Source organism: Neogemmobacter tilapiae, from assembly GCF_014652215.1.
In the GTDB taxonomy this organism is placed as follows: Bacteria; Pseudomonadota; Alphaproteobacteria; order Rhodobacterales; family Rhodobacteraceae; genus Neogemmobacter; species Neogemmobacter tilapiae.
The window spans coordinates 1-55,801 of record NZ_BMYJ01000005.1 but is presented as its reverse complement, the minus strand read 5'-3'; the positions used below and the strand labels follow the sequence as shown (position 1 = coordinate 55,801).

Annotated in this window: 56 protein-coding genes and 1 tRNA gene (1 of these 57 cut by a window edge); 26 read left to right on the top strand and 31 right to left on the bottom strand. The window is 61.4% G+C overall.

Annotated elements, in window-relative coordinates; all coding sequences use genetic code 11:
- The 5 genes from IE095_RS08975 to IE095_RS08955 form a co-directional block, all read left to right on the top strand.
- Positions 1 to 343 carry the end of an aspartate-semialdehyde dehydrogenase gene (locus IE095_RS08975; protein ID WP_189411319.1) on the top strand. It extends 680 nt beyond the left edge of the window, so only the last 343 of its 1,023 coding nucleotides appear in the window; its start codon lies off the left edge, out of view; it ends in the stop codon at positions 341 to 343.
- Positions 344 to 507: 164 nt separating this feature from the next.
- Positions 508 to 2,133, top strand: coding sequence for a DUF4139 domain-containing protein (locus IE095_RS08970; RefSeq protein WP_189411318.1), 1,626 nt, complete (start codon positions 508 to 510; stop codon positions 2,131 to 2,133).
- A gap of 93 nt (positions 2,134 to 2,226) precedes the next feature.
- Positions 2,227 to 3,855 carry a DUF4139 domain-containing protein gene (locus IE095_RS08965; RefSeq protein WP_189411317.1) on the top strand — a complete coding sequence of 543 codons (1,629 nt, stop codon included), beginning with the start codon at positions 2,227 to 2,229 and terminating at the stop codon, positions 3,853 to 3,855.
- 88 nt (positions 3,856 to 3,943) lie between these two features.
- A complete protein-coding gene (locus IE095_RS08960; protein WP_189411316.1) occupies positions 3,944 to 5,248 on the top strand; it encodes a mechanosensitive ion channel family protein in 1,305 nt (434 codons plus the stop codon).
- Positions 5,241 to 6,395 (top strand): TIGR03862 family flavoprotein, encoded by a 1,155-nt coding sequence (locus IE095_RS08955; protein WP_189411315.1) that lies wholly within the window; start codon positions 5,241 to 5,243, stop codon positions 6,393 to 6,395. The genes IE095_RS08960 and IE095_RS08955 overlap by 8 nt, the downstream gene beginning before the upstream one ends.
- Before the next feature lie 127 nt (positions 6,396 to 6,522).
- On the opposite strand, the gene IE095_RS08950 is transcribed toward IE095_RS08955, so the two are convergent.
- On the bottom strand, positions 6,523 to 6,999 hold the full coding sequence (locus IE095_RS08950; RefSeq protein WP_189411314.1) for a hypothetical protein: 477 nt from the start codon (positions 6,997 to 6,999) through the stop codon (positions 6,523 to 6,525).
- Positions 7,000 to 7,280: 281 nt separating this feature from the next.
- A complete protein-coding gene (locus IE095_RS08945; protein ID WP_189411313.1) occupies positions 7,281 to 7,895 on the bottom strand; it encodes a hypothetical protein in 615 nt (204 codons plus the stop codon).
- A gap of 311 nt (positions 7,896 to 8,206) precedes the next feature.
- On the opposite strand from IE095_RS08945, the gene IE095_RS08940 reads away from it, so the two are divergent.
- Entirely contained in the window at positions 8,207 to 8,479 is a 273-nt protein-coding gene (locus IE095_RS08940) for a hypothetical protein (RefSeq protein WP_189411312.1), read from the top strand.
- 98 nt (positions 8,480 to 8,577) lie between these two features.
- On the opposite strand, the gene IE095_RS08935 is transcribed toward IE095_RS08940, so the two are convergent.
- The gene (locus tag IE095_RS08935) at positions 8,578 to 8,904 is read right to left on the bottom strand and encodes a hypothetical protein (RefSeq protein ID WP_189411311.1); all 327 of its coding nucleotides are present in this window, start codon (positions 8,902 to 8,904) and stop codon (positions 8,578 to 8,580) included.
- 458 nt (positions 8,905 to 9,362) lie between these two features.
- On the opposite strand from IE095_RS08935, the gene IE095_RS08930 reads away from it, so the two are divergent.
- From IE095_RS08930 to lpxK, 4 genes are all read left to right on the top strand, one after another.
- Complete coding sequence (locus IE095_RS08930) at positions 9,363 to 9,836, top strand: peptidoglycan-binding domain-containing protein (RefSeq protein WP_189411310.1); 474 nt, start codon at positions 9,363 to 9,365, stop codon at positions 9,834 to 9,836.
- 113 nt (positions 9,837 to 9,949) lie between these two features.
- Complete coding sequence (locus tag IE095_RS08925; RefSeq protein WP_189411309.1) at positions 9,950 to 10,180, top strand: DUF4170 domain-containing protein; 231 nt, start codon at positions 9,950 to 9,952, stop codon at positions 10,178 to 10,180.
- A 23-nt stretch (positions 10,181 to 10,203) separates the two neighbouring features.
- The gene (locus tag IE095_RS08920) at positions 10,204 to 11,382 is read left to right on the top strand and encodes a 3-deoxy-D-manno-octulosonic acid transferase (RefSeq protein ID WP_189411308.1); all 1,179 of its coding nucleotides are present in this window, start codon (positions 10,204 to 10,206) and stop codon (positions 11,380 to 11,382) included.
- A complete protein-coding gene (lpxK, locus tag IE095_RS08915; RefSeq protein WP_189411307.1) occupies positions 11,379 to 12,368 on the top strand; it encodes a tetraacyldisaccharide 4'-kinase in 990 nt (329 codons plus the stop codon). Before IE095_RS08920 ends, lpxK begins: the two co-directional genes overlap by 4 nt.
- 238 nt (positions 12,369 to 12,606) lie before the next feature.
- On the opposite strand, the gene IE095_RS08910 is transcribed toward lpxK, so the two are convergent.
- Positions 12,607 to 13,302 (bottom strand): DUF421 domain-containing protein, encoded by a 696-nt coding sequence (locus IE095_RS08910; RefSeq protein ID WP_189411306.1) that lies wholly within the window; start codon positions 13,300 to 13,302, stop codon positions 12,607 to 12,609.
- A gap of 106 nt (positions 13,303 to 13,408) precedes the next feature.
- Between IE095_RS08910 and IE095_RS08905 the strand changes: the two genes are divergently transcribed.
- Positions 13,409 to 13,963: a DNA-3-methyladenine glycosylase gene (locus IE095_RS08905; protein ID WP_189411305.1), complete on the top strand. Its 555-nt coding sequence runs from the start codon at positions 13,409 to 13,411 to the stop codon at positions 13,961 to 13,963.
- A 4-nt stretch (positions 13,964 to 13,967) separates the two neighbouring features.
- On the opposite strand, the gene IE095_RS08900 is transcribed toward IE095_RS08905, so the two are convergent.
- The 3 genes from IE095_RS08900 to IE095_RS08890 all read right to left on the bottom strand — a co-directional run bounded on the left by IE095_RS08900 (position 13,968) and on the right by IE095_RS08890 (position 16,694).
- Complete coding sequence (locus IE095_RS08900) at positions 13,968 to 15,068, bottom strand: alkene reductase (RefSeq protein WP_308428883.1); 1,101 nt, start codon at positions 15,066 to 15,068, stop codon at positions 13,968 to 13,970.
- A gap of 115 nt (positions 15,069 to 15,183) precedes the next feature.
- A complete protein-coding gene (locus tag IE095_RS08895) occupies positions 15,184 to 15,690 on the bottom strand; it encodes an MgtC/SapB family protein (protein WP_189411303.1) in 507 nt (168 codons plus the stop codon).
- An 86-nt stretch (positions 15,691 to 15,776) separates the two neighbouring features.
- Complete coding sequence (locus IE095_RS08890; protein ID WP_189411302.1) at positions 15,777 to 16,694, bottom strand: helix-turn-helix domain-containing protein; 918 nt, start codon at positions 16,692 to 16,694, stop codon at positions 15,777 to 15,779.
- A gap of 82 nt (positions 16,695 to 16,776) precedes the next feature.
- Between IE095_RS08890 and zapE the strand changes: the two genes are divergently transcribed.
- Entirely contained in the window at positions 16,777 to 17,868 is a 1,092-nt protein-coding gene (zapE, locus tag IE095_RS08885) for a cell division protein ZapE (protein WP_189411301.1), read from the top strand.
- Here the strand turns inward: zapE and IE095_RS08880 are convergent.
- From IE095_RS08880 to serB, 6 genes are all read right to left on the bottom strand, one after another.
- Complete coding sequence (locus IE095_RS08880) at positions 17,856 to 18,620, bottom strand: TSUP family transporter (protein WP_189411300.1); 765 nt, start codon at positions 18,618 to 18,620, stop codon at positions 17,856 to 17,858. The two genes, zapE and IE095_RS08880, sit on opposite strands and share 13 nt — an antisense overlap.
- Positions 18,621 to 18,770: 150 nt before the next feature.
- On the bottom strand, positions 18,771 to 19,415 hold the full coding sequence (locus IE095_RS08875; protein WP_189411299.1) for a glutathione S-transferase family protein: 645 nt from the start codon (positions 19,413 to 19,415) through the stop codon (positions 18,771 to 18,773).
- Entirely contained in the window at positions 19,412 to 19,849 is a 438-nt protein-coding gene (locus tag IE095_RS08870; RefSeq protein WP_189411298.1) for an SRPBCC family protein, read from the bottom strand. The genes IE095_RS08875 and IE095_RS08870 overlap by 4 nt, the downstream gene beginning before the upstream one ends.
- Positions 19,846 to 20,184 carry an ArsR/SmtB family transcription factor gene (locus IE095_RS08865; RefSeq protein WP_189411297.1) on the bottom strand — a complete coding sequence of 113 codons (339 nt, stop codon included), beginning with the start codon at positions 20,182 to 20,184 and terminating at the stop codon, positions 19,846 to 19,848. Before IE095_RS08865 ends, IE095_RS08870 begins: the two co-directional genes overlap by 4 nt.
- A gap of 51 nt (positions 20,185 to 20,235) precedes the next feature.
- On the bottom strand, positions 20,236 to 20,712 hold the full coding sequence (locus IE095_RS08860) for a GNAT family N-acetyltransferase (protein ID WP_189411296.1): 477 nt from the start codon (positions 20,710 to 20,712) through the stop codon (positions 20,236 to 20,238).
- Positions 20,709 to 21,584 carry a phosphoserine phosphatase SerB gene (gene serB / locus IE095_RS08855; RefSeq protein ID WP_189411295.1) on the bottom strand — a complete coding sequence of 292 codons (876 nt, stop codon included), beginning with the start codon at positions 21,582 to 21,584 and terminating at the stop codon, positions 20,709 to 20,711. The genes IE095_RS08860 and serB overlap by 4 nt, the downstream gene beginning before the upstream one ends.
- Before the next feature lie 136 nt (positions 21,585 to 21,720).
- On the opposite strand from serB, the gene IE095_RS08850 reads away from it, so the two are divergent.
- The 3 genes from IE095_RS08850 to IE095_RS08840 all read left to right on the top strand — a co-directional run bounded on the left by IE095_RS08850 (position 21,721) and on the right by IE095_RS08840 (position 25,299).
- Positions 21,721 to 22,878: a phosphoserine transaminase gene (locus tag IE095_RS08850; protein WP_189411294.1), complete on the top strand. Its 1,158-nt coding sequence runs from the start codon at positions 21,721 to 21,723 to the stop codon at positions 22,876 to 22,878.
- A gap of 98 nt (positions 22,879 to 22,976) precedes the next feature.
- Positions 22,977 to 24,569, top strand: a complete 1,593-nt coding sequence (gene serA, locus IE095_RS08845; RefSeq protein WP_189411293.1) for a phosphoglycerate dehydrogenase — start codon at positions 22,977 to 22,979, stop codon at positions 24,567 to 24,569.
- 565 nt (positions 24,570 to 25,134) lie between these two features.
- Complete coding sequence (locus tag IE095_RS08840) at positions 25,135 to 25,299, top strand: YegP family protein (RefSeq protein WP_189411292.1); 165 nt, start codon at positions 25,135 to 25,137, stop codon at positions 25,297 to 25,299.
- Positions 25,300 to 25,357: 58 nt separating this feature from the next.
- On the opposite strand, the gene gnd is transcribed toward IE095_RS08840, so the two are convergent.
- The gene (gnd, locus tag IE095_RS08835) at positions 25,358 to 26,758 is read right to left on the bottom strand and encodes an NADP-dependent phosphogluconate dehydrogenase (protein ID WP_189411291.1); all 1,401 of its coding nucleotides are present in this window, start codon (positions 26,756 to 26,758) and stop codon (positions 25,358 to 25,360) included.
- A gap of 75 nt (positions 26,759 to 26,833) precedes the next feature.
- Here gnd and IE095_RS08830 point away from each other — a divergent pair, with 75 nt between their 5' ends.
- Positions 26,834 to 27,559, top strand: a complete 726-nt coding sequence (locus IE095_RS08830) for a metallophosphoesterase family protein (RefSeq protein WP_189411290.1) — start codon at positions 26,834 to 26,836, stop codon at positions 27,557 to 27,559.
- 3 nt (positions 27,560 to 27,562) lie between these two features.
- Here IE095_RS08830 and IE095_RS08825 read toward each other — a convergent pair whose 3' ends face one another.
- The 6 genes from IE095_RS08825 to IE095_RS08800 form a co-directional block, all read right to left on the bottom strand.
- On the bottom strand, positions 27,563 to 28,066 hold the full coding sequence (locus IE095_RS08825) for a GNAT family N-acetyltransferase (protein WP_189411289.1): 504 nt from the start codon (positions 28,064 to 28,066) through the stop codon (positions 27,563 to 27,565).
- A gap of 44 nt (positions 28,067 to 28,110) precedes the next feature.
- Positions 28,111 to 28,920: a 5-deoxy-glucuronate isomerase gene (gene iolB / locus IE095_RS08820; protein WP_189411288.1), complete on the bottom strand. Its 810-nt coding sequence runs from the start codon at positions 28,918 to 28,920 to the stop codon at positions 28,111 to 28,113.
- A 67-nt stretch (positions 28,921 to 28,987) separates the two neighbouring features.
- Positions 28,988 to 29,878, bottom strand: coding sequence for a myo-inosose-2 dehydratase (iolE, locus tag IE095_RS08815; RefSeq protein WP_189411287.1), 891 nt, complete (start codon positions 29,876 to 29,878; stop codon positions 28,988 to 28,990).
- Between the two features lie 7 nt (positions 29,879 to 29,885).
- Positions 29,886 to 31,715 (bottom strand): 3D-(3,5/4)-trihydroxycyclohexane-1,2-dione acylhydrolase (decyclizing), encoded by a 1,830-nt coding sequence (gene iolD / locus IE095_RS08810; RefSeq protein ID WP_189411286.1) that lies wholly within the window; start codon positions 31,713 to 31,715, stop codon positions 29,886 to 29,888.
- Positions 31,712 to 33,619 (bottom strand): bifunctional 5-dehydro-2-deoxygluconokinase/5-dehydro-2-deoxyphosphogluconate aldolase, encoded by a 1,908-nt coding sequence (locus tag IE095_RS08805; RefSeq protein ID WP_189411285.1) that lies wholly within the window; start codon positions 33,617 to 33,619, stop codon positions 31,712 to 31,714. The genes iolD and IE095_RS08805 overlap by 4 nt, the downstream gene beginning before the upstream one ends.
- Positions 33,620 to 33,683: 64 nt before the next feature.
- The gene (locus IE095_RS08800; protein WP_189411284.1) at positions 33,684 to 34,487 is read right to left on the bottom strand and encodes a MurR/RpiR family transcriptional regulator; all 804 of its coding nucleotides are present in this window, start codon (positions 34,485 to 34,487) and stop codon (positions 33,684 to 33,686) included.
- A 112-nt stretch (positions 34,488 to 34,599) separates the two neighbouring features.
- Between IE095_RS08800 and iolG the strand changes: the two genes are divergently transcribed.
- Complete coding sequence (iolG, locus tag IE095_RS08795) at positions 34,600 to 35,604, top strand: inositol 2-dehydrogenase (protein ID WP_189411283.1); 1,005 nt, start codon at positions 34,600 to 34,602, stop codon at positions 35,602 to 35,604.
- Here the strand turns inward: iolG and IE095_RS08790 are convergent.
- Positions 35,601 to 36,566 (bottom strand): LysR family transcriptional regulator, encoded by a 966-nt coding sequence (locus tag IE095_RS08790; protein ID WP_189411282.1) that lies wholly within the window; start codon positions 36,564 to 36,566, stop codon positions 35,601 to 35,603. The two genes, iolG and IE095_RS08790, sit on opposite strands and share 4 nt — an antisense overlap.
- 142 nt (positions 36,567 to 36,708) lie before the next feature.
- Between IE095_RS08790 and chvE the strand changes: the two genes are divergently transcribed.
- The 8 genes from chvE to IE095_RS08750 all read left to right on the top strand — a co-directional run bounded on the left by chvE (position 36,709) and on the right by IE095_RS08750 (position 46,785).
- Positions 36,709 to 37,776, top strand: coding sequence for a multiple monosaccharide ABC transporter substrate-binding protein (gene chvE, locus IE095_RS08785; protein ID WP_189411281.1), 1,068 nt, complete (start codon positions 36,709 to 36,711; stop codon positions 37,774 to 37,776).
- Positions 37,777 to 37,839: 63 nt separating this feature from the next.
- Positions 37,840 to 39,369 (top strand): multiple monosaccharide ABC transporter ATP-binding protein, encoded by a 1,530-nt coding sequence (gene mmsA, locus IE095_RS08780; protein ID WP_189411280.1) that lies wholly within the window; start codon positions 37,840 to 37,842, stop codon positions 39,367 to 39,369.
- Positions 39,369 to 40,571 carry a multiple monosaccharide ABC transporter permease gene (gene mmsB, locus IE095_RS08775; RefSeq protein ID WP_189411279.1) on the top strand — a complete coding sequence of 401 codons (1,203 nt, stop codon included), beginning with the start codon at positions 39,369 to 39,371 and terminating at the stop codon, positions 40,569 to 40,571. Before mmsA ends, mmsB begins: the two co-directional genes overlap by 1 nt.
- 11 nt (positions 40,572 to 40,582) lie before the next feature.
- On the top strand, positions 40,583 to 41,578 hold the full coding sequence (araD1, locus tag IE095_RS08770; RefSeq protein WP_189411278.1) for an AraD1 family protein: 996 nt from the start codon (positions 40,583 to 40,585) through the stop codon (positions 41,576 to 41,578).
- A 7-nt stretch (positions 41,579 to 41,585) separates the two neighbouring features.
- A complete protein-coding gene (araD, locus tag IE095_RS08765) occupies positions 41,586 to 43,328 on the top strand; it encodes an L-arabinonate dehydratase (RefSeq protein ID WP_189411277.1) in 1,743 nt (580 codons plus the stop codon).
- 1 nt (position 43,329) lies between these two features.
- The gene (locus IE095_RS08760; RefSeq protein ID WP_189411276.1) at positions 43,330 to 44,250 is read left to right on the top strand and encodes a Gfo/Idh/MocA family protein; all 921 of its coding nucleotides are present in this window, start codon (positions 43,330 to 43,332) and stop codon (positions 44,248 to 44,250) included.
- A gap of 10 nt (positions 44,251 to 44,260) precedes the next feature.
- Positions 44,261 to 45,769: an aldehyde dehydrogenase (NADP(+)) gene (locus IE095_RS08755; protein WP_189411275.1), complete on the top strand. Its 1,509-nt coding sequence runs from the start codon at positions 44,261 to 44,263 to the stop codon at positions 45,767 to 45,769.
- Entirely contained in the window at positions 45,766 to 46,785 is a 1,020-nt protein-coding gene (locus IE095_RS08750; RefSeq protein ID WP_189411274.1) for an aldose epimerase family protein, read from the top strand. Before IE095_RS08755 ends, IE095_RS08750 begins: the two co-directional genes overlap by 4 nt.
- Here the strand turns inward: IE095_RS08750 and IE095_RS08745 are convergent, their stop codons facing one another.
- The 5 genes from IE095_RS08745 to ytfQ all read right to left on the bottom strand — a co-directional run bounded on the left by IE095_RS08745 (position 46,786) and on the right by ytfQ (position 52,105).
- Complete coding sequence (locus tag IE095_RS08745) at positions 46,786 to 47,523, bottom strand: FadR/GntR family transcriptional regulator (protein WP_189411273.1); 738 nt, start codon at positions 47,521 to 47,523, stop codon at positions 46,786 to 46,788.
- Between the two features lies 1 nt (position 47,524).
- Positions 47,525 to 48,502 (bottom strand): galactofuranose ABC transporter, permease protein YjfF, encoded by a 978-nt coding sequence (gene yjfF, locus IE095_RS08740; protein ID WP_189411272.1) that lies wholly within the window; start codon positions 48,500 to 48,502, stop codon positions 47,525 to 47,527.
- Positions 48,499 to 49,500, bottom strand: coding sequence for an ABC transporter permease (locus tag IE095_RS08735; RefSeq protein WP_189411271.1), 1,002 nt, complete (start codon positions 49,498 to 49,500; stop codon positions 48,499 to 48,501). The genes yjfF and IE095_RS08735 overlap by 4 nt, the downstream gene beginning before the upstream one ends.
- Positions 49,500 to 51,017, bottom strand: coding sequence for a sugar ABC transporter ATP-binding protein (locus IE095_RS08730; protein ID WP_189411270.1), 1,518 nt, complete (start codon positions 51,015 to 51,017; stop codon positions 49,500 to 49,502). The genes IE095_RS08735 and IE095_RS08730 overlap by 1 nt, the downstream gene beginning before the upstream one ends.
- 116 nt (positions 51,018 to 51,133) lie before the next feature.
- A complete protein-coding gene (gene ytfQ, locus IE095_RS08725; protein ID WP_189411269.1) occupies positions 51,134 to 52,105 on the bottom strand; it encodes a galactofuranose ABC transporter, galactofuranose-binding protein YtfQ in 972 nt (323 codons plus the stop codon).
- A gap of 228 nt (positions 52,106 to 52,333) precedes the next feature.
- On the opposite strand from ytfQ, the gene IE095_RS08720 reads away from it, so the two are divergent.
- Complete coding sequence (locus IE095_RS08720) at positions 52,334 to 52,894, top strand: DUF2585 domain-containing protein (protein ID WP_189411268.1); 561 nt, start codon at positions 52,334 to 52,336, stop codon at positions 52,892 to 52,894.
- Here the strand turns inward: IE095_RS08720 and IE095_RS08715 are convergent.
- The 5 genes from IE095_RS08715 to IE095_RS08695 all read right to left on the bottom strand — a co-directional run.
- On the bottom strand, positions 52,891 to 53,994 hold the full coding sequence (locus tag IE095_RS08715) for an MFS transporter (protein WP_189411267.1): 1,104 nt from the start codon (positions 53,992 to 53,994) through the stop codon (positions 52,891 to 52,893). The two genes, IE095_RS08720 and IE095_RS08715, sit on opposite strands and share 4 nt — an antisense overlap.
- Positions 53,995 to 54,041: 47 nt before the next feature.
- Positions 54,042 to 54,117: transfer RNA gene (locus IE095_RS08710), tRNA-Trp, on the bottom strand.
- A 51-nt stretch (positions 54,118 to 54,168) separates the two neighbouring features.
- Entirely contained in the window at positions 54,169 to 54,588 is a 420-nt protein-coding gene (locus IE095_RS08705; protein WP_189411266.1) for a GFA family protein, read from the bottom strand.
- Positions 54,589 to 54,648: 60 nt separating this feature from the next.
- The gene (gene purU, locus IE095_RS08700) at positions 54,649 to 55,533 is read right to left on the bottom strand and encodes a formyltetrahydrofolate deformylase (RefSeq protein ID WP_189411265.1); all 885 of its coding nucleotides are present in this window, start codon (positions 55,531 to 55,533) and stop codon (positions 54,649 to 54,651) included.
- A 196-nt stretch (positions 55,534 to 55,729) separates the two neighbouring features.
- Positions 55,730 to 55,801 (bottom strand): EF-Tu C-terminal domain-related protein (locus IE095_RS08695; RefSeq protein ID WP_229804698.1); only part of this gene is annotated, 72 nt, incomplete at its 5' end.

Below are 55,801 nucleotides of genomic sequence, written 5' to 3'. Positions count from 1 at the left end.
GATCAAGGTGACGGCAACCTGCGTGCGCGTTCCGGTCTTTGTCGGCCATTCCGAGGCAATCAACGTCGAATTCGCGGACAATCTGGATTGGGAAGAAGCGACCGACATCCTGCGCGAGGCACCGGGGATTCTGGTTGTGGATAAGCGTGAGGCTGGTGGCTACATCACCCCCATCGAATGCGTCGGTGAATACGCCACCTATGTCAGCCGCATCCGGCAAGACCCGACGGTGGACAATGGCATCGCGATGTGGGTGGTCAGCGACAACCTGCGCAAAGGGGCCGCCCTGAACGCCGTGCAGATCGCCGAAGTGCTGGGCCAACGCTGCCTGAAAAAGGGCTGAAGGGCCGTAAGACTGGAATAGCACATAAAGGCCCGCCTTTTTGGCGGGCCTTTTGCTGTTCCGGCACGACCCTCGCTTCACAAGTGAAACATTCTGTGAATCGTCGCCGATTGCGGGTGGCTGCTAGTCCTTGGCACAGGCAAATGCCTTGAAAGGACATCATCTTGACTCTGCGCCCTTGGCTGGCCCTTTTTCTGATGGCCACGTTTCCTGCTCAGGCGGAAAATTTCTCTGCCACCGCGAACATCACCCATGTGACCCTTTACCCTGAGGGTGCGAGTGTCGAACGGGAGGTGACTGTGGATCTTCCTCTTGGCCGCCATGAATTGCTTATCGCTGACCTACCCTATGCGCTGGCCGCCAATGGGCTCAATCTCGAACTGCCCGACAACCTTGGCCTCGTGGCGCAGACCATTCATGTCGGTGCCTTGCCAGCAGGTCTGACAGTTGATCGCCCCGATCTATCGGCCCTGGACCGTGAAATTGTGCAACATCAAGCAGCCCTTCGTGCGGCATACGCGGAAATGGCCCAAATCGAAGCCCGGGCGGAAGCAGCACGTTCGAAAGCGCGCGCTTTGCAGTCCATGCTATCAGGTTCCGAACTGCCCAAAGACGCCGCCGAATTGGCGCGCGTGACGGACATGGTTCAGCACGAGACACTGAAGGCCCTCCAGACCGCCAAGTCTGACGAGGCCGAAATAGCCGAGAAACGGGCCGCCTTGCCCCGCTTGCAGCAAGCACTTGACGCGGCCTTGGCGCAGCGCGCGGCCGCTGATGAACGGATAGAAAAGCGCACGACATTGGCGCTGACACTCAACAGCGCCGGCGGTAAGGCAACCCTTCGGCTGCGCAATCAGACGCTTTATGAAACCGGAACGGGCTGGCAGCCAAAGTATGAGGTGTTCCTCAAAACCGGCGAAAATCCCAGCTTGGAATTCAAGCGCAGTGCCCATATTTCCCAATCGAGTGGCGAAGATTGGCAGGACGTCACCCTGACGCTTTCAACAGCTGAACCAACAAAACAGCCAAGCCCCCAGGGGCCCTATGTTCATCGCTACACGATAGCCCCAATCCCGACCCCCTCGGACGAATCCGACGCGGGCAACGAATGCGATCCCGGTTGCGGCGGCCCCGTGGTCGTGGCCGACAATCCCTTGCTCACCGCCGAACTGAAAGGCCAATCCCTGCAATACACCTTCCCGGAAAAAGTCTCGATCCGCAACAAGACCGACAGCCTCGTCTTGGCTTTGGCGGATTTGACAATACCCGCCCAGAATTTTGTTCTGGTCACAGACAGCTATCAAACACAGGCCCATTTGATGGCTGCATTCACCAACACTACCGACCAAGCCCTCTTGCCGGGGCAGGCCTTGGTCTACCGCGATGGCGTTCTAATGGGTGAACAAGGGCTGGATCTAGTCTTGCAGGGCCAGACAGGCGAGCTTGGCTTTGGCGTCCTGATGGACATCGTGGTCAAGAAGGATTGGCCTGACCGCATGGCCGGTTCCCGCGGTATTTTCGCCACCCAGACCGAACGCAGCGAAAAAATGGCGATCAGTGTTGAAAACCGCTCCAGCAGGGCGTGGCCCTTGGCCGTTCGCGTCGGCATACCCCAATCAGAGCACGAAGATCTGGTCATCACCTACACCGCCGACCCGGTGGAAACCCTGCATGACAAGGATGGCCGACCTGGACTGATGGAATGGCAGACCGATCTGCCGATCGGCGCCAGCTATCGTGTCGAGTACAGCTACAACATGCGCTGGCCCCAAGGCATGATCCTGCAATAGTGCCTTGGCGGCGACAGAATTTTCTATCGCCGCCAAGCCTTGCACGCTGCTATGCGTCTTATAAGCATCGAAGCCTTGGAAAGGATCTCTTTCATGACCCGCCATTTTATGGCCCTTCTGCTCCTGACAGCCGCCCCAGTACAGGCCGAAACCATCATGGCCCCTGCCAACCTGACCCATGTCACGCTTTACCCCCAAGGGGCCTCGGTCGAACGCGTGCTGACCATCGACTTGCCTCCCGGCCAGCATGACCTCCTGATCCCCGGCCTTCCCCTGGGCGTCGATTCACAGGCGCTGGATGTGCGCTTGTCAAAAGGGCTGGTCCTCGGCTCCTCCAGCCTGATGGACGGACGCTTGCCGCCGGATACATTGGAACCCTCGGCGCAGATCAAGGCGGCAGAAGAGGCCGTCAAAGCCGCCGAAGCCGATTTGCGTAAGGCTGATGCGGCCATTGCCACGATCCGAGCAAGGGGCGATGCCGCCCGTGAGCAAGTGGCGGCGCTGCGGTCCATGGTCTCGGGCGATGCGATGCCCGCCTCTCCCGAGGCGGCGGCGGCGATGGCCGCCATGGTCGGTCGGGAAAGCCTGATTGCGCTGGAAGCGGCGCAAAAGGCCGAGGCTGAGGCGGTGGAGGCCGAAGTGGCCCGGATGGTCCTGCAAGAGGCGCTGGATCAGGCCATTGCCGGGCTAGAGGCGCTGACCTTGGAACAAGAAGACGGCAAGACGCTGGCCCTGTCGGTGGAAAGCACCGGCGGGCCTGCCACCATTGAAATCGTGACCTTGGTGGCCGAGGCTGGCTGGCAACCGGCCTATGACTTCCGCCTGACGACCGAACCGGCGGCCATGACCGTTGAACGGGCAATGCTGGTCAGCCAGTATTCTGGCGAGGATTGGCGCGATGTGACCCTGACACTTTCGACGGCGACCCCCTATTCCGAAAGCGCTCCGGGGTCGGTCTGGCCTTGGCTTCTGTCCATCTACAAGGACGAACCGCAGCCCGAAGTCTTTGCCGCTGACCGGGCCTTGGGCGGGGCTTTGATGATGGAAGAACCCGCCCCCGTCGTCGCATCCGAGGCCGCAAGCCCAGGCATGGCGATGGATTGGAAAGGCGCGACCGTCGAATACACCTATCCCCGCAAGGTGACGGTCCGGGATCAATCCGATCAGCTTCGCCTGAACCTCGATCAGATCAGCATGGACCCGCAGGTATTCGCCCTCGCCGTGCCGATGAACAACGACCGGGGCTTTGTCATGGCCAAGGTCACGAACACGGGTAAGGAATCGTTACTGCCCGGAACGGCGCGTTACTACCGCGACGGGGCCTTGGTCGGCGGCGGATACCTTGATCTTCTGGCCGCTGGTGATGATGTTGAACTGGGCTTTGGCCCGCTGAACAGCCTGATCGTCACCCGTGAGATTCCGGCGCGCAACGAAGGCGAGCGCGGTGTCTTTACCACCGCCACCGAGCGCAGCGAAACGGCGGTCATCCGGGTGGAAAACCAGACTGGCCGTACCTGGCCCTTGGTCGTCCGCGACCGTGTGCCCTATTCCGAGCAGGAGGATCTGGAAATCAGCTATCAGGCAACCCCGGTAGAAACCCAGAAAGACATGGACGGGCAAAGGGGCGTCCTCGAATGGTCCACCGATCTGGAAAACGGGGCCAGCTTTGAAATCCAACTGGATCACACGGTTCGTTGGCCCGAAGGCATGATCCTGCAATGACAATCCGCGCCCCTGACCCCGGTTGGGGGCGCAACCCCTTGTGTTGAAAACCTCCTTCCGGCAGATCAGGGCAAGGGGGCGCTTTCCGATGAACAAGGACACGATGCAGCACATCCGCGATTGGTTTGTCACGGCCGCTGATACCGCGACCGGCTGGCTGACCAGCCCCGCCGCATGGTCGCAATTCATTCTGCTGGGCCTCGCTTGGATTGCTGCCTTGCAGATCGACCGGCGCATTAAACCGCACATCGCCCCACTGCTGACACCGTCCGAAGCCTCGACCACCATCCTTTCCCGCAGCCGCCGTTTTGCGCTGATCTTTCTGCCGCTGACCCTTCCGCTTTTGGCCTATGCCCTCACCTATATCGGCGAACAGGCGACCCGTGCCGCCTTTGGCTCGGGCGAGGTCATCGCCTTTGGCAAGCGCGTCTTTTTGTTTCTGGCCGCCCGCGCCCTTGTCGGCCAGATCCTGACCGACCCCTTCCTTCGCCTGCTGGGCCGCTATGTCCTGATCCCCATGGCCGCGCTCTATGTGCTGGGCCTTCTGGATGATGTGACAAACCACCTGGGCGAAACCGTTGTCGAACTGGGCAACATCCGCTTTTCAGTGCTGGCCCTGATCCGGGGCGCGATTGCGGGCAGTCTTTTGTTCTGGCTGGGCGCTTGGTCTAACCGCCAGTCGGCCAGCTATATTAAGGCGCAGGAAACCCTGCGCCCCGCCACCCGCGAACTGGCGATGAAGGCGGTAGAGATCGCCATCTTCGGCGCCGCCTTCCTGATGCTGATGTCCATCATGGGCATCGACCTCACCGCCGTCGCCCTGCTGGGGGGCGCCTTGGGTGTCGGGATCGGCCTTGGCTTGCAACAGATCGCCGCCAATTTCGTCTCAAGCATCATCCTGCTGCTGGAAGGCCAGACCACGGTGGGCGATTATGTCGAACTCGACGGCGGCGAAAAGGGGACCATCGTCAAAATGACCGCCCGCGCCTGCATTCTGGAAACCTTTGACGGCAAGTGGATCGTCGTTCCCAACGAACATTTCATCACCAGCCGAGTCGTCAACTATTCCGATCAAGGCAGCGCCAACCGCTATGAAGCGCTGTTTTCCGTCAGCTATGACACCGACATCAACAAGGTTCCTGCGATCATTGAAGAGGCGGTGGGGCGTCTGGACTTCGTGTTGCAGGCCCCGGACGGTCCCGATTGCGAATTGCGCGGCTTTGGGGAAAGCGCCGTCGATTTCGCGGTGGAATATTGGGTCAACGGGATTGATGACGGCAAGAACCGCTATGGCAGCCCGGTTTTGTTCGCGATCTGGAACGCGTTGAAAGAGGCGGGGATCGAGATGCCCTATCCTCACCGCGTGGTGGAACTGAAAGACAAGCGTGGCTAGGGCGCTGGTCATTGGGGCCGGGCCTGCGGGGCTCATGGCGGCGGAAGAGCTGGCCCGCGCCGGGCATCAGGTGACAGTGGCCGAGGCCAAGACCAGCCCCGCGCGCAAATTTCTGATGGCGGGTAAGTCGGGGCTGAACATCACCAAGGATGAACCTTTGGAGCAGTTCACGACGGCCTATGATCCGCCGGATTGGCTGACGGGAATGCTGGCCGACTTTGGGCCGGACCGGGTGCAGGATTGGTGCCGGGGTCTGGGGCAGCCGGTCTTTACGGGGTCGTCGGGGCGGGTGTTTCCCGCGGCGATGAAAGCCTCGCCCTTGCTACGTGCTTGGTTGGCCCGGTTGGAGGGGTTGGGCGTCACCTTGCGGACCCGTTGGCGGTGGGTGGGGTTTCAGGGGGATGGGTTCCACTTTGAAACGCCGGAAGGGCCGGTCGTTGAAAACCCGGATGTGACGGTTCTGGCGCTGGGTGGGGCCAGTTGGGCAAGGCTTGGGTCGGACGGGGCTTGGGCGCCGATCTTGGCGGCGAGGGGGGTTGGGATCACCCCGTTCCAGCCCGCCAATATGGGGTTCCGGGTGGATTGGTCGCCTCATATGGCCCCTTTCTTTGGCCAGCCCATCAAAGGGGCGCGGTTGATGGCGGGGGGGCAGGCGGTTCGGGCGGAGTTTGTTCTGTCGGAAAAGGGGATCGAGGGGGGCGCCATCTATGCCCTGTCCCGGGTTTTGCGGGGCGGGGCGGGGCTTTCGTTGAACCTGATGCCCGATCTTTCCGAGGCGGCGCTGAAAGACCGGCTCGCCAGCCAGCGGTCGGGGGAGACCCTCAAGAACCGGTTGCGAAAGCTGGGGCTGGCCCCGGCCAGCATCGCGCTGGTTCTGGAATTCGGCCGCCACCTGCCGCCCGATCAGGCTGTTCAGGCCCTGCCCATCCCTTTGCAGGGGCCCCGGCCCATGGATGAGGCGATCTCGACGGCCGGGGGGGTTGCCCGCGCTTCCCTGACCGGGGATCTGGAATTGCGGGCCCTTCCGGGGATTTTCGCCGCCGGAGAGATGCTGGATTGGGAGGCCCCGACGGGGGGGTATCTGCTGACGGCTTGCCTCGCGACCGGGCGGCATGCTGGGCGGGCGGCGGTGAGGCGGTTGGGGTGATTTCACGCGTGAAATGGGTGGTAGGGGGTTGGAATTGTTGTTATATCTGCTTTTTTGAATGTGACTGATGGAGGTTGATGCGCCATGAATGCGCACCCTACGGCACGCTGATCAGGCGTCAGCGAAGTTATGTGGCGACGAGTTCCTCATGCCCGTCTTTCGGCTTGGTCAAGACCTTCAGCTTTTCAATCGCGAAACCCTTCTTCCGTTTCAAATCAAGATGCGCGATCAGTTCTGGCCGAACGACAAGGCCGCCAAGTTGACTTTGCAGGATGACTGCATCCGGATTTGGCGCGGGGTAGAGGTAGTTCGGCGGATAGGCCGAGTATAACCTGTTGCCGCAGGCCTCGCAGGTTCTAGTGCCGACATAATGCTCAAACCCCTTCTTGAGACTGCCGCGCACGATCACGCGGTGCCGCCCGCGCACCGTCACCCAGCCCTCAATCGGGGCGCCGGACGGACCGTAGACCGTCCCCAGCATCAGATCGCGCGCGACATTATCTTCTCCCAGGAGAGAGAGAAAGTCACGGCGGGCAATGTGAGTGCCAGTATAGGCCACATAATCGAGCGGCGAATTCACCGGCTTCTTTTGATAAATCCGCATATCGACGGCACCTGTCCCGGGCTTAGGACGGTGACACGTGACACAATACCATGGTTCAGCGCTCAGCTCCGCTTCGCTCATGCCAGTATCAGTGGTATCTCCACCGATCGGACATAGGTGAACGTAGTAATCTGATGTCATGGGTGCACCTTGAACGCGCCTTCGATGATACTGTTCCAGACGGAGCTTGTCACTGTTGCGCCATGTTTAGCATCGAAAGCAAGCCGTAGGGTGCGCCATGAATGCGCACCCTACGGCACGCTGATCAGGCGTCAGCGCGGTTATGTGGCGACGAGTTCCTCAAGCCCGTCTTTCGGCTTGGTCAAGACCTTCAGCTTTTGGATTCCGAATCCCTTTTTCCGTTTCAAATCAAGATGCGCGATCAGTTCCGGGCGGACGACAAGGCCGCCAAGGTCGCTTTGCAAGATCACCGCGTCCGGATTTGGCGCGGGGTAGAGGTAGTTCGGCGGATAGGCCGAGTATAACCTGTTGCCGCAGGCCTCGCAGGTTCTAGTGCCGACATAATGCTCAAACCCCTTCTTGAGACTGCCGCGCACGATCACGCGGTGCCTTCCCCGCACGGTAACCCAGCCTTCGATCGGCGCGCCGGACGGACCGTAGACAGTTCCAAGCATCAGATCGCGCGCGACGTTCTCTTCCCCCAAGAGAGAGAGAAAGTCGCGATGGGCAATGTCAGTGCCAGTATGGGCGACACAATCGAGTGGAAAGTTTACCGGCTTCTTTTGACAAATCCGCATGTCGAAGGCACCTGTCCCGGGCTTCGGACGGTGACATGTGACACAATACCATGGTTCAGCGCTCAGCTCCGCTTCGCTCATGCCGGAGTCACTGGCATCACCAAACGGAACTAGATGAAGGTAGTGATCTGATGTCATGGGTACACCTTGAACGAGCCTTCGATGACACTGTTCCAGACGGAGCTTGTCAATGTTGTGCCATGTTTAGCATCGAAAGCAAGCTGTAGGATGTGCCTTCATGGCGCACCGATTTTGCGTGAAAAGGTGCGCCATGAAGGCGCACCCTACGGCTCGCTGATCGCATAGCGCGATCCGGTTGCCCGAGGCAGCATAATTATATTTTGGGAAGATACCAGCATCAGCGCAAGAAATGTTAACCACCAAAGTTGCCATCGGAATAGAACCACCAAAAAACGATTTGCGTAGTGAACGACATATTTGCATAACCAATGAGCACTGTCGAAAGCACTATCGATGAGACTAAAGTTATTGCAGAAAAACGACTGCACCAGATCGACCACGCTCCGCATAATATCCCTAAAATTAAGAAAGCCAGAAGACCGATATCACGCATTTCTCCAAAGTGCTGCGCAGAAAACCGGCGCGCCGCAAGACATGAAAGTACAAGTGGAACCCAAGCGATCAATGCTGATTTTATCATTAGTCCGCACTCCCAAATAGATTTATTGCACCATCTCGATAGGAATCTGCTGGCTCTTTAACACGCTGTAGGGTGCGCATTCATGGCGCACCGATTTTGCGTGAAAAGGTGCGCCATGAAGGCACATCCTACGAATCGCTTTATGACGGAAATATACGACTAAAAATCTGGATCACCTGATTGTGGAGGCGCAACTTCAACACTCATCCTAGTGTCCACATCAATTGCAACCACATCTACAAGGTCAAAGTCCGCTGACTTTGGCGGAAATACTTTAATGCCCCAAGAATGGTGCTCGATCATAAAGTCACTATCTGAATAGATTGTTCCTTCTCTGGAATTAAAAGTTACCCTAAACCAGATTTCTTGACCCGGTGCTATCACGTATCTTTCTGGATTTGGTTCAAAGTAGACTATTAGGTTACTATCTGAAAAGCTATTCTTGAGAAAAATTCCACGTGTCAAGACTTTCAATTCAAACACCATGCCGATGTAAGTTTGTTGATATACTCTATGCGCAGCAAGCTGTAGGGTGCGCCTTCATGGCGCACCGATTTTGCGTGAAAAGATGCGCCGTGAAGGCGCATCCTACGGCGCGCTGGGCCATATACAAGAGTCACTGCTTGCCCCCTTCCGCCCCTAGGTCCGCCGCCCTTCGCCATCGCCTGCCTTGGATGAAGGGTTGGTTGGACGATCTTAGGCGGATCTGGGCTGGGATTTCGAGAGGTTTTTTGGGGGCGGGGTGGAATATGGCTTGGTGGTGCGTGCGAGCACGCACCCTACAGCAATTTCAATTATTCTTATATTTTCAATATCTTAACCCTTCAAACCCCACACTGTTATCCCCTATCAACCGCCCGATTTTGCCTAGCATGCGGTGCTGCCCCATCTCGGGTTCAAGGCGATTGTGCCGAACGTCCGAACGAACCCGAAAGGATCACGACATGCTGCCCTCTGTCCTGAAGAACACCATTGCGGCCACCACGGCCCTGTCGATTGCGCTGGCCAGCACGAGTCCGGCGATGGCGATTGGCGACAAGGAAAAAGGCTTTTTGCAAGGCGTGGCGGCCACGCTGTTGCTGGGGGCGATCATCAAGGATGGCAACCGGCGTGCGGTGCAGCCAGCGCCGCAGCCGCAGCCCGTGCCGCAGCCGCAGCCGACTCCGGTGGGCGGGGGCTATGCGGTGCCGCTGTATCAGACGCCTGCGGCGGTGGCGTTCAATTCGTATTCGTCCAGCCAGCGGCGGGCGATCCAGCAGCGGCTGGCGGCCTATGGTTACTATCGGAGCGGGATTGATGGGGCCTTTGGGATGGGCACCTACAATGCGACGCTGGCCTATGCGCGGGACAGCGGGAACGCAGCGCAGATGCAAAGCCGGGCGGGGGCCTTCGGGATTTATGACTCGCTGCTTTACTAAAGGGCTATGAAGGTGGGGGCCGCGCCGGAGAGGGGCGGCCCTTGCTTGCGGCTGGCCCTTGGCGCGGGGTTCCGATATTCTGCACCGCAGTATTCAGCGATCCGGAGATGATCATGACCCAGCGGCTGCACCTTGTCTTTGGTGGCGAGCTCGTATCCCCCGACAAATCGGTGTTCAAAGATGTGGACGCGATTCATGTGGTGGGGATTTTCCCGAATTACGAAAGCGCGCATGCGGCGTGGAAAGCCGAGGCGCAGCGGACGGTGGACAATGCGCATATGCGGTATTTCATCGCGCATCTGCATCGGTTGCGGGAAGATGGGACGCCGGAACTGCCGGTCTGAGGAATGCGTTTCTGAGGAATGTGATGCCCCGTTCGTTGGGCCTGAGCCTTTACAATCTGTTCGGGGCAAGACCTGCGCCGATGCTGCCCCCTGGGGCGGAACAGCCTGTCCGGCCACCGGGCAGGCTGATCTGGTTGCATTCGTCGGATGGGGAGACGGCGGGAACGCTGGCAGAACTGGGGCGGCGTTTGGTGCGGGACGATGGGCACAATGTGCTGATGACGGGGGGGGAAGCGGGGGGGCTGCTGCATGATGTGGCACCGGAGGATGCGCCAGCGCCGATCAAGGCGTTTCTCGATCATTGGCGACCGGATACGCTGATCCTGTCGGGGGGGGAGGTGCGGGCGACCTTGCTGGCGGAGTTGGGGGCACGTGGGGTTCCGGTGGCCATGGTGAATGGGCGGGTGCCGCAGCTGGCGCGGGGGGGCTGGTGGCCGGGGCTGCTGCGGCAAAGTCTGGGGCATGTGAGCCAGGCCTTTGCGCTGGATGAAACGGCGGCGCGGGCGTTGCGGAAGGCGGGGCTGGAGGGGGTTCAGGTCGCGGGCCGGATGGAAGAGGCGAGTGCGGCGATTCCCGCGGTGGAGGCGGACCGGCAAGCGCTGGCCGAGGCGATTGGAACGCGGCCGATGTGGTTTGCGGCGGCGGTGCCAGAGGCGGAAGAGGGGGCGGTGATCGAGGCGCATCGGGCGGCGCAACGGCTGGCGCATCGGTTGCTGCTGATCCTGGCGCCGGCGGATCTGGAGCGGGCGGGGGCGTTGAAGGGGCGGCTGGCGGAGGCGGGGCTGGATGTGGCCTGCCGTATGTCGGGGGAAGAGCCGGACAGCGAGACGGAAGTCTATCTGGTGGGCGATCCGGGGGAATATGGGCTGTGGTATCGGCTGGCACCGATCAGCTGGCTGGGCGGCAGTCTTTCGGCGCAGGGTTGCCTGCGCAACCCGATGGAAGCGGCGGCCTTGGGGTCGGCGATCATTCATGGGCCGCGGCCGGGGGGTTATGGGGCGGCTTTCGGGCGGCTGGGGGCGGCCTTGGCGGCGCGTTCGGTGGCGAGCGGGGCCGATCTGGCGGAGGCTTTGGGGGATCTGTTGTCGCCGGACCGGACGGCGCGTCTGGCACAATCGGCCTGGGCTGTGGCGAGCGACGGGGCGGAAACGACGGAACGGGCCGTGCAGATGATCCGGGGGATGCTGGGGGAAGATCAATGAGAGCGCCGGGTTTCTGGCAGAACCCGCCGGAAGCGCCGGGATGGCAGGCGCGGCTGTTGGCCCCTTTGGGGTGGCTTTACGGCTGGGCAACGGCGCGGCGGGTGGGGCGGGTGGGTTATCGGGCAGGGGTGCCGGTGATCTGCGTGGGGAACCTGAACGTGGGGGGAACGGGAAAGACGCCAACGGCGATCTGGCTGGCGGGGCGGCTGGAAGGGGTGCATGTGGTCAGCCGGGGCTATGGCGGGCGGCTGGAAGGACCGGTGCTTGTGGACCCGAAGAGGCATCAGGCCGAGGATGTGGGGGATGAACCTTTGCTGCTGGCGGCGTTCTGTCCGGTTTGGGTGGCAAAGGACCGGGCGGCAGGGGTGATGGCGGCGGAAAAGGCGGGGGCCCGGGTGGTGCTGCTGGACGATGGGTTCCAGAATCCGGCGGTGATGAAGGATCTGTCCATCGTGGTGGTGGATGCGGAAATGGGCTGGGGGAACGGACGGTGTTTGCCAGCAGGGCCGCTGCGGGAAAGCGTGCGGCGTGGGCTGCGGCGCGCCGATCTGGTGCTGGTGATTGGGCCTGAGGGGGCGAGACAGCGGTTTGCGGCGGGCTATAGCGGGCCCATGCGGATCGAGGGGGCGCTGCGGCCGCTGCAAACGGGGATGGATTGGCAAGGCCAGCGGGTGTTGGCCTTTGCGGGCATCGGACGTCCCGAGAAATTCTTTGCGACCTTGCGGAATCTGGGGGCCGATGTGGCGCAGACGGTGGCGCTGGAAGACCATCAGCCTTTGGATGAGCGGCTGATGCGGCGATTGATGGCGGAAGCCAAAGCCTTGGGGGCCGAACTGGTGACAACGGAAAAGGACGCAACACGGCTGCCAACGGCCCTGCAAGGGCGGGTGCTGACATTGCCGGTGCGGTTGGAATTGGCTGACGATTCGGCCATGACCGTGGCCTTGGAGGATTTACTGCGCGCGGCAGATCCGGGTTCGACCTGAGGTTCGGCTTTAAGCTTTGGCGGGCGGGATGCGGCAGCGGCAGGTCGACCAGTAGGTAAAGCCAATAACCGGAAACAGGTCATGCTGCGGGGTTTTGCAAATCCGCCCGGAGCTTATGCCTCAAACGGGATAGCAGGACGATTGTCTGAAGGCTGATCGGACCGGTCAAACTTTGCGCCTTGGCGCCGACATGGCACCATTCTATTGGTCATGGGCTGCAAGGTTAGGAAGCCGTTTCTCACGCCTGTGGAAGGACCGCCTTGACCCAGCCTTGCCCGCCGCATTCCCCGCATTGATCCTGATCTGCCATTCCCAATTGGCCACAGTTGCGACAGCAAGACGGTTCATCGCGCCGTGCTACGGGGCCAGAGCCGGATTTGGCTGGATCGCGTTCCACGGGTGGCATGATGCAAAGCCCAGGTCGCGGAGGATCGGCACGAAAGATCGAAATATCACCCGAAGGTTCCAGATAGGCGCGTCGCAAGCTGCCCAGATTGTCGATGCCCTTCAAACGCAAAAGCTCCATCAATTCCAGCGTGCTGAGCCGCCGGGCGCGCAGCCCATCGCAGAGGATGCGTCCGTCGCGCAGCACCTCGACGGGTAGACCGTCAATCACCGCCTTGGCCTTGGGCCAGCGGCGAAGGGCCAGATCAACCGCCTTGTCCAGCAGCACGATGAGCAGAATGACCACCATCGCATGCAGCAGCGGCACCTCGGGGTAGAAAAGCGCGTCGCCAACAGCCGAGCCCAGCGCAATGACCAGCAGAAACTCGACGATGGACAACTGGGCAATGCTGCGCCCACCGATCCAACGCAGCAGGGCCGCGGTCCAAAGCCAGATAACCAGAACCCGAAAGGCGATTTCCAGCAGGAAAAGTGGCGGGGCCGTGCCCCAGAGCAGCCGGGGCCAATCAAAGGCGGTGATGTCTTGCACGGAACCCTCTTTGCCAAGCGGTGCCCGCAGCAACGCGCCAAAAGGCAAAAGGTTGCATGGCTGGTAGGCCAGTGTTTACTTGCATGATACGGCCACAGGGAAAGCCATGTTTCCGCCTTTCGACCCGGATCTGGATGTTGTGACGCTGGCGCGCGCCCTCATCGGGGCGCGATTGTTGGTTCGGGGAGCCGGTGGCCTGATCATCGAGACCGAGGCCTATGCCCTAGACGATCCCGCTTCGCACAGCTTCAGGGGGTTAACACCACGCAACGCAACGATGTTTGGTCCGGCAGGTCATGCCTATGTCTATCGGTCTTATGGGATCCATCTGTGCCTGAATGTGGTGGGTCGGCGGGGTGAAGCGGTGCTGATCCGCGCCTTGGCACCGGATGCGGGTCTGGAACAGATGCAGGCGCGGCGCGGCCAAGGTCCGCTTTGCGCGGGGCCGGGGCGGCTGGCGCAGGCTTTGGGCATTGAACCGGACGATGATGGAAAAGCCTTTGATGGGCGAGAGCTGCAACTGATCCCCTTTGCGGACACCGGGCCCGCGCTGTGGAGAGGGCCTCGGATCGGGATTTCGCAGGCGCAGGAACGGCCTTGGCGTTTTGGGCTGGCGGGGGCAAAGGGGTTAAGTCGCCCCTTTCCCCGCCAGCAGGGCTGATGACTTAGGCGGCGTCTGGCCAATCGGTCAGGCCCTTGGCGCCACCGCCATAATAGGCGTCGCGTGGGGCGTTGATGAGTGGCAGGTCGTGGCGCAGGCGGTTTACCAGATCGGGGTTGCCGATAAAGGGGCGACCAAAGGCCACGAGATCCAGTTTACCCGCAGCACGGCGTGTCTGGGCCAATTCCAGATCATAGCCGTTGTTGGCGATGTAAGGACCATCGAACAATTCGCGCAGCGGCTCTAGATCAATGCCGGGGGGAATGTCACGGGTGCCACCTGTGACGCCTTCGACCATGTGCATATAGGCCAGACCAAAGGCGTTCAAAGCACGGATCAGATGGCCGTAGGTCGCCATAACATCGCTGTCGAGGGGGGTATTGCCGACGCCAGTGGTGACCGGTGAAAGGCGGATACCGACCCGACCGGGTTCCCAGACACCCAGCACGGCCTGAACGATTTCGAGGACAAGACGGGTCCGGTTTTCGATGGAGCCACCATAGGCATCCGTGCGCTGGTTGGTGGAATCGCGCAGAAACTGTTCCAGCAGGTAGCAATTGGCCGAATGCACCTCGACCCCATCAAAGCCAGCGGCGCGGGCATTCCGGGCCGCGCGAACATAGTCTGCGATCAAAGCGGGAATTTCGGCGGTTTCCAGGGCGCGGGGCATGGAAACATCCTTATTTCCCGTGTTGGTGTTCGTCTGCCCTTCGGCGCGGATGGCCGAGGGGGCAACGGGGGGCTGACCACCGGGTTGCAGATCATTGTGGCTATAGCGACCCACATGCCAAAGCTGGCAGATGATCTTGCCCCCAGCCGCGTGGACAGCATCGGTGACCAATTTCCAGCCCGCAACCTGTTCTTCGGACCAGATGCCGGGGGTGGCGCCATAACCGCGGGCCTGGGGAGAAATGTTTGTCGCCTCGGCGATGATCAGGCCGGCGGTGGCGCGTTGGGCGTAGTAGGTGGCCTGCAAGGGTCCGACAACGCCTTCGTCTGTGGCGCGGCTGCGGGTCAGTGGTGCCATGACGATGCGATTGGCAAGCTGCAATTCGCCAAGATCTAGAGGGGCGAAAAGATCGGTGTTCAGGCTGTTGTCGGTCACGGGATTTCCTTTGGGATGGCCAAGGCGGTCATGGCTTGACCGGCGCTGTGGTGGGCAAGATAGGTACGATTTTTCGCAGGGCAATGTCGATAGGCTGACCAAGGGCGGCTTTGGGTCAATCGGAGGGTTGGTCGGGGCGGATGCGGGCCGAAACATGGCGGAGAAGCCAAAGCACCATGACCGCCAGCACTGTGGCCATGATTGCCAAGGGCAGGCGGCCACTGCCGCAGGCAAGACCAATGGCCCCGGCCATCCACATACCGGCGCCCGTGGTCAAACCGTGCACCTTTGCGCCAGAGGTCATGATGGAACCGGCGGCAAGAAAGGCGACGCCGGCGGTGACGGCCTCAATCAGGCGGAGGGGGTCCGTGGTTTGCTGGATGCCACCAGACATTTCAGAGGCGATGATTTCCGCCGAGATGAGGGTGAAAAGGCAGGCCGCCATGGCAACAAGGATATGGGTGCGCAATCCGGCGGCGCTGGCGCGATACTCGCGTTCAATGCCGATAACCGCGCCCAAGGCTGCGGCGGCCAAAAGGCGGACAAGGGCCGTTTCGGCACGAACCGCCTGAAAAGGATCGCGGAAATCGGCAAGAAGGGCGGCAGAGACATCGGCAAGCATGGGGTTCCCCTGAACAAGGTTGCAGCGGGAAACGGTGAAAGGGCAATGGGGTTCCCCGCATGAGGGCGGGCGGGCGCAGAAAGGCGCTAGCCCGAGGCAAAAAGCGTATCATCCTCGGCCTCGGCCATCGCCAGATAGTCGCGGCGAAGGGCATCCGGGGTCAGGCCATAGGCTTGCCGGAACTGATGGTAGAACTGGCTGATCGAGGTGAAGCCGGATCTTTCGGCGACAGTGGCAATCGCCATGCGGCTTTCCACAAGCAAGGCGCGGGCGCGCATGAGCCGCATGCGGATGACAAACTGCTTGAGGGGAAGGCGCATGGTTTTGGCAAAGATCGAGAGGGCGTAGTTTTCGTGCAGGCCGGTGACCGCGGTGATGTCGGCGTTGCGAAGAGGTCGATCAAGGTTTTCCAGTGCGTGACGGACCATTGCGACGCTGTGTCGGATGTGAACCGAGGAGAGGGCGCGATCTTCGGCCGAATCGCGCCAAGGGGGGAGAAGGTAGTTGAAACCGTGAAGGGCAGCACGGCGGAACAGAGCATTCATTTCGGCCTTGGCAATTTCGGTTCGTTCAAAATCATTGCTGCGATAGTCGGCATACCAACGCTGGACATGGTCAAGGCCACACAATTCGGGGGGCAGAACGATGACGGCACCGCCCAAGAGGGCCAGTTGGAGGGGCACGATCTGGGGCATCATCAGAAAGGCGTCGAGCGGTAAGTAAATGTTGCTGAGGCGGGGGGTGGCCTCTGGCAGGGGGGTGATGCGGGTGAGTTGATGGGGCACACCGGCCCAGAACAGAATCAAGCGATCAGCGGGCAAAGTGATGGGGCGGCCATCGACTTGATAATCCATGACAAAGCCGCTGGTGAAATTGGCCTCAATATGGCCGTGCCAATGGGGGGCTGGCATAAGTTCGGGGTAGAACTGGCGAATGCCAAAGCGACCGAAGGCGCGGTTGGCGGCATAGAAGCGGCGTTCGTGTTTTGGGGCGGGTCGGGCCATGCCGCTATATTGGCGAAAGCCGGGGCGATGGAAAAGGGCGAAGGGGGTTTTGCCCGTGGCAAGGGCGGGCTAATCAGGCGAAATGCAGGACAGTTTGATTCAGATCTACGATTCACGGGTGGCCGAAGGGGTCATCAAGCCTGATCCGGCCCAGAGGGCCTTGCTGCCGGTGCTGGAAAACCTGCGGCAATGGCTGCAAGACAATCCGCCGCGCAAGGCGGGGCTTTTGTCGGGTCTGTTTGCAAAACCGATAACGCCACCGAAGGGGCTTTATCTTTGGGGCGGGGTGGGTCGGGGCAAGTCGATGCTGATGGACCTGTTCACCGATCAGGTGGCGATTGCGGGCAAGCGGCGGGTGCATTTCCACGCCTTCATGCAAGAGGTGCATCGCGGGATGCATGCCGCCCGGCAAAAGGGGGTGGATGACGCGCTTGCCCCGGTCGCCGCCGATCTGGGGCGGGGGCTGCAATTGCTGGCCTTTGACGAAATGCAGATCACCGACATCACCGATGCGATGATCGTGGGGCGGTTGTTCCAGATGCTGATGGATCAGGGGGTGGTGATCGTTGCCACCTCGAACCGCCCGCCCGAGGATTTGTATAAGAATGGGTTGAACCGGGCCTTGTTTGTGCCCTTCATCGATTATTTGCGCGACAGGATGCAGGTGCATCATCTGGAAAGCCCGAATGACTATCGCCAGCATAGGCTGCAAGGTGCGCAGGTCTATTTCGCGCCCGCAGGGCCGGGGACGCAGGCGGCGTTGGATGGGGTTTTCGAGGATCTGACGGGCGGGCAAAAGCCCGCTCCCTTGGAACTGGTGGTGACAGGCCGCAAGGTGGTGGTGCCGGCCTTTGCCAATGGGGTGGGAAGGGCGACATTCTGGGATCTTTGCGCGCGGGCCTTGGGCCCGGCGGATTATCTGGCGATCGCGGGGGCCCTACGGGTGTTGGTGCTGGAGGATATCCCTCGGCTTTCGTCCAGCAATTATAACGAGGCGAAGCGTTTCGTGACGCTGATTGATGCGCTTTATGAGGGCAAGGTGCGGCTGATCTGTTCCGCCGCCGATATTCCTGAACGGCTTTATGCTGAAGGGGAGGGTTCGTTCGAGTTTGAGCGGACGGCCAGCCGCTTGCGGGAAATGCAGGGGGCGGATTGGGGGCTTCAGCCGGAATAGGCCTGCCAGATCAGTCGCAGGGCCATGCCGGTGGAGGTGAGGACGAGCAGCGGCTTGATCAGCCCCGCCCCGATCCGCATGGCGAGCCTTGCCCCGATGGCCGCCCCTGCAATCTGGGCCAGGGCCATGCAGCCGCCGGTCATCCACCAGACATGGCCCGAGGGGATGAAAACCAGCAGCGAGCCGATATTCGAGGCCAGATTGGCGACCTTGGTATGGGCGGTGGCTTTCAAAAGGCCCATGCCTGCCAGCAGAACGAAGGCCAGCATGAAGAACGACCCCGTTCCCGGCCCGAACAACCCGTCATAGGCGGCGATCAGGGGGACGGCGGTGAAGGTGAAGACGGGTTTGGACAGCCTTTGATGCCGGTCGGCATCGGTCAGGCCGGGTTTGAAGGCGAAGAACAGGGCGATGGCGATCAGAATGACGGGCATCACCATCCGCAGGATTTCGGCAGGGATCAGATAGGCAAAGAAGGCCCCGCAGGCCCCGGCCAGCAGGGCGGTGGCGGCCACAAAACCCTGTTCCCGCAGGTTCACATGCCCGGCGCGGGCGTAGGTGATCATCGCGGTGCCCGCCCCGAAACTGCCCTGGAGTTTGTTGGTCGCCAAGGTTTCCAAGGGAGAGGCCCCGGCCAGCAGCAGGGCCGGCACGGAAATCAGACCCCCACCCCCCGCGATGGCGTCGACGAAACCGGCAATGAAAGCGGCAAGGATGAGGAGAAGGGCGAGGTGGGTGGCGAGTTCGAACATGGGCCCGGGTTTAGAGGAGATTTGGTGGCTGGGAAAGTGGGTGCATTTTGGGATTTCACGCGTGAAATGCTTGGCAAATAATTGAAAATAATAGACAAAAACAAATTTGGTTGTCGTCGAAAACAAAAGCTGAAACCACCGCCCGCCGCTTTAACGCCCATCCGCCGCTGCGAAATGCGCCATCTGATCGGCATGTGCTTTGACAAAGGCCGGGCGGGCCGTGCCCCGCGCGACATAGGCGCGGCATTCCGGATAATCACCCAAGCCTTTCAAACGATCCACCAGACGCAGCACATCGACCATCAGAATATCTGCCACCGAAAACGCCCCGGCCAGCCATTCGCGCGCTTGCAACACAGTTTCCAGATGTGTCAGCCGCGCCTTGAGAAAAGCGTCCAGCGGCGCGCGGCCCGGTTGATCCGCGCAAATGCCGGAAAAGACCAGAATCGACCAGGGCAGGCTGGCCGCCTCGACCGAGTTCAGTGCCGCAAAGACCCATTCGGTGACAAGACTGCGCCCCGCCACATCGTGCGGCATCAGCGCCGGGCTTTGTTGTGCCAGATGCAAAAGGATCGCGCCGCTTTCAAAGATCGACAGCGGGCCATCGGTCAACCAAGGCACTTGGCCAAAGGGTTGATGGGCGAAATGTTCGGCCCTGCGGTCGCCAAAGGCCACTCTTTCCACGCGGTAAGGCAGCCCAGCCTCTTCCAAAGCCCAACGCACGCGCAGGTCACGCACATAGCCGCGCGGTAGGTCGGGCACCCAATCAAAGGTGGTCAGGATCAGGTCGGTCAAAGCGATTTCCCCATAAAGATGTCCAAGCGGTTCAAAAGGCCGTTCCAGCCGCGTTCGTGGCTGATCTGAGCCTCGGCGTCGGGTAGTTGTTCATGCGTCAGGATCAGTTCCGTGCCACCGTCTTTCGCGGCCAGCCGGAAGGTGACGAGCGATTCCTTTTCCGCGCTTCCGGGCCATTCCCATGTGAAGACCAGTTTCTGATCGGGAAGGATTTCCTGATAAACGCCTTGCGGATTGTGTTCCTGCCCGTTTGCCATGCGAAAGACGATGCTGAAACGCCCGCCGGGCCGAACATCGGCCATCACGCTGACGGTTGGCCCGGTATCCGGGCTCCACCATTTGATCATCAGGTCGGGTTGGGTCAGGGCGGCAAAGACCCTTGCGGGTGGGGCCTTGATCTGGCGAATGATTGTCAGGCTGGGCCGTGTGTTCATGGTTCTTCCTGCGCTTCGACAAAGGCGGTCAGTTGATCAAGGCTGGCCGACCAGAAGCGTTGATATTGGTTCAGCCATTCCATCGCCTGCTGCATCGGTTCGGCGGCAAGACGGACCTGCACAGTCCGCCCGGTTTTCGTGCGGCGGATCAGACCGGCATCAGACAGCACATCCAGATGTTTCATCAGGCCCGGCAGTTTAAGGGATAGGGGTCTTGCCAGATCGCTGACCGAAAGATCAGGTTCATCCATCAGCCGTTGCAGCACATAGCGCCGAGTGGGGTCGGCAAGGGCGGCAAAGGTGCGGTCAATGGGGTTGTTTTGATAGTTTGCCATATGGTGAAGTATTCGGGCAAACTTTGCCGCTGTCAAGCGGGCAGGTTTCTTTCAGACCAGATCGAACCGCTTGGACACGCGCCCCACGATGCACCCGTCTTTCAGCGCCCAGTCGGGGTTCTGCGCGTAATCGACAAAGCCCCGGCGGCTGTAGAAACCAAGGCCCGGTGCATTGTCGGCGCGGATGGTGGCGTTCAGCGTGGTCAGGCCCTTGGCTTTCGCCGCGGTGCTTGTGGCGTCAAAAAGCGCGGCCCCGACGCCGCCACGTTGCAGGGTGGGATCGACAAAGGTGCCGATGTCACCCCAGCCTTGGGGCAGGTCAGGGTTGGTGTCGGTGGCCTGAAAGCCCAGAATACGACCGTCTTCGACCGCGACAAAGGCGGTCAGGGCGTCTTGGATATAGTGGTGCAGCACCTGTTCGGGGGTGAAGGGGTTCTGATGGGCGGTGGTGCCGCCGATGGTGATGATGCGGTTCAGCAGGTCGCACATGGCAGGGGCGTCGTCGGGTTGGGCTTGGCGTACGATCATTCCACAAAATCCCCGCGACCATAGCCTTGAATATATAGCAAAGCGGTTAAGTCGCCATGATTGATCCGCATATCGCATTCGGCCGCGACCACAGGCTTGGCGTGCAAAGCGACGCCTGCCCCGGCGTGTTTCAGCATCGCCAGATCGTTCGCGCCGTCGCCGACGGCCATGGCGTCGTCGGGCGTGATGCCCAGCCGGGCGCTGATTTCCTGCAACGCCGTCAGCTTGGCGGCCTTGCCCAGAATGGGCATTCCGACCTTGCCCGTCAGTGTGCCCCCCTCGGCCAGCAGCGTGTTGGCGCGGTTTTCATCAAAGCCCAGACGGTCGGCAATCACCCCGGTAAAGGCGGTGAATCCGCCGGAAACAAGGGCGGCATAGGCCCCGTTTGCCTTCATCGTGGCCAGCAGGGCGGGGCCACCGGGCATGAGGGTGATGCGGTCGCGGATCACCTCGGCGATCACGCTTTCGGGCAGACCGGCCAAAAGGCCGACGCGTTCGCGCAAAGCCTCTTCAAAATCCAGCTCGCCGTTCATGGCCCGTGCGGTGATGCCTGCAACATGGGGCCCAACACCGGCGGCATCGGCCAGTTCGTCGATACATTCCTGCTGGATCATGGTGCTGTCCATATCGGCCAGCAGCAGTTTCTTGCGACGGCCTTGGGCATTTTGCACCACCAGATCGACGCCGATGCCTTGCAGGCTGGCCCAGACATCCCAGCGGTTTGCGGGCACGTCCGCGAGCGCAAATTCGGCGGCAATCCCGGTATCCAGCCAGATGGCATCGCCCCCACCCCAGGCATCGCGGAGGGATTCCACCGTGACGCGGTCAAGGGCGGGTTTGGCGGGATTGGTGATCAGGGTGGCGATGAACATCGGGGCCTTCATGTCGCAAATCAGGGGTCATGTGCCGTTTACGCACAAATTCCATCTTGCGCCAGTCTGGGGCGGCCTGTATTGGCGGCGGTGGGACACCCTTCCCCACCGAAGGGCATTTATCTGGAAGGATACCATGTCTGACTTGTCGACACCGGCCACGCGCCCGGCCAATCCGCGTTTCTCCTCTGGCCCCTGTGCCAAGGTTCCTGGTTTCTCTCTTGATATGCTGGCTGATGCGCCCTTGGGGCGTTCGCACCGCGCGGCGGTGGGCAAGGCCAAGCTGAAAGAGGCGATCGACTTGACCCGTGAAATTCTGAACGTGCCAGCGGATTACCGCATTGGCATCGTGCCCGCCTCGGACACTGGGGCTGTGGAAATGGCGCTGTGGTCCCTGCTGGGGGCGCGGGGCGTGGATATGGTGGCTTGGGAAAGCTTTGGCGAAGGCTGGGTGACGGATGTCGTCAAGCAGTTGAAGCTGAAGGCGAATGTGCATGTGGCCCCCTATGGCGAGATTGTGGATTTCGCCAAGGTCAACTTTGACAATGACGTGGTGTTCACCTGGAACGGCACGACGAGCGGTGTGCGGCTTCCGAATGCGGAGGTTATTCCGGCGGATCGTCAGGGTTTGACGATTTGCGACGCGACCTCGGCGGCTTTTGCGATGGAGCTGGACTGGGCGAAGCTGGATGTGGTGACGTTTAGCTGGCAGAAAGTGCTGGGAGGCGAAGGGGCGCATGGGATGCTGATCCTGTCGCCGCGCGCCGTGGAGCGGTTGGAAAGCTATGTTCCGGCCTGGCCCCTGCCCAAGATTTTCCGGCTGACGAGCAAGGGCAAGCTGATCGAAGGCATTTTCGTGGGCGAGACGATCAACACGCCGTCGATGCTGGCGGTAGAAGATTATCTGGTGGCGCTGAAATGGGCGAAATCGGTGGGTGGTCTGGCGGGGCTGGTGGGCCGGGCGCAGGCGAATGCGCAGGTGGTCTGGGATTTCTGCGCTGCGAATGCGTGGCTGGTGAATTTGGCGGTCGATCCGGCGACGGCCAGCACGACGAGCGTTTGCGTGAAGTTCAACGATGCGCGGATCGCGGATGGTGAGGCGTTTGCGAAAGCGGTGGCCAAGCGGCTGGAAAAGGCGGGCGTGGCGCTGGATGTGGGGGCTTACCGCGATGCGCCGGCAGGTCTGCGGATCTGGTGCGGATCGACGGTGGAAACCAGCGATGTGCAGGCGTTGATGCCGTGGATTGCGCATGCGTTCTACGCGGAAATTGCGGAAATCGCCAAGGCGGCGTGATCCCCGAAGATGGGCCGATGGCCCATCCTACCCCCCGAATATGCGTAGGATGGGCCATCGGCCCATCTTCCCCAAAACCAAAATCATAGGAGCCCATCATGGCCCCCCGCGTTCTTGTCTCTGACGAACTGTCCGAAACCGCCGTGCAAATCTTCCGCGACCGTGGGGTCGAGGTGGATTACATGCCCAAGCTGGGCAAGGATAAGGAAGAACTGGCCCGCATCATCGGGCAGTATGATGGTCTGGCGATCCGTTCGGCGACCAAAGTCACCGAAAAGCTGCTGGAAAATGCGACCAAGCTGAAGGTCGTGGGGCGTGCGGGGATTGGGGTTGATAACGTCGACATTCCGAACGCCTCGAAAAAGGGCGTCATCGTGATGAACACGCCGTTCGGCAATTCGATCACCACGGCCGAACATGCCATTGCGATGATGTTTTCTGTGGCGCGGCAGATCCCCGAGGCGAATGCCTCCACCCAAGCCGGGAAATGGGAAAAGTCGCGCTTTATGGGCGTTGAACTGTTCAACAAGACCTTGGGCGTCATCGGGGCGGGCAACATCGGTGGCATCGTCTGTGACCGGGCTGTGGGCTTGAAGATGAAAGTCGTGGCTTATGACCCCTTCCTGTCGGAAGAACGTGCCAAACATCTGGGTGTGACCAAGGTTGAACTCGATGAACTTTTGGCCCGCGCCGATTTCATCACCCTGCATGTGCCCTTGACCGACAAGACGCGCAACATCCTGTCGGCGGAATCGCTGGCGAAAACCAAGCGCGGCGTGCGGATCATCAACTGCGCCCGTGGCGGGTTGATCGACGAAGCGGCGCTGTTGGACGCGCTGAACAGCGGTCAGGTTGCAGCGGCGGCCTTGGACGTGTTCGAGGTGGAACCGGCCAACGAAAACCCGCTGTTCGGCCATCCGAACGTCGTCTGCACCCCGCATCTGGGCGCTTCCACCACCGAAGCGCAGGAAAACGTGGCGCTGCAAGTGGCCGAGCAGATGTCGGACTATCTGCTGACCGGCGCTGTGTCGAATGCGCTGAACATGCCTTCGGTGACGGCGGAAGAGGCGGCCGTGATGGGGCCGTGGATCAAGCTGGCGGGGCATCTGGGGGCCTTTATCGGCCAGATGACGGACGAGCCGATCAAGGCGATCAACATCCTGTACGATGGCGTTGTGGCCGACATGAACCTGCAAGCGCTGAACTGTGCCGTGATTGCGGGCGTGATGAAACAGCAGAACCCAGACGTGAATCTGGTGTCGGCCCCCATCGTGGCCAAGGAACGTGGCATTCAGGTTTCGACCACGCGCCAAGACAAGTCGGGCGTGTTTGATGCCTATATCAAGGTGACGATGGTCACGGACAAGCGCGAGCGTTCGGTCGCGGGCACCTGTTTCAGCGACGGGAAACCGCGTTTCATCCAGATCAAAGGCATCAACATCGACGCCGAGATTGGCGAACACATGCTTTACACGACGAACGAGGACGTGCCGGGCATCATCGGCTTGTTGGGCATGACGATGGGCAAGAACAACGTGAACATCGCCAACTTTACCTTGGGCCGCTCGGGCGTGGGGCAGGATGCGATTGCGATCCTGTATCTGGATCAGGCGATTGACCCGAAAGTGGTCGATACGCTGGAATCGACCGGGCTGTTCCAACAGGTCAAGGCGCTGTCCTTCGAGGTGTAAGGGCGGCGGGAATGGGGAAGGGGCGGCCTGCGGGCCGCCCTTTTTTATTTCTCGATGTCATTTGTAGGAAAGCAGCGCTCTTCGTAATCGACAACCATGTCCACAAGCGCATCGAGCGAATCACCTTCTGAGGTGCCGATTGGCGCACCCCAAAGTTGGCTGATTTTAAGCATTGCGTCCCTGTGATCATCGGGAGTTTTCAGTGGATTTATCCACATAGTAGTCCCCAATATTGCGCATTTTCACTTCAAGCCGCGATGGAGGTGGCAAGTCGAATTGCCTTATTTTTCTGAAATTTGCACTGCCTTTAGTGCCTAGTTTTGTGCCAACCACAAAATGTTCGGCGATGTCAGATATTCAGACTCGACTCATCACAGACCAAGGCGGCATAATAATGGCACCCACAAGCGCTAACTTGTGGGTGCCGATCTACCTGTTTTGGCAGAGTGTCCTACAACACGAGTTGAGAGTCTCACGGAGGCTCCACGCTCGTCAAGCCGGAAGAGGTGGATAAATCCAAACCGCTACAAAGCGGGCAATCTTCTGCGCTCGAAGGGAGCACATAATGTACTATAATCTCTATACTGATGTGTCAGGTTATTGGCGCTGGACGCTTTACGCTGCCAATAACCGAAAAATCGCAAACTCAGGCGAAGGCTATGTGAACAAGGCCGATGCTCAGAGCGCGATCAATTTGGTCAAGGCCTCGGCTACTGCGCCTGTGAGGTGAGCTTCGCAATACAGTGTGCTGGCTGGAGCGATGCTTCGCTCCAGCCAAACAATCTATCTCACATCGCCCAAGGCCCGTGCTTGCCAGCCCCGCCATCAACCCGCTCAAACCCATGCGCGCCAAAGAAGTCGCGTTGGGCTTGGATCATGTTGGCCGTGCCGCGCGCGGTGCGCATGGCGTCGAACCAGGCCAGACCGGCCGACAGGGCCGGGGCGGCGTGGCCGCCCAAGGCGGCTGCGGCCACGACGCGGCGCAGGGCGTTGTGGGTTTTTTCCAGATGGGCGGCAAAGGCCGGGGCGAAGATCAGGTTGCGCTTGTCGTCCTGGGTCAGCGCCTCGGCCATGTCGCCCAGCATGTCCGACCGAATGATGCAGCCTTCGCGCCAGACCTTTGCAGCCTCGGGCAGGGGGACGCCCCAGCCAAAGGTTTCGGACGCCGCCGCCAGCATGGTGAAGCCCTGTGCATAGCAGAGGATCTTGCCCGCCATCAGCGCCTGTTCCAGATCGGTCTGGGTCAGGCCATCCACCTTTTGCGGGCCAGCGCCAAAGCGGGCCTCACCGGCCTTGCGTTCGGCCAGACGCGACGACACGTTGCGCGCCCCAACGGCGGCCTCGATCACCGGGACGGGGGTGCCCAGATGCTGCGCCTCAATCGCGGTCCAGCGGCCTGTGCCTTTCTGGCCCGCGCTGTCGAGGATGACGTCGAGCATGGCGGCCCCGGAATCCGGGTCCACGGCGCGGGCGACTTTGCCCGAGATTTCGACCAGATAAGACCGCAGCGGGCCTTGGTTCCAGCTTTCAAAGACACCCGCAATCGCTTGGGCGTCCAGGCCCAGACCGTCGCGCATGATGCCGTAAACCTCGGCGATCATTTGCATATCGGCATATTCGATGCCGTTGTGGACGGTTTTCACGAAATGGCCAGCGCCCGCCGGACCCATCCAAGTGGCGCAGGGGATGCCTTGGTATTTCGCGGAAATCGCCTCCATCACCGGGGCGACGCGGTCCCAGGCCGCTTTCGGCCCGCCGCCCATGATGGCCGGGCCATGGCGGGCGCCTTCCTCACCGCCCGAAACGCCCATGCCGACGAAGGGCACGCCTGCGGCCTCGGCCTCGGCGGAACGGCGTTGGGTGTCGTGGAAGTTCGCGTTGCCGGCGTCGATGATCAGGTCATCCTTGCCCATCAGCGGGCGCAGGGCGGCAATCTGGTCATCGACGGCTTGGCCTGCCGGGACCATCAGGATGATGGCGCGGGGTTCGCGGATCGCCTGCACCAGTTCGGCCAGCGTTTGCGTCGGCACAACATTGGCGGCCAAAGCCCCCGCCGTGGCATGAAATTCCGTCGTCACGCTGCCGGTGCGGTTCCAAACCGCAATCCGGTGGCCCTTTTCCGCGATGTTGAGCGCGAGCGCGGCCCCCATCGTTCCTAGCCCGATCAGACCGATTTCTGCTTGAGTCATCTGCTGTCCCTCCGTAAGCCCGTTATCGCTAGCATGTTACAAAGCGGGGGGAAACTCCCCGCGAAGGGGCGGATGATGCGAACCTATGCGATTGGCGACATTCATGGGCAGTTGGGAAAGTTGCAGGCGGCGCATGGGTTGATTGCGGCGGATGGGGCGGGGCCTGAGGATGTGATCGTGCATGTGGGTGATCTGGTGGACCGGGGGCCGGACAGCCGGGGGGTGATCGACTGGCTGATGGCAGGGCAGGCGGGGGGCGCGCCTTGGGTGGTTCTGAAGGGGAACCATGACCGGATGTTCGTGGGCTTTGTGGGCGATGCGGGGCATGTGGATCCGGGGCTGCGGGCGGATTTGTCTTATCTGCATCCGAAAATCGGCGGGGGGGCGACTTTGGCGTCCTATGGGGTGCTGAACGCGGCGGATCGGCCTTTGGGGCCGGTCTGGGCTGAGGTGCAAGAGGCCGTGCCCCCGGCGCATGTGGCTTGGTTGGCAGAACTGCCGAGCCGTTTTGCGCGGGATGAGGCGCTGTTTGTGCATGCGGGGATCGATCCGGATGTGGCCTTGGCGGAGCAGGTGGAGGATGCGCTGTTGTGGATCAGGGAGCCGTTTTTGTCAGACAAGCGGGACCATGGGCCGCTGATCGTGCATGGGCATACGGTGGTGGAACAGGCGACGCATTACGGCAATCGGCTGAACATTGATTCGGGTGCCGCTTATGGCGGGCCTTTGTCGGCGGTGGTGATTGAGGGGCGGGAGGCTTGGCTGCTGACGCCTGCGGGGCGTCAGCCGATTTTGCCCTAATTTTCAGCCGATCGTTCGGGGTTTTCTCATTTGCAGTACGGTCATTTCAAGGCCACCGCGCGATTCCCACGATTTTTCCTGCACTGAGCTATAACCGTGCTTGCGGTAAAAACCCTTGGCCGAAAGCGCTGCTGTCAGGTCAATCTTATCGTGGCCCAAAGCAAAGATTTCGGTCTCGGCTTTTTCAAGCAATCGGGTGCCAATCCCCATCCGGGCGACATCGGCATGGACATACAGCCCTTTGACTTCATTCCCCAGATAGGAACAAAAGCCACAGATGAACCCATTCATTTCGGCGACCCAATAGGTTTCACCCAAGGCCTTCATCGCTTGCACATACTGTTTCGCGTGCAGGCCGAACGCCCAGCTTAGGCACTCGGCTTCGCTATAAGCCAGGGACCCCAACCGCAGGATCGAACCGCGGTGAACTTCCAGTATACCAAAAGCATCGTCCGCGACCCCTTGTCGCAGGTGGCATTCAACCCGATTGGTCTTTGGCTCGCCCATAACGCAAGGATGCCTGTTACGGGAACGCCCGACAAGTGGGGCGATCAGGCATCCCGCTTGGCGATCCAGTCGTGGTCCGGGTGGTTCTGGAAGCGCCAGTTGCGGCGGGGGCCGGCCATGACGTTCAGATAATACATCTGATAGCCATAGGGTGCGCCGCAGGGGTGGTGGCCTTTCGGAACCAGCACGACGTCGTGGTTCGACACGGCCATGGTTTCGTCCAGCGAACCGTCTTCCGTCCAGACCCTTTGCACCCCAAAGCCTTGGGCGGGGTTCAGGCGGTGGTAATAGGTTTCCTCCAGATAGGTCATGCGGGGGAAGTCATCCTCGTCATGGCGGTGCGGCGGATAGCTGGACCAATGGCCTGCGGGGGTGAACACTTCCGTCACCAGCAAAGACCCCGCCACATCGCGTTCTTCCATCGCGATGGCGTTGATCGTCCGCGTGTTGGTGCCCTTGCCGCGCGTGAGGCCCGGCACCCCATCCGGCCCCACCCGTGCCGCTTTATGCCCCTGCCCCATGCCGGGAGCGGAACAGACGGCGAGGGTGCATGCGGTGGTGGCCACCGCTTCCCAATCCGATCCTTCCGGCAAATACAGACAATGCGGCGCGGTGCCTTCAAACACATCCATCCGGTCGCCCAGAACGCCCCAGTCCTGCCCCGCGCCGGTGATCTGGGCCTTACCCTCAACCATCACAAGAATGACCTCGCGTGACCCCGTCGCTTCGGCGACGCGCTCACCCGGTTGCAGCCGATAAAGCCCAAAGCCGACATAGCCCCAGCCCGCGCTTTCGGGGGTGATGTCATGGACCTTGCCGGTCTCTCCCAACGGTTTCCGCAGCAGGTCCGCCATCGCTTGCCCTTTCATCTTGCCATAAATACCTCGGGGGGTCCGGGGGGCGGCTGCCCCCCGGCTTTGATCAAAGACCCGCCGCCTTGGCCAAGTCCTTCAACGCCTTCAACCCCATCGTCTGATACTTCACTGGATCGCGCACCACCGGATCCTGTTCCGCTTCGATCACGATCCAGCCCTGATAGCCGTGATCCGCCGCAGTTTTCAGCACCGGGGCAAAATCCACGCCGCCTTCGCTGTCGCCCGGCACGGTAAAGACGCCTTGGCGCACGCCTTCAAGAAAGCTCCAGCCTTCGGCCACCAGCTTTTCCCGCACGGCAGGACGCACGTTTTTCGCGTGCAGGTGCCGCACGCGGCCCATGTGTTTCGCCGCCACTTCCGCCGGGTTCCCACCGCCGAAATAGCAATGGCCCGTGTCGAACAGCAGTTTCGTGGCTGGCCCGGTATGGGCCATGAACAGGTCGATTTCTTCCGGGGTTTCGACGATGGTTCCCATGTGGTGATGGTAGACCAGCGTCAGCCCTTGGGCGGCGACATATTCGGCAATCGCTTCAACATCCGCGCCAAATTTGGCCCATTGGTCGGCGGGCAAAACCGGGCTGGCCGAAAGCGGCGTGTCATCCGCGCCGTGGATGGCGTTGGAGGTTTCGCAGACGATACAGACCGTGCAGCCCATGGCTTTCAGCAGGTCCAGATGCGGCTGGATGGCCTTTTTTTCATCCTCTACCGAATGGGCCAGCAGGTTCAGCGAATGCCAGCCCGACACGAATTTGAGACCGTGGGGGGCCAAAGCCGCCTTCAACGCCGCCGGATCGGTGGGCATCTTGTGGCCCTTTTCGATGCCGTCAAAGCCGATCTGGCCGGCCTCGGTCAGGCATTGTTCTAGGCTGGTATGCGCGCCAAGGGTCTGGTCGTCGTCGTTGGACCACGCGATGGGGTTGGTTCCGAAATAGATCATGTTGTCCTCAATTCGCCCGCTGGCGCAGCAGCGCCGCTTCGTATTTCTCGCGCGCCGCGCGCACCTGTTCACGGTCCGACACTTCTGGGACCGCGACATCCCACCATGTGCTGCCATGGGGGGTGGATGGATAGGGGTCGGTGTCGATCACCACGACAAAGGGGCCTTGGACGGTTTTGCCCTGTGCCAAGGCGGATTCGAGTTCCGCAATCGTCGAAACCTTGACCGCCGTCGCCCCCATCGCCGCCGCATGGGCGCGGAAGTCGATGTTGGAGGCGTTCACAGCCCATGCGTCTTTCAGCAGGTTGTTGAACTCGGCCCCGCCGGTCGCCATTTGCAGGCGGTTGATGCAGCCATAGCCGCGGTTGTCGGTGATAACGACGGTGATCTTGACGCCCATCATGCAGGCGGTGGCGAGTTCGGAATTGGCCATCATATAGCTGCCGTCGCCCAACATGCAGATGACGTCGCGGTCAGGCTGGGCCATCTTGATGCCCATCGCCCCGGCGATTTCATAGCCCATACAGGAAAAGCCGTATTCCATGTGGTAAGACATGGGGCGCTGCGATTTCCACAGTTTGTGGAGCTCGCCGGGCATGGTGCCTGCGGCGCACATGACCACGGCGTCCGGGCCGGACCCGCGCTGGACGGCCCCGATCACCTGCATGTCGGTGGGCAAGGCGTTGCCCGTTGCAGGGGCGTCGGTGAGGGGATCGACAGCGGCGAACCAATCGGCTTTGAGGCTGGCCTCGGGTGCGGCGAATTTCTTTGCGCCCAGTTTGGCAGAGATTGCGCCAAGGCCGACCAAGGCATCGGCGCAAAGCGGTTCAGCGCCGTGCTTCATCGCGTCATAGGCGGCGACGTTCAGGCTGATCAGGCGGCGTTCGGGGTTGGCGAACAAGGCCCATGATCCCGTGGTGAAATCCTGAAAACGGGTGCCGACGCCAATGACGAGATCGGCCCGGGCGCAGACGGTGTTGGCGCTGGCCGCGCCGGTCACACCAACCGGGCCAAGGTTCATCGGATGATCCCAAGGCAGGGCGGATTTGCCTGCTTGGGTTTCCACCACGGGAATGCCGTGCTTTTCGGCAAAGTCGCGCAGGGCATCTGTGGCAAAGGCATAGTGGATGCCACCGCCTGCGACGATCACGGGGGCCTTTGCCCCGGCGATCAGGGCCGCGACGGTTTCCAGTTCGACCGGATCAGGTTGAACGCGGCGCAGACGCCAGACTTTGGGGGCAAAGAAGGCCTCGGGCCAATCGAAGGCCTCGGCCTGAACATCCTGGCAGAAGGCCAGCGTCACCGGGCCGCAATCGGCGGGGTCGGTCATCGTGCGCAGGGCGCGGGGAAGCGCGGTCAGCAGTTGTTCGGGGCGCGTGATGCGGTCGAAATAGCGGCTGACGGGTTTGAAGGCGTCATTGGCGCTGATCGTGCCATCGCCGAAATCTTCGACCTGTTGCAGCACGGGGTCCGGCCCCCGGTTGGCGAAGACATCGCCGGGGACGAACAGCACGGGGATGCGGTTGACATGGGCGACGCCCGCTGCCGTGACCATGTTCAGGGCACCGGGACCGATGGAGGAGGTGACCATCATCGCATGGGCGCGGCCCAGTTGCTTGGCATAGGCAATGGCGGCATGGGCCATGGTTTGTTCATTGTGGCCGCGATAGGTGGGGAAAGTGTCCTTGATGCCGTGCAGCGCCTCGCCCAGACCAGCCACGTTGCCATGGCCGAAAATGCCCCAGCAGCCCGCCAGAAAGGGTTTGCCGTCTTCGGCCATCTGGACCGACAGATAGCGGACCATGGCTTGGGCGGCGGTCAGTCGGATCGTGTTCATGCCGCTTGTCCTTTCAAAGCGCGGGCGCTGTCCCAGACGGCGCAGAGTTCGGTGTAACGGCGGGCCATTTCGGCGACGGCGGCCTGATCGTCGATCTGTCCGGCCATCCATTGGCGGGCGGGATCGGCAAAGATGGTGCGGCCGACGGCGAAACCCTTCACAAGGTCATGGCTGGCGGCGAGGTTCAGGCTTTCGGCCAGTTGCTCGGCGGGGGCATCAAGGCCCAGCACGACGATGCCCCGGCAATAGGGGTCGTTGACCTTGATCGCAGCGCAGGCCTTTTCCCAGGCGGCATGGGTGCGGAAGGGTTCGAGTTTCCACCAGTCGGGGAAGATGCCGATGTCATAGAAGCGCTGGATCAGGTTGGCGGAGGTGTCGTCGGTGACGGTGGCCACCTTCGATGGGATGATTTCCAGCAGGAATTCCAGCCGGTTGCGGCGGGCGGCGTGGTAGAGGCGGGTGATCGTCGCCTCTTGATCGGCCTGCATTTCGGGCGTGTCGTCGGGGTGGCAGAAGCAGAGAACCTTGACGACATGTTCGAGGGGCCATTCGGCCAGACCGCCGAAGTCGGGGCCGAGTTCGGGCTCCAAGGTCAGGGGGCGGGAGCCGGGCCATTCGACGGGATGGCCGATCCAAAGGCCTTGGCCAGCGGCTTTGAACAGCGCGTCGCGGCCGACGCGGCTGTCGCACAAAAGGCCATAGCCGGGGCGGCCTCGGGCGACCTGTTCGACGGCACTCAGGCAGAGAAGCTTGAATTCGCCAATCTTGTTGCGGGAAACACCGGCCTGATCGGCGATGTCCTCCAACTGCATGCGGTGGTCAAAGGCAAAGACCCGCAGTTCGGGCCAATCGCGGTTGCGGTTGGTGGACCAGTGGATTTGCTCCAAGGCCTGATCATGCCGCAGGGCGGGGTTCACGACACCGCGTTTGAGGAAGAATTCAAGTTCGGTCCAGCTGGGATAGGCAGGTGTGCAGCCGTGGCGGCTGACGGCGAAGGCGCCGCAGGCGTTGGCATATTTGAGCGATGTGGCCCAGTCCTGATCGGTCAGCCAGCCTTTCAGCAGGCCCGACATGAAACCATCGCCCGCGCCCAGAACGTTGAACACTTCGATGGGGAAGCCTTGGCCGCGGATGCCCTGATCCCAATCGGTGATGCCCCCGGTAAAGGCCACCGCCCCGGCAGCGCCGCGCTTGCAGACCAGCGTTGCGCCCGAGACGGCGCGCACGCGGCGCAAAGCCTCCAGCGTGTCGGTGGTGCCGCCCGCGATGTGGAATTCCTCTTCCGTCCCCACGATCAGATCGAACAGATGCAGGCTGGCCTGCAATTTCGCCGTGACCTTGGCGCTTTCGATAAAGCGGCTTTCGCCGTCACCATGCCCGGCCAGACCCCAGAGGTTCGGTCTATAATCAATGTCCAGCGCCGTCCGCTTGCCACCTTCGCGGGCCAGACGCAGGGCTTTCAGCACGGCTGCCTCGGTCCGGGGATGGGAAAGATGGGTGCCGGTGGCCACCACCGAGCGCGATTCGGCGATGAAGGCGGGGTCGATATCCTCTTCGCACAGGGCCATATCGGCGCAGTTTTCGCGATAGAAGATCAGGGGAAACTGTTCCTGATCGCGGATGCCCAGCAGCACCAGCGCCGTCAGCCGTTCCATATCGGTGACGACGCCGCGCACATCGACGCCTTCACGCGCCAATTCCTCGCGGATGAAACGGCCCATATGTTCGTTGCCAACGCGGGTGATCAGCGCCGATTTCAGCCCCAGCCGCGCCGTGCCCGCCGCCATATTGGTGGGTGAGCCGCCGATGTATTTCTGGAACGAGGCCATATCCTCAAGCCTGCCACCGACCTGTTGGCCGTAAAGGTCCACCGATGACCGTCCGATGGTGATCACATCCAGCATGTCGTCCTCCCGCGCTTATGGAATATTTATTCCACTTTGTGGAAAACGCAACAGGGAAATTCCATCACCGCCGTTTCGCCCCCACCGCCACGGAAAGCGTCAGGGCAAGGGTCAGGGCCGCCGAAAGCGTGCGGAAAGCGCCCACGTCCAGCTCGCTGACCACCAAAGTCGTGGCCCCGATTCGATGCAAGGGGCTGTTCAGCGCATCGGTGATGGCGACGACGGGATGGCCCGCATGGGCGGCATGGCGGGCCATGTCGATGGTGTCTTGGGTATAGGGCGCAAAGGTGATGGCCAGCACAGCATCGCCGGGGCGCAGCGCATGGCGGTGGTTCAAATTGCCGACCCCATCATGCAGCATGGCGGGGATGCCCATCTTTTCGAAGGCATAGGTCAGATAGCAGGCGATGGGAAAGGCGCGGCGCAGGCCGATCAGATGGATCATCTGGGCTCCGGCCAGAACATCGACGGCGGCCTCAAGCGCTTGTTCATCCACGGTGGCCGCGAGATTGCCCAGCGAGGCACGGCCCGCCTCGACAAATTCGGCGAGCAGGGCGGTGGGGCTGTCGGCCCCGCCCGCCCGCAGGTTTTCCAGCCTTGTGGAATAGTCGGGCCAGCGCGGGCCATAGTTTTCGCGGAACATGCGCTGCATGTCGGAAAAGCCCTGAAATCCCATCAACTGACAGAATCGCATGAAGGCCGAGGGTTGCACCCCTGCCCCCGTCGCCAGTTCGGCCACGGTAGAGACGGCGATACGGTCGGTGTTCTGGGCAATATAGTCAGCGCATTGCAAAAGGCGTTTCGGCAGGCTTTCGGAAACCTGAACCAGTCTTGCTTGAAATTCGTCAATGGTGGCGGGTGCGGACATCGGGCCTCTCTTGACAAGCGGTGTTCCATGAACGACCTGTAAATGGAATATATGTTCTATTTCGGCGCAGGGCCTTCTGTAAACAGCCAAATGCGCCCCAGAGGAGGCAAAGATGACGGTCAGATTCGGGCTATTGGGTGCGGGGCGGATTGGCAAGGTCCATGCCAAGGCGATCACGGGCGATGCGAACGCGAAACTTGTGGCGGTGGCCGATGCGATGGCCCCGGCGGCGCAGGCGATTGCAGATCAATATGGCTGCGCGGTGCGGACGATTGAAGAAATCGAGGCGGCCAGCGACATTGACGCCGTGGTGATCTGCACGCCGACGACGACCCATGCCGACTTGATCGAGCGTTTCGCGAAAGCGGGCAAGGCGATCTTCTGTGAAAAGCCGGTCGATCTGTCGCTGGACCGGGTCAAGGCCTGTCTGGCGGTGGTGGAGCAGACCAAGGCCAAGCTGATGGTGGGTTTCAACCGCCGCTTTGACCCGCATTTCCGGGCGGTGCGCGCGGCGATTGATGCGGGGCAGATTGGCGCGGTGGAGATGGTGACCATCACCTCACGCGATCCGGGGGCGCCGCCGGTGTCTTACATCCAGCAATCGGGCGGGATTTTCCGCGACATGACGATCCATGATTTCGACATGGCGCGTTTCCTGCTGGGCGAAGAGATCGAAACGGTGTTCGCCACAGCAGCGGTTCTGGTGGATCCCGAGATTGGCAAAGCGGGCGATTTTGACAGCGTGAGCCTGATCCTGAAGACGGCCAGCGGCAAGCAGGCGGTCATTTCCAACTCGCGCCGGGCAACCTATGGTTATGATCAGCGGATCGAGGTGCATGGGGCAACGGGCATGGTGGCGGCCGAAAACCAGCGGCCGGTCAGCATCGAAGTGGCGAATGCCCAGGGCTATACCCGCCCGCCGCTGCATGATTTCTTTATGACCCGCTATACCGAGGCCTATGCGGCCGAGATTGCGCATTTCATCAAGGTCGTGACCGAAGGCGCGGCCCCCAAGCCCGATGGGCGCGATGGGATGATCGCGCTGGCCTTGGCCGATGCGGCGGTGAGATCGGTGGCCGAAGGCCGCGCGGTGAAGATGTCGGAACTGCTGGGCTAAACCTTCTGCGTCAGCAGCAAGGGCTCGGTTGGGATGGGCGGCAGGATCATGTCGGCCATCCTTTGCGCGGCAGGCGTCAGCGACATGCCACGGCCGGTGATCAGGCCATAGGGTTCGACCTCGATCCCCAGATCCAGTTTTAGCATCTGATAGGGCGCATCGGTGCCTTTGGCGAAAGTGTCGGCGACGGCGCTGGCCAGGGGGGCGATGGCATTCGATTGTTGAAGCAGCGCCAGCGTCAGCAGGAAGGACGATGTGGACAGGCGCTGGGGCGGCTGCGGCAGGCCTAGGGCGCGCAGACGGGCCAGCACGGTGCGGCCCAGAATCGAATCGGGGCCGGGCATGACCCAGTCAAAGGCCAAAAGATCCTGGGCCGCGAGATCGGGTTTGAATTGCAGGGGATGCCCCCGGCGCGTCATCAATTGCACGGGTTCCCCAGCAATGGCGCGGAAATCCATAAGCGCGCGGTCGGGGTTGTCGGGCAGACGCGCGATGGCGAAATCCAGACGGCCCGCCAGCAGTTGTTCGCAGAGCAGGTCTGAGGGGGAAACGGTCACTTCGACCGTGACGCCGGGATGCGACATGCGGGCGGCGCGCAGCATGGGCAGCACGCGTTCCAGCGCCGGGCCGGTCACAGCCCCGATGCGGACATGGCCGCTGGCCCCGCCCGCCACCTCGGCCAATTCCCGTGCAGCGTCACGCAGTTCCATCTGGACGCGCTGGGCGCGGCGGGCCAAAGCTTCGCCAACGGGGGTCAAACGAATACCGCGGCCGGTGCGTTCATGCACGGGGCCGTTGATGATCCGCTCTACCTCGGCCAAAAGGCGGCTGGCGGCGGGCTGGGCAATGCCGATGCGATCGGCCGCAGCCCCGATCTGGCCGGTTTCCGCAAGGGCAGCCAACATGCGCAGGTGACTAAGCTTGAGACCGCGCTGCTGGAGGTTGTCCGAAATCGTTGTCATATCGTCCTGGCCATATTTTCATCACAATATATAATTTGACGGATATGTAAAAGCATTGCAACCGTCGCGGCACGACTTCCACCCGCCATGATCGGGTCGGACATGTCGGGATTTGCCCGCAAGGGCCATGGGGAGGAACACCATGCAAATCTCAAGAAGGGCGCTTCTGGCGCTCGCAACTGCTGCATCCGTGATCGGCGCGCCGGCCTTTGCACAAGACAAGGGCACTGTCGGGATCGCGATGCCGACCCAATCGTCGACCCGCTGGATTTCGGACGGCAATTCGATGGTGGAACAGTTCACCGCCGCTGGTTATGGCACCGACCTGCAATATGCCGAGGATGATATTCCGACGCAGTTGGCGCAGATCGAAAACATGATCACCAAAGGCGTGGACGTTCTGGTCATTGCGGCCATTGACGGCACGACCCTGTCGAATGCGCTGGAAAACGCCCAAGCTGCCGGGATCAAGGTCATCGCTTATGACCGTCTGATCCGCGACAGCGGTGCGGTCGATTACTATGCGACCTTTGACAACTTCAAAGTCGGCGTGCAGCAAGCGGAATCGCTGGTGGCGGGCCTGAAAGAGCGTTTCCCGGATGCCAAACCGTGGAACATCGAACTGTTCGGTGGCTCGCCGGACGACAACAACGCCTTCTTCTTCTATGACGGCGCGATGTCGGTTCTTCAGCCGCTGATCGATTCGGGCGACATCGTTGTCGGCTCGGGCCAGGTGGGCATGGATGTTGTGGGCACGCTGCGTTGGGATGGTGCCGTGGCCCAGGCCCGCATGGATAACCTGCTGTCGGCCAACTATGGCGACAAGGTTCTGCATGGCGCGCTGTCGCCCTATGACGGGCTGTCGATCGGCATCCTGTCGTCGGTCAAAGGCGTGGGCTATGGCTCGGGCGATCTGCTGATGCCGATCGTGACGGGTCAGGACGCGGAACTGGCATCGGTGAAATCGATGCTGGCAGGCGAGCAATATTCGACCGTGTTCAAGGACACCCGGACGCTGGCTGGTGTGACCGTGAAAATGGTGGACGCGATCCTTGCGGGTGGCGAGCCGGAAATCAACGACACGAAAACCTATGACAACGGCGTGAAAGTGGTTCCGTCCTATCTGCTGGAGCCGGTTTCGGTGGGCGTTGCGAACATTGAAGAAATTCTGGTGGGTTCGGGCTATTATACGGCTGACCAACTGAAATAATCTTCGGTCTGGCCCGCCGGACCATCCGGCGGGCCAGTGCATTCAGGAAAGGAAGGGGTGACGATGGCCGCACTTCTGGAAATGCGGGGGATCGGCAAGGTCTTTCCGGGCGTCCGTGCGCTGGATCAGGTCAACCTGTCCGTCGAACAAGGCGAAATTCACGCGATCTGCGGGGAAAACGGGGCGGGGAAATCCACCCTGATGAAGGTTCTGTCGGGAGTTTACCCGCATGGCACCTATGAAGGCGATATTTTCTATGATGGCGCGCTGCTGACCAACAAGTCGATCTCGGACAGCGAGAAGAAGGGCATCATCATCATCCATCAGGAACTGGCGCTGGTGCCGTTGCTGTCGATTGCGGAGAACCTGTTTCTGGGGAACGAGGTGGCGCAGGGCGGGCGGATCAACTGGGCGTCGACCTTTCAAAAGACGCGAAACCTGCTGCAAAAGGTGGGCTTGGACGAAGCCCCCGCAACGCCGGTGGAAAAGCTGGGCGTGGGCAAGCAACAGTTGATCGAGATTGCGAAGGCCTTGGCGAAAGACGTGCGGCTGCTGATTCTAGACGAGCCGACAGCGGCTTTGCAGGAAAACGACAGCCAGAAACTGCTGGACCTGATGCTGGAGTTGAAGGCGCAGGGGGTCACGCAGATCATCATCAGCCACAAGCTGAACGAAATCCGGCGGGTGGCGGACCGGGTGACGATCATCCGGGATGGGTCAACAGTCTCCACGCTGACGCGGGATGAGGTGAACGAGGATCGGATCATCCGCGACATGGTGGGGCGCGATATGGCGCATCGCTATCCGGAACGGACACCCGATATCGGCGATGTGCTGATGGAGGTGAAGGGCTGGAACGTCTGGCATCAGGAAGACCACAGCCGCCAGATGATCAAGGATGTGAACCTGACGGTGCGCAAGGGCGAGATCGTGGGGATCGCGGGCCTGATGGGCACGGGGCGCACCGAACTGGCGATGAGCCTGTTCGGGCGGTCCTGGGGGCGGAATGCCAGCGGCGAGGTGCGGATGCACGGGCGAACGGTGGATACCTCGACCGTGCCCAAGGCGGTGGCGGCGGGTCTGGCCTATGTGACCGAGGACCGCAAGGCGCTGGGTCTGGTGCTGGAAGAGCCGATCGTGACGAATGTGACTTTGGCCAACCTGCCCGGCGTGTCGAAAAACGGCATTCTGAACAAGGCACAGGAAACAAAGGTGGCCGAAGGCTATCGGCAGGCGATGGCGATCCGGACGCCCAGCGTGCAGCAGCGGGTGATGAACCTGTCAGGCGGCAACCAGCAAAAGGTGGTTCTGTCGAAATGGCTGTTCACCGAACCCGAGGTGCTGATCCTGGATGAACCGACGCGGGGCATCGACGTGGGGGCCAAGTTCGAAATCTATGGGATCATGAACAAGCTGGCCGCCGAAGGGCGGGGGGTTGTGATGATCTCGTCTGAAATGCCGGAGCTTCTGGGCATGTGCGACCGGATTTATGTGATGAACGAGGGGCGGATCATGGGGGAACTGAGCCGCGAAGAAGCGAGCCAGGAAAAAATCATGGCCCTGATCCTGAAGAACGAAAGCAAGGTGGCGTGATGACCGAAGCCAAAAAATCCAGCGCCACGGGCGGCGCCAATCTGCGCGAATACGGGATGCTGATCGCCTTGGCGGCGATTGTAGTGTTCTTTACCGTGATCCTGCGTTGGCGTGACGGCGTCGATTTCCTGTCGGCACAGAACATCACCAACGTTTTCCTGCAAAACGCCCATATCATCATCATGGCCTTGGGCATGTTGCTGGTCATTGTGGCGGGGCATATCGACCTTTCGGTGGGTTCGATTGCGGCCTTTGTCGGGGCCGTCTCGGCGGCAATGACGGTTGAAATGGGGATTCCCGTTTTTCTGGTGATTCCCGCCTGTCTGATCGTTGGCGGTATCATCGGCGCGGCGCAGGGCTATTGGATCGCCTATTGGCGAATTCCGTCCTTTATCGTGACGCTGTCGGGGATGCTGGTGTTCCGCGGCCTGACGATGTGGATGCTGCAAGGCAAGACCATCGGGCAATTCCCCAAATCGTTCCAAGGCATGTCGACCGGGTTCATCCCCGATCTCGCCGGGACGGCGGATGAGACTTTGCTGGGGATGCAGCGGATGAACGTGACGGCGATGGCTATCGTGCTGATCGCGGTGCTGTTGATGATCTGGCAGGGCAGCCGCAAGCGCCGTCAGGATGCCAGCTTTGGCATTCAGGGCGAGACGCATTCGGTCTTTATGCTGCGCAACGCGATTGTCGCGGCGGGGCTGATGTTCGTGGCCTATAAGCTGTCGATCTTTCGCGGCCTGCCGAACGTGCTGATCGTGATGTCGGTGCTGATCGTGCTGTATGCCTTTTTCACCGAAAACACGACGATGGGCCGGCGGGTTTATGCCATCGGGGGCAACCTGAAAGCGGCGCGTTTGTCGGGGATCAATGCGGATCGACTGACATTCCTGACCTTTGTGAACATGGGTGTTCTGGCGGCCCTTGCGGGGATGATCGTGACCGCGCGCCTGAATTCGGCCACGCCGAAGGCGGGGGTTGGGTTTGAACTGGACGTGATCGCCGCCGTGTTTATCGGCGGGGCGTCGATGACGGGCGGTTCGGGCAAGATCGTGGGGGTCGTGGTCGGGGCCTTCATCATGGGGGTGATGAACAACGGCATGTCGCTGTTGGGCATCGGCATCGACTATCAGCAGGTGATCAAGGGGCTGGTGCTTTTGGCCGCTGTCATCTTCGACGTCTACAACAAATCGAAATAAGGTCTTTGGAAATGCTTCTCTCGCAGTTCAAACGCGCTGACGGCAGCGTGGCAGTCGTCTGCCGTGAAGGCACCGAGGCGGCAGTGGTGAAAGGTGCGGAAAGCACCTATGCGCTGGCGCAAAAGGCGGCCAACACGGGGCGCAGCCTGTCGGCGGTCATCGCGGAACATGGTCTGGGCGAGGCGGTCGATCTGCCGCGTCTGGCGGCCGAGGGGCGGCTGATCCTGCCGATCCACCATCCCGATCCGGCGCATCTGCATGTGACGGGCACGGGGCTGACCCATCTGGGATCAGCGGCGGCACGGGATGCGATGCACCAGAACATGGGGGCCCCGACCGAAAACCTGACGGACAGCATGAAGATGTTCCGCATGGGTCTGGAAGGCGGGCGCCCGGTGGCGGGCCAGCCGGGTGTGCAGCCGGAATGGTTCTACAAGGGCAATGGTCATGCTTTGGTCCATCCGGGGCAGGCCTTGGTTGCGCCCGGCTTTGCCGAGGATGGTGGCGAGGAACCGGAAATCGCAGGGATCTATGTGATCAGCGACAAGGGTCAGGCGGCGCGGGTCGGCTGGGCTTTGGCGAATGAATTTTCGGATCATATCACCGAAAGGGTGAACTATCTGTTCCTGGCGCATTCGAAACTGCGGCAGGCGTCCTATGGCCCCGAAATCCTGGTGGGCGATCTGCCGCGCGACATTCGCGGCACCAGCCGGATCAAACGCGGCGGTAAGTTGCTGTGGGAAAAGCCTTTCCTGTCGGGCGAAGAAAACATGTCCCACACCTTTGCCAATCTGGAACACCACCATTTCAAGTATGACCTGTTCCGTCAGCCCGGCGATCTGCATGTGCATTGCTTTGGCACCGCAACCCTGTCTTTCGCCGACGGCATCCACACCGAAGCCGGGGATGTCTTTGAAATCGAAGCGGCGCCCTTTGGCCTGCCGCTGATCAACCCGCTGGCCTTTGCCCAAAAGCAAAGCGCTGCCGTCACTGTGCAAGCCCTGTGAGGACGAAATGACCTTCAAGCCCGCCAAATGGCCCCGCAAACTGCGTTCGCAGGAATGGTTCGGGGGGATGTCGAAAGACGCGATCTATCACCGGGGCTGGATGAAGAACCAGGGCTTCCCCGCCGATATGTTCGATGGGCGTCCGGTGATCGGCATCCTGAACACTTATTCCGAACTGAACCCCTGCAACGCCCATCTGAATGATCTGGCGCAGCGGGTGAAACACGGGATTTATGAGGCCGGGGGTTTCCCGGTCGATGTTCCGGTGTTTTCGGTCAGCGAAAGCGGGTTTCGTCCGACGGCCATGATGTTCCGCAATCTGGCGGCGATGGCGGTTGAGGAAACCATTCGCGGGCAGCAGATGGACGGCGTGGTTTGTCTGGTCGGTTGCGACAAGACAACGCCCAGCTTGTTGATGGGCGCAGCCTCGGTCGATCTGCCGACGATCATGGTGACGGGCGGGCCGATGCTGAACGGCTATTACAAAGGCGAACGGGTCGGGTCGGGCACGCATCTTTGGAAATTCAGTGAGGCCGTTAAGGCGGGCGAAATGTCGGCCGAGGAGTTTGTGGAGGCTGAGGCCAGCATGAGCCGCAGCCCCGGTTCCTGCAACACGATGGGCACGGCATCGACGATGGCCTCGATGGCCGAGGCGCTGGGGATGACCCTTTCGGGCAACGCGGCGATCCCAGCCGTGGACAGCCGCCGCCGTGTGATGGCGCAGATGTCGGGTCGGCGGATTGTGCAGATGGTGAAGGACGATCTGAAACCGTCCGACATTCTGACGCGGGATGCTTTCCAGAACGCGATCCGCACCAATGCGGCGATTGGCGGCTCGACCAACGCGGTAATCCACCTGCTGGCGATTGCAGGGCGTGTGGGCATTGATCTGACGCTGAACGATTGGGACGAATGGGGACGCAATGTGCCGACCATCGTGAACCTGATGCCTTCGGGCAAATACCTGATGGAAGAGTTCTTTTATGCCGGCGGTCTGCCGGTCGTCATCAAACGGCTGGGCGAGGCTGGGCTGTTGAAGAATGATGCGCTGACGGTGTCGGGTCAGTCGATGTGGGACGAGGTGAAGAACGTCCAGAACCACAATGACGATGTGATCCTGCCTGCCGAAAAGGCGCTGACCCAATCGGGCGGGATTGTCGTGGTCAAAGGCAACCTTGCGCCGAATGGCGCGGTTCTGAAGCCTTCGGCGGCCAGCCCGCATCTGATGCAGCACCGGGGCCGGGCGGTCGTGTTCGAGGACATCGACGACTATAAGGCGCGGATCGAGGACGAAGATCTGGATATCGACGAAACCTGCATCATGGTGATGAAGAACTGCGGGCCCAAGGGCTATCCCGGCATGGCCGAGGTGGGGAATATGGGTCTTCCGCCCAAGGTTCTGCGCAAGGGGATCACCGATATGGTGCGGATTTCCGATGCGCGGATGTCGGGCACGGCCTATGGCACGGTGGTTCTGCATACCAGCCCTGAGGCCGCCGCTGGCGGGCCTTTGGCGGTGGTGCGTTCGGGCGATATGATTGAACTGGACGTGAAGAACCGCCGCCTGCATGTGGACATTTCCGACGAAGAAATGGCCGCGCGTCTGGCGGAATGGAAACCACTGACCGCGCCGCCGATGGGGGGCTATGCGCAGCTGTTCCATGAACGGGTGGAACAGGCCCATACCGGGGCGGACTTTGACTTCCTGAAAGGCTGCCGGGGCAATGCCGTTGGCCGGGAAAGCCACTAAGATGACGGGCACCAAGATCGCCCTTGTGGGCATTGGCAAGATTGCCGTTGATCAGCATGTTCCGGCGCTAAACGCATCGGACGCGTGGGACTTGTCAGCGACCGTTTCGCGCAAAGGTTCGGTCGAAGGCGTCCCCGCCTTTACCGATTTTCACCAGATGCTGGCGGAACGGCCCGACATTGGGGTGATCTCACTGTGCCTGCCGCCCGTGCCGCGCTTTGAATATGCGCAAGCGGCGCTGTTGGCGGGCCGTCATGTGATGCTGGAAAAACCGCCGGGGGCGACCTTGGCCGAGGTGATCACCCTGCAAAAGCTGGCCGCCGAACGGGGGCTGACGCTTTACACTACATGGCACAGCCGCATGGCCCATGCCGTTGCCCCGGCACGGGATTGGCTGGCGGATAAGGTGATCCGCAAAGCGCATATCACCTGGCGTGAGGATGTGCGGAAATGGCATCCGGGGCAAGATTGGGTGTTTGAACCGGGTGGGATGGGCGTTTTCGATCCGGGGATCAACGCCCTATCAATCATGACCCATATCCTGCCCGAAGCCGTGCATCTGCAATCGGCGACGCTGGAATTCCCGGCGAACCGCCAGACGGCGATTGCGGCGCAGTTGCAGTTCAGCGGGAATGTCAGCGCCGATTTCGACTGGCGTCAGACCGGCCCGCAGACCTGGGACATTGAAATTGAGACCGATGGTGGCCATCTTGCCTTGCGGATGGGTGGCAACGTTCTGGAGTTGAACGGCCAGCCCACCGCTGGCGAAAACACCATCATGGGCGAGTATCCGGCGCTGTATGCGCGCATGGCGGAATTGCTGGAAATGGGCCAGTCCGAGGTGGACCTGGCCCCGATGATCCACGTCTCGGACGCGCTGACCCTGGGTCGGCGCAAGGAAACCGAGGCTTTCTTCTTTTAAGGAACGGCAGATGCTAAGCGGAAAACACCTGATTGCGGGCGAATGGGTCGCCTCGGCCAACACGTTCAAATCCTCGCCCGCGACGGGCGAGGCGCATGAATTCGGCGTCGGCACCCCGGCGCTGGTCGATCAAGCGGTAAAGGCGGCGGAGGCGGCCTTCCCGGCCTATGCGGCGACGACGCGGGAACAGCGGGCGGCGTTTCTGGACAAGATCGCGGATGAGATCGAGGCGCTTGGGGCTGAGATTACGGCGGTTGGTTCGTCGGAAACCGGGCTGCCCACAGCACGGCTGGAAGGCGAACGGGGGCGGACAACGGGCCAGTTGCGCCTGTTCGCCAGCCATATCCGCAAGGGCGACTATCTGGACCGCCGCTTTGATGCAGCCCTGCCCGACCGCAAGCCGCTGCCCCGTCCTGACATCCGCCTGATCCAGCGCCCGGTGGGGCCGGTCGCCGTGTTCGGCGCGTCGAACTTTCCCTTGGCGTTTTCGGTGGCTGGCGGCGATACCGCCAGCGCCTTGGCGGCGGGTTGCCCGGTTGTCGTGAAGGGTCATTCGGCGCATCCCGGCACAGGCGAAATCGTGGCGCAAGCGATTGATGCGGCTGTCAAAGCCTGCGGAATGCCTGCGGGGGTGTTCAGCCTTGTCCAAGGCGGCAAGCGTGACGTGGGCGAGGCGCTGGTGCAGCATCCGCTGATCCGCGCGGTGGGCTTTACTGGGTCTTTGGTCGGGGGTCGTGCGCTTTTCGATCTGTGCGCCCGGCGCCCCGATCCGATCCCGTTCTTTGGCGAACTCGGTTCGGTGAACCCGATGTTCCTGCTGCCGCAGGCCGTGGCGGCCCGTGGAGCGGCCTTGGCGCAGGGTTGGGCTGGGTCGCTGACGATGGGCGCGGGGCAGTTCTGTACCAATCCCGGCATTGCCGTGGTGATCGACGGGCCGGAGGCGGATGCTTTCGTGGCGACCGCGAAAGAGGCGGTTGGGGCTGTGGGGCCGCAGGTCATGCTGACGGATGGGATGGCCGAGGCCTATCGTTCGGGTCGTGACCGGATTGCCGCGGGCAAAGGCGTGCGTGAGGTGCTGACGACCTCTTGTGATCTGCGCAACGCGACGCCCTATCTGTTCGAGGTTTCGGCCGATGACTGGCTGGCGAACCATCTGTTGGCGGAAGAGGTCTTTGGCCCCTTGGGCCTGATCGTCCGCGCCAAAGATGCCGCCCAGATGCTGGAGATTGCCCATTCGCTGGCAGGCCAGTTGACGGTGACGCTGCATGTCGATGCGGGGGATTATCCGCAGGCACAAACCCTGCTGCCCGTGCTGGAACGCAAGGCGGGGCGGGTTCTGGCGAATGGCTTCCCGACGGGGGTCGAGGTGTGTGACGCGATGGTGCATGGCGGGCCCTATCCGGCCAGCACCAACTTTGGTGCCACCAGCGTCGGCACCATGTCGATCCGCCGCTGGCTGCGGCCGGTGTCGTTCCAGAACATCCCCGAGGCGCTGCTGCCAGAAGATCTGCGCGGATGATCACAGCGGAAACCTTTGGTCGCGTGGACGGGCAATCCGTCCGCGCCTTTACCCTGCAAAACACCAATGGCCTGCGCGCCAAGGTTCTGACCTATGGGGCGCGGCTGGCCGAACTGTGGGTGCCAGATCGGGCCGGAACGCTGGCCAACATCGTTTTGGGCCATGACCGGGTCGAGGACTACGTCAACGGCACCGCCTATTTCGGGGCGACATGTGGGCGCTATGCCAACCGCATCCGCGACGGGCGGTTTTCGCTGGATGGGGTGCAGCACCAGTTGGACCTGAACGAAGGCGGCAATACGCTGCATGGCGGTCCCCAAGGTTTTGACCAAAAGCTATGGGAGGTGGAGCGGGCCGAAGGGTGCAGCATCACCTTCCGCACGAACAGCCCCGATGGCGAAATGGGCTTTCCCGGCGATTGCGTGCTGCGCTGCACCTATAGCTTGGGCGAAGACGACCGTCTGACGGTGGTGATGCAGGCCGAAACCGATGCGGCGACGGTGATCAACATCGTGAACCACGCCTATTTCAATCTGGCGGGGGCGGGTTCGGGCGATTGTCTGGGGCAGCTTTTGCGCGTTGATGCCGATCATTATACCCCTGTCGGCCCCGGCCTTTTGCCCACGGGCGAGCTGGCCCCGGTGGCGGGCACGCCCTTTGATTTTCGCACCCTGCGCCCCATCGGGCAGGGGATGGAGGCGGTGGCGGCAGGCTATGACCACAACTGGTGCCTGAATGGCAGCGGAATGCGCGACGTGGTGGAAGCGGTTGATCCGAAGTCGGGTCGGCGGATGGTGCTGGCCACGAACGAGCCGGGCGTGCAGCTTTATGTGGGGGGCTATATCCCCGAAGGGCTGGCGGGTTCGGGCGGCAAGACCTATGGCCGGTTTGAAGGGTTTACCTTGGAAACCCAGAAATACCCCGACAGCCCGAACCAACCACATTTCCCCAGCGCCCGGCTGAATTCGGGGCAGGAATATCGGCATGAGATGGTGTTCAGCTTTTCGGTGGAGTGATCAGGGGGCGGGGAGGCAAGCCTCAGCCTCGGCCTGAAAGATCGCGGCAAGGGGGGTGGCCAAACCAAGGCCGTCCCCCTTTTCCATACAGCCCACCAGTTCGGCGAAATGCGACTGCGCGGGGCTGGCGAAGTCGCTTACCCCCGCCGCCATCCGTGCCTGAAAGGCCGCTGCGATGGCAAATTCCGGCAGGGCGGTGGCGGCGCGCAGCATGGGGTTTTGGCTCGCCTCATGCAAAATCCGCTGCAATTCAAATTCCGCCAAGGCGCAGTTTTCCGGCATCCCCGCACAGGCCTGACGTTGGTTCAGCCAATAGCCCAGCATCCGCATATGATCCGACGTCCGCAATTCTGCCGCCGCCCTTGCGGCCTGCAAGGTCAGGCTTTGCCGCACGGGCAGCAGCGCCCGCACAAAGCCCGCATCCGGCCCCGCCTCAAACATCCAGGTCAGCACCTGCCGGTCAAACAGGTTCCAGCGGTTGCGCGGCAGGACTTTCGTCCCCACTTTGGCCCGTGCCTCGACCAGACCCTTTGCCTCTAACGTCTTCATCGCCTCGCGCAGAACCGTCCGCGACACGTCGTAACGTTCCATAATCTCCGCCTCATTCGGCAGGGGCACGTCAACGGGAAAGGCGCCGGTGACAATCCCGGCGCCCAGTTCGTTGATCACAAACGTATGGAAGTTGCGCGCCGCCTGCCGCCCCGACAAGGCACGGATCAGGCTTCCCGGTTCACTCATCTTACACTTTCCAGAACGCTTTCTTCCTTGGGGCCGAGGCTGCGAAGACGATCCTTTGCAGCAAGATGAACATAAACAGAAGCACGCCGATGACAATCTTTGTCCACCAGGAGGACAGCGTGCCATCAAAGATGATGTAGGTCTGGACCAGCCCCATCAGCATGACGCCGATGAAGGTGCCCGCGACAAAGCCGTAACCGCCCGTCAAAAGCGTGCCGCCAATGACGACCGCGCCGATGGCGTCGAGTTCGACACCGACAGCGGCCAGCGAGTATCCGGCCGAGGTGTAAAGCGAGAAGATGACGCCCGATAGGCCCGCGAGGAACGATGACAGCGTGTAGATCAGAATGGTGGTGCGGGCGACAGGCACACCCATCAGGGCGGCGGATGTGGTGTTGCCGCCAAGGGCATAGACATAGGAACCAAACCGCGTGCGGTGGGCGACCAAGGCCCCGACGACAAAGACCAGCACCATGATTCCGCCGATCAGCGACAGGCGACCGCCGCCGGGCATCAACAGATAGGCCTGAGAAACCGAGGTGTAGAAGTCATGGTTGATCGGGATGGAATCGGGCGAAATGACCGAGGCGGCACCGCGGGCCAGAAACATGCCCGCCAGCGTCACGATGAAACTGGGCACCTGCATGTAATGGATCGCAGCCCCCATCGCCGCCCCGAACAGCGCGGCGATGGTCAGGGTGACGGCAAAGGCGGCCAGCGGGTGCATGCCGAAATGGCTGATCAAGACGGCGATCAGCACGCCGGTAAAGCCGATGACCGCCCCCACCGAAAGGTCGATCCCGCCCGAGAGGATGACAAAGGTCATGCCGACAGCAGTGATGCCCAAAAAGGCGTTGTCGGTCAGAAAGTTGCCCAGAACGCGGGTGGAAAGCATCGAGGGGAACTGAATGACCGCCGCCAGATAGCACAGCAGAAAGATGATGGCGGTGGCCGCCAGCGGGCGCAAGGAACGGTTCATTTCGACGCTCCGGTCTTGGCCTTGGGCGCACGCAGGAACAGGGTGGCCGAGAGGGGCGATTGCAGGACAAGGATCAGGATGATGACCCCGGATTTGACGACAAGGTTGAATTCAGGCGGGAACCCCGAGACCAGAATCCCGGTGTTCATCGCCTGAATGATGACGGCCCCCAGAACCGACATAAGGATGGAAAAACGCCCCCCCAGCAGCGAGGTACCTCCAATGACGACCGCCAGAATGGCGTCCAGCTCCAGCCAAAGACCCGCGTTATTGGCATCGGCTCCACGAATGTCGCCCGCGACGATCATGCCCGCGATGGCGGCGCAGAAGCCGCAAAAGACATAGACCGCCAACAGCAGCACATTCGCCGAAATCCCGGCATAGCGCGCAGCGGAACGGTTGACGCCCACCGCCTCGACCAGCAGGCCCAGCGCCGTGCGGCGGACAAGCAGCGTGGCGAGAACGGCCAAGGTTGCGGCAATGACCACGGGCATCGGCAGACCTAGGAAAGAGCCTGTGCCGATGAAGATCAGGGTCGGATCGCTGAAGGTGACGATGCTGCCTTCGGTGATCAACTGGGCAATGCCGCGCCCCGCCACCATGATGACAAGGGTTGCAATGATCGGCTGGATGTCCAGCAGGGCCACCAGAACCCCATTCCAAAGCCCGCAGGCCAGACCGGCCAGTAGGGCCACCGCAACGGCGGTATGGGCGGGCCAACCGGCCTCGACCATGGTGGCGGCGGTCGCCCCGGCAATGGCCATGACGGCCCCCACCGACAGGTCAACGCCTTTGGTCGCAATGACGGCGGTCATGCCGATCGCAAGGATTGCCACGGGTGCCCCCCGGTTCAGCACGTCGATCAGGCTGCCAAACAGCCGCCCATCTTTCCATTCGATGTCGAAAAAGCCGGGAAACAAGATCCAGTTGACCAGCAGCACCGCTGCCAAGGCCATGGTTTGCGGCGAAATCAGCCGCGACAGAACGCGGGTTTTCATCACTCCGCTGCCTCCTGATGCTGGGCCGCGATGGCCTGCACGATGATTTTGGGCGAGATGTCTTGCCCGTGAAGTTCTGCGACCATCTGCCGGTCGCGCATGACGACGACCCGGCTGGAATAGGCCACGATTTCATCGAGTTCGGATGAAATGACCAGTAAACCAAGCCCATCTTCGCGCAAGCGGTTGATGGTGCGCACGATTTCTGCATGGGCGCCGACGTCGATGCCCCGCGTCGGTTCGTCCAGAATCAGGAAATTCGGATCAATCGCCAGCCAGCGGCCCAGGATCACCTTTTGCTGATTCCCCCCCGACAACAGCTTGATCGGCATGTCGTGGTTTGCGGCACGAATATCCAGCGCCTCGGCATAGCGTCCGGCGATTTCAAGCTGTTCGTCGCGGTTCAGCGCCTTGAACCAACCGAGTTTCGCCTGCAACGCGATGATCAGGTTTTCCCGCACCGACAGATCACCGAAAATGCCATCGGCCTTGCGATCCTCGGGGCAGAAACCAAAGCCCGCCTGCACCGCCTGAACGGGCGAGCGCAGCGAGATTTCCTTGCCATTCATTGTGACCTTGCCGCTTTCGGCGGTATCGACCCCAAACATCAGCCGCGCCAGTTCTGTCCGGCCGGACCCCAACAGACCCGCAACCCCCACAACCTCGCCACGATGAATATCCAGTGTCACCGGGGCCACCTTGCCCGGCTTGCCGAAACCGTCAAAGGACAGCATCACCGGCCCCGACGCGCCTTCGGCGGCCGTGCTGACGGGGTGTAAAATCTCAAGATCCTTGCCCAGCATCATCCGCACCACATCGGTCGGGCTGACGTCTTTCAGGCTGGAAGTGCCGATCAGCTTGCCATTCCGCAGCACCGTCATGCGGTCGGAAATGGCGAAAACCTGATCCAGAAAATGCGTGATGAAGATAATCGCCAGACCACGGGCTTTCAGTTGGCGGATGATGTCGAACAGACGGTCCACTTCATTGCGATCAAGGCTGGCGGTCGGTTCATCCAGAACCAGCACCTTGCCCGACAGTTCCACCGCGCGGGCAATCGCCACGATCTGCTGCACGGCCACGGAATAGCTGCCGAGTTCCGCGCGCACGTCCACATCCAGCCCATAGGTCGCCAGAACGGCGCGTGCCTTGGCGTAGATCACCTTTTTCTGCACAAAGCCAAAGCGTGTGGGCTGATGCCCCAGAAACAGGTTTTCGGCCACCGAACGGTTCGGCAGCAGGTTCACCTCTTGATAGACCGTGCCAATCCCTGCGGCCTGTGCCTGCAACGGGTCGGCAAAGCGCACCGGCTGACCCTCTAGCAGAACCTCGCCCTCGGTCGCCTGATAGGCCCCGGTCAGGATCTTGATTAGCGTGGATTTCCCTGCGCCGTTTTCCCCCAAAAGCGCGTGAACCTCACCCGCCCGCAGGTCGATGCTGACATCATCCAGTGCCCGGTGCTGGCCGAAAACCTTGACCACCCCCCGCGCCTGCAACACCGTTGCCGGTTCTGTCATGTCACCCTCCCCCTCGTCCGTTATCGGACTGTTTTCCGCTTATTCATCGCATGCAACAACAATCCGCCGGCCAGCATGAAACCGGCCGGCGGAACGCTTAGGTCTAGGGGAGGAAATCAGTAACCAAGACCTTTGCGCGTGTCGTATTCACCCTGCGGATTGTCAGCCGGGGTATACAGCTTTGATTCCGTGATGATGAATTTTTCCGGCACCGTGCCGCCGTTCAGATAGGCGTCCAGCGCGTCAAAGGCCGGGCCTGCCATGTTCGGGGTCAGTTCGACCGTGGCGTTGGCTTCACCAGCGACCATCGCGGCGAAGATATCGGGCACAGCGTCGATCGACACGACGAGGATATCGGTCCCCGGCTTCAGGCCCGCATCCTTGATCGCCTGAATGGCACCGACGGCCATGTCGTCGTTGTGCGCGTAAACAGCGCAGATGTCTTTGCCGCCGTTTTCGGCCTTGATGAAGCCTTCCATGACTTCTTTGCCCTTGGAGCGGGTAAAGTCGCCGGTCTGGCTGCGGGCGATGGTCAGGTTCGCCTTGCCAGCAATCGCTTCTTCAAAGCCTTGCTTGCGGTTGATGGCCGGGGTCGAGCCCACGGTGCCTTGCAGTTCAACGATCTTGCAGTCTTTGTCGCCAACCGTGTTCACCAGCCATTCGCCAGCCACGCGGCCCTCTTTCACCTGATCCGAAGCGACCGAGGTCAGATACAGATCTTCCGAGGCGTCCACGCCACGGTCCAGCAAGATGACCGGGATGTTGGCGTCTTTGGCTTCTTGCAGAACGGCATCCCAGCCGGTTGCGACGACCGGGGCCACCAGAATGGCATCCACGCCCTGCGCGATGAAACCACGGATCGCCTTGATCTGGTTTTCCTGCTTTTGCTGGGCGTCGGCGAATTTCAGGTCAATGCCGCGCTCTTCGGCTTGCAGTTTCGTCACCGAGGTTTCCGCCGCGCGCCAGCCCGATTCCGAACCGATCTGCGAGAAACCGACGACTTTGCCTTGCAGCCCGTCCGCCTGGGCCACGCCAGCGAACAAGGCAACGGTGCTTGCGGCCAGCGCAAGCTGCTTCAAAACTTTCATGTTTCCTCCCAAGGATGTTCGCCGCTCTCCCGACGACGATGCCCAAACGCTAGCAAAAGTCATACGATATGTAAATAAAACTGTTGCCTAGGGATTGGGCAAGCAAAGTGTTGAAAAGTATGACGATTGACGTGCTGCACTGCGGAATATCCAATGCTGCACTTGCGCAGTCAGGTCAGAATTTCCCCACTAGGCAGTTTCACAAAGCTGTGATTCTATCCGCCCATCATGACCCAAAATCGCACCCCCTATCTGATCACCGTCCTGACCATCCTGATCGCCGCCGCTTGGCTGCTGATCATCGGGCAGGAACCCATCTGCAAATGCGGCTATGTCAAACTGTGGCATGGTGTGGTGTTCAGTAGCGAAAACAGCCAGCATCTGAGCGATTGGTATACCCCGTCCCATCTGCTGCACGGCTTTCTGTTCTTTGGCCTGCTGTGGCTGACCGCCCGTCGCCTGTCGTTCGGCTGGCGGCTGGTCATTGCGACAGTGATCGAATGCGCCTGGGAGATTTTGGAAAACTCGCCGATGATCATCGAACGCTATCGGGCGGTGACGATCAGTCTGGATTACTTTGGCGACAGCGTCATCAACTCGGTCGCCGATATTCTGGCGATGGTGTTGGGCTTTTTCCTTGCCGCCCGCCTGCCCGTTTGGGCCAGCGTGGCGATTGTCGTGGGGTTTGAGGCGCTGACCATCTGGCTGATCCGCGACGGGCTGGCGCTGAACATCTTGATGCTGCTTTACCCGCTGGACGCCGTCCGCGAATGGCAGGCGGCGCTTTAGACGCGATAGCGCGGCAGGCTTATCAGGCTGCCCAAGGTCAGGATCAGGCCCAGCACGGCCACCGTATAGAAAAACGCCAGCCCTTCGGTCTGCGTCAGGGGGGCCAGCATTAGCGGCATGGAAATGCCGCCGACCAGCCCCGCCCCGATGATCACCGAAGGCACGCGCGGGTCGCTGCCCATGGCGCGGGTGGCAGTCACGTAAAAGGCCGGGAAATACAGGCTGGCGCTGATGCCCATAGCGACAAAGAACAGCCCCGGTGACAGGAACACCGCCCCTAGGCCAAAGATCAAGGCCGAGGCGGCGGCGAACAGATAGATCCAGAACGACGGGATCAGATGGGCGGTAAAGATCAACAAGATCCGCGCGCCCAGAAAGGCCGCAAAGAACACCGACAACAACTCCGCCGCCCGAACATCCGTGACCCCCGCCGCCATCAAGGCGGCCGGCCCAAGGCCCACCAGACAAGCCTCGAGCCCCACGCCCAAAGCGCCAAAGCCCAGAATCACCGGATCCACCCGAAAGCCGATGCGCGGGGCGGATTGCGTGCTTTTCCCACCCGGCTTCAGCGTCAAAGCCGTGCCGACCGAGGCCGCCGCGCAGATCACCGCCAGCCCGCCAAAGACCGTTCCGGCATTCTGCCCCAGTTGCACATAGATCAGCGGCCCGGCAATCGCCCCAATGCCATACATCGCGTTCAACAGGCTGAGCATCCCGGTGCCCCGTGCGCCAAAGGCCGTCAGCATGGCGGGGTTGAACACCGCCGTCACCATGCCGTAACCCGCACCAAAGACAAAGGCCGCTGCCAGCGTCGGGGCCCAGCCGGGGGCCAAGGCCAGGGCCGCAGCGCCTGCCGCCATGATCGCCAGCGCCAGACCGCTGGGCACTTTTTCCGCCAGAAAATACATCGTCGCAATGCCGACAGCATTGCCGATCCAATGCGCCGAAATCAGCCATCCGGCCTCGCCCAGCGTCAGGGTATAGCGTTCCGCCATGCCGGGCAGGACGGGGCCATAGACGGCGGAGCCAACCCCCATCAGGACAAAGGCCACCATTCCGGCGACCAGCAGGGCCAAATGCGCGCGTATCTGGGAAATCATGATGTCGGGCTTGCTTCTGTCCGGCAGCCCGGCACTGATATTTGGGATGGCAGGGGCAGCAGGGCTTGAACCCGCGACCTACGGTTTTGGAGACCGTCGCTCTACCAACTGAGCTATACCCCTACTGCGCGTCGGGTTACGGCAGCCATCCGGGGAAATCAAGGGGGATTCGGGTCAAAGATGCCGGGTTTCCGCCGCCGGATTCCACCAATTGTCGTGCAGCCCGTCGCACCAGAAGACCGGGGCCGCGATCAGCTCCGCTTCGGTCGCATCCTCCAGCGCCGGAAGATAGACGCTGGCAAAGCGGCCACCCAGTTCGGCAATGTCGCCAGTGGTAAACAGCTTGGTCCCACAATGGCTGCAAAAGGCATGGGCAATGGGCGCGTCCGGTCCACCATCGCGGCCATTGTAGGTGCTGATCGCCGCTTGGCCGTTCGTCACCCGCAGCGTCGTGGGGTCCGCCACCGCCGCCCCCCAATGCCGCGTTTTGCGGCAATAGGTGCAATTGCAGCGGTTGGTGCCTTGGCTCAGGTCCAGCGGCACCTCAAACTCCACTGCGCCACAATGGCAGGTGCCGTGATAGGTCTTTAGCATCGGGTCTCTCCTTCGATTGACCCGATGTTAGGCTTTATGTCCTGCCAGATCCTGTCAGGATCAGCCCATGCGCTCGCTGGCGTAAGATCCCGGCGACGGCGGGAAAACCACCGTCTTGTGCCCGTTGATGAACACCCGGCCATGCACATGCGCATGGATCGCCCGCGCCAGAACCTGCGCCTCCACATCCCGGCCCATCGAGACGTAATCCTCGTTCGACTGGGCATGGGTCACGCGGATGATGTCCTGTTCGATGATCGGGCCTTCGTCCAGATCGGCGGTGACGTAATGGCTGGTCGCCCCGATCAGCTTCACGCCCTTTTCAAAGGCCTGTTTATAGGGGTTCGCGCCCTTGAAGCTGGGCAGGAAAGAATGGTGGATGTTGATGATCCGCCCCGACATTTCGCGGCACATTTCATCTGACAGCACCTGCATGTAACGCGCCAAAACGATCAGTTCCGCCCCGGTATCCCGCACGATCCGCATCTGTTCGGCTTCGGCCTGCGGCTTGTTCTCTTTCGTGACCTTGATGCAGTAATAGGGGATGTCCTGGTTCACCACGACCTTTTGGTAATCCATGTGGTTGGAGATCACGCCGACGATTTCCACCGGCAAGGCCCCGATGCGCGAGCGATACAGCAGATCGTTCAGGCAATGGCCAAAGCGGCTGACCATGACGATCACCTTGCGCTTGGCCGCCTCGTCAAAGAATTCGGCTTGCATGGCGAATTTTTCGGCAATCGGCGCAAAAGCCTCGCGCAGGTCGGTCAGCGATTTGCCGTCTTCGGAACGAAAAGAGATGCGGGTAAAGAACTGGCCCGTGCCATCATCGTCGAACTGAGCACTGTCGGTGATGTTGCAACCATGATCGGCCAGACAGGTCGAAATCGCCGCGACGATCCCACGGGTCGAGGCACATTGAACGCGCAGGGCGTAGGAGGTCATTCCAGCAATCCTTTCGGCTTTCGGGCCTTGGCCCGGTCAAGGCCAAGCTGTCAGGGGAAGGCAGGGCAGGCAAGGCGGCAAGCGGCATCCAGTGACGAATTCGCGGCAAGGCCACCGCATTTTCTGTGCGACAGCAAAAGGGCCGCCCCGAAGGACGGCCCTGATTGCGTTCCCGATGGGCCGATGGCCCTGTCGATTACTCGATGATTTTCGACACGACGCCAGCGCCGACGGTGCGGCCGCCTTCGCGGATGGCGAAGCGGAGCTT

Bases quoted from the DNA above. Each gene is read 5' to 3' on its own strand.
- iolE (WP_189411287.1), bottom strand. From the start codon at position 29,878: ATGATCTATTTCGGAACCAACCCCATCGCGTGGTCCAACGACGACGAC.
- IE095_RS08830 (WP_189411290.1), top strand. From the start codon at position 26,834: ATGCGAACCTATGCGATTGGCGACATTCATGGGCAGTTGGGAAAGTTG.
- iolG (WP_189411283.1), top strand. From the start codon at position 34,600: ATGACGGTCAGATTCGGGCTATTGGGTGCGGGGCGGATTGGCAAGGTC.
- serB (WP_189411295.1), bottom strand. From the start codon at position 21,584: ATGTTCATCGCCACCCTGATCACCAATCCCGCCAAACCCGCCCTTGAC.
- mmsB (WP_189411279.1), top strand. From the start codon at position 39,369: ATGACCGAAGCCAAAAAATCCAGCGCCACGGGCGGCGCCAATCTGCGC.
- araD (WP_189411277.1), top strand. From the start codon at position 41,586: ATGACCTTCAAGCCCGCCAAATGGCCCCGCAAACTGCGTTCGCAGGAA.
- IE095_RS08715 (WP_189411267.1), bottom strand. From the start codon at position 53,994: ATGATTTCCCAGATACGCGCGCATTTGGCCCTGCTGGTCGCCGGAATG.
- IE095_RS08755 (WP_189411275.1), top strand. From the start codon at position 44,261: ATGCTAAGCGGAAAACACCTGATTGCGGGCGAATGGGTCGCCTCGGCC.
- IE095_RS08850 (WP_189411294.1), top strand. From the start codon at position 21,721: ATGTCTGACTTGTCGACACCGGCCACGCGCCCGGCCAATCCGCGTTTC.
- IE095_RS08905 (WP_189411305.1), top strand. From the start codon at position 13,409: ATGTTTCCGCCTTTCGACCCGGATCTGGATGTTGTGACGCTGGCGCGC.
- IE095_RS08800 (WP_189411284.1), bottom strand. From the start codon at position 34,487: ATGTCCGCACCCGCCACCATTGACGAATTTCAAGCAAGACTGGTTCAG.
- araD1 (WP_189411278.1), top strand. From the start codon at position 40,583: ATGCTTCTCTCGCAGTTCAAACGCGCTGACGGCAGCGTGGCAGTCGTC.
- serA (WP_189411293.1), top strand. From the start codon at position 22,977: ATGGCCCCCCGCGTTCTTGTCTCTGACGAACTGTCCGAAACCGCCGTG.
- ytfQ (WP_189411269.1), bottom strand. From the start codon at position 52,105: ATGAAAGTTTTGAAGCAGCTTGCGCTGGCCGCAAGCACCGTTGCCTTG.
- IE095_RS08745 (WP_189411273.1), bottom strand. From the start codon at position 47,523: ATGAGTGAACCGGGAAGCCTGATCCGTGCCTTGTCGGGGCGGCAGGCG.
- IE095_RS08840 (WP_189411292.1), top strand. From the start codon at position 25,135: ATGTACTATAATCTCTATACTGATGTGTCAGGTTATTGGCGCTGGACG.
- IE095_RS08735 (WP_189411271.1), bottom strand. From the start codon at position 49,500: ATGAAAACCCGCGTTCTGTCGCGGCTGATTTCGCCGCAAACCATGGCC.
- mmsA (WP_189411280.1), top strand. From the start codon at position 37,840: ATGGCCGCACTTCTGGAAATGCGGGGGATCGGCAAGGTCTTTCCGGGC.
- IE095_RS08720 (WP_189411268.1), top strand. From the start codon at position 52,334: ATGACCCAAAATCGCACCCCCTATCTGATCACCGTCCTGACCATCCTG.
- iolB (WP_189411288.1), bottom strand. From the start codon at position 28,920: ATGGCGGACCTGCTGCGGAAACCGTTGGGAGAGACCGGCAAGGTCCAT.
- IE095_RS08760 (WP_189411276.1), top strand. From the start codon at position 43,330: ATGACGGGCACCAAGATCGCCCTTGTGGGCATTGGCAAGATTGCCGTT.
- IE095_RS08940 (WP_189411312.1), top strand. From the start codon at position 8,207: ATGAGCACTGTCGAAAGCACTATCGATGAGACTAAAGTTATTGCAGAA.
- IE095_RS08860 (WP_189411296.1), bottom strand. From the start codon at position 20,712: ATGATCGTACGCCAAGCCCAACCCGACGACGCCCCTGCCATGTGCGAC.
- IE095_RS08750 (WP_189411274.1), top strand. From the start codon at position 45,766: ATGATCACAGCGGAAACCTTTGGTCGCGTGGACGGGCAATCCGTCCGC.
- iolD (WP_189411286.1), bottom strand. From the start codon at position 31,715: ATGAACACGATCCGACTGACCGCCGCCCAAGCCATGGTCCGCTATCTG.
- IE095_RS08805 (WP_189411285.1), bottom strand. From the start codon at position 33,619: ATGCTGGATGTGATCACCATCGGACGGTCATCGGTGGACCTTTACGGC.
- IE095_RS08890 (WP_189411302.1), bottom strand. From the start codon at position 16,694: ATGGCCCGACCCGCCCCAAAACACGAACGCCGCTTCTATGCCGCCAAC.
- IE095_RS08945 (WP_189411313.1), bottom strand. From the start codon at position 7,895: ATGACATCAGATCACTACCTTCATCTAGTTCCGTTTGGTGATGCCAGT.
- yjfF (WP_189411272.1), bottom strand. From the start codon at position 48,502: ATGAACCGTTCCTTGCGCCCGCTGGCGGCCACCGCCATCATCTTTCTG.
- IE095_RS08920 (WP_189411308.1), top strand. From the start codon at position 10,204: ATGCCCCGTTCGTTGGGCCTGAGCCTTTACAATCTGTTCGGGGCAAGA.
- zapE (WP_189411301.1), top strand. From the start codon at position 16,777: ATGCAGGACAGTTTGATTCAGATCTACGATTCACGGGTGGCCGAAGGG.
- lpxK (WP_189411307.1), top strand. From the start codon at position 11,379: ATGAGAGCGCCGGGTTTCTGGCAGAACCCGCCGGAAGCGCCGGGATGG.
- purU (WP_189411265.1), bottom strand. From the start codon at position 55,533: ATGACCTCCTACGCCCTGCGCGTTCAATGTGCCTCGACCCGTGGGATC.
- chvE (WP_189411281.1), top strand. From the start codon at position 36,709: ATGCAAATCTCAAGAAGGGCGCTTCTGGCGCTCGCAACTGCTGCATCC.
- IE095_RS08705 (WP_189411266.1), bottom strand. From the start codon at position 54,588: ATGCTAAAGACCTATCACGGCACCTGCCATTGTGGCGCAGTGGAGTTT.
- IE095_RS08730 (WP_189411270.1), bottom strand. From the start codon at position 51,017: ATGACAGAACCGGCAACGGTGTTGCAGGCGCGGGGGGTGGTCAAGGTT.
- IE095_RS08880 (WP_189411300.1), bottom strand. From the start codon at position 18,620: ATGTTCGAACTCGCCACCCACCTCGCCCTTCTCCTCATCCTTGCCGCT.
- IE095_RS08960 (WP_189411316.1), top strand. From the start codon at position 3,944: ATGAACAAGGACACGATGCAGCACATCCGCGATTGGTTTGTCACGGCC.
- IE095_RS08865 (WP_189411297.1), bottom strand. From the start codon at position 20,184: ATGGCAAACTATCAAAACAACCCCATTGACCGCACCTTTGCCGCCCTT.
- IE095_RS08950 (WP_189411314.1), bottom strand. From the start codon at position 6,999: ATGCGGATTTATCAAAAGAAGCCGGTGAATTCGCCGCTCGATTATGTG.
- IE095_RS08870 (WP_189411298.1), bottom strand. From the start codon at position 19,849: ATGAACACACGGCCCAGCCTGACAATCATTCGCCAGATCAAGGCCCCA.
- IE095_RS08930 (WP_189411310.1), top strand. From the start codon at position 9,363: ATGCTGCCCTCTGTCCTGAAGAACACCATTGCGGCCACCACGGCCCTG.
- IE095_RS08925 (WP_189411309.1), top strand. From the start codon at position 9,950: ATGACCCAGCGGCTGCACCTTGTCTTTGGTGGCGAGCTCGTATCCCCC.
- IE095_RS08825 (WP_189411289.1), bottom strand. From the start codon at position 28,066: ATGGGCGAGCCAAAGACCAATCGGGTTGAATGCCACCTGCGACAAGGG.
- IE095_RS08965 (WP_189411317.1), top strand. From the start codon at position 2,227: ATGACCCGCCATTTTATGGCCCTTCTGCTCCTGACAGCCGCCCCAGTA.
- IE095_RS08790 (WP_189411282.1), bottom strand. From the start codon at position 36,566: ATGACAACGATTTCGGACAACCTCCAGCAGCGCGGTCTCAAGCTTAGT.
- IE095_RS08895 (WP_189411303.1), bottom strand. From the start codon at position 15,690: ATGCTTGCCGATGTCTCTGCCGCCCTTCTTGCCGATTTCCGCGATCCT.
- IE095_RS08935 (WP_189411311.1), bottom strand. From the start codon at position 8,904: ATGGTGTTTGAATTGAAAGTCTTGACACGTGGAATTTTTCTCAAGAAT.
- gnd (WP_189411291.1), bottom strand. From the start codon at position 26,758: ATGACTCAAGCAGAAATCGGTCTGATCGGGCTAGGAACGATGGGGGCC.